General features: G+C 65.7%; 38 protein-coding genes and 1 tRNA gene. 33 read left to right on the top strand and 6 right to left on the bottom strand.

Translation table 11 applies throughout. The features are described 5' to 3' along the window. The 4 genes from AB7P10_RS18520 to AB7P10_RS18505 form a co-directional block, all read right to left on the bottom strand. On the bottom strand, positions 1-589 hold a 589-nt coding region (locus AB7P10_RS18520; RefSeq protein WP_428295314.1), incomplete at its 3' end, for an ABC transporter ATP-binding protein. Between the two features lie 19 nt (positions 590-608). Further along, positions 609-1583, bottom strand: coding sequence for an ABC transporter permease (locus tag AB7P10_RS18515; RefSeq protein WP_428295313.1), 975 nt, complete (start codon positions 1581-1583; stop codon positions 609-611). Between the two features lie 2 nt (positions 1584-1585). Next, positions 1586-2956 (bottom strand): CmpA/NrtA family ABC transporter substrate-binding protein, encoded by a 1371-nt coding sequence (locus AB7P10_RS18510; RefSeq protein WP_428295312.1) that lies wholly within the window; start codon positions 2954-2956, stop codon positions 1586-1588. 349 nt (positions 2957-3305) lie between these two features. After that, on the bottom strand, positions 3306-4592 hold the full coding sequence (locus AB7P10_RS18505) for a nitrate- and nitrite sensing domain-containing protein (protein ID WP_428295318.1): 1287 nt from the start codon (positions 4590-4592) through the stop codon (positions 3306-3308). 66 nt (positions 4593-4658) lie between these two features. On the opposite strand from AB7P10_RS18505, the gene tsaD reads away from it, so the two are divergent. The 27 genes from tsaD (at position 4659) to AB7P10_RS18370 (ending at position 34622) form a co-directional block, all read left to right on the top strand. After that, entirely contained in the window at positions 4659-5753 is a 1095-nt protein-coding gene (tsaD, locus tag AB7P10_RS18500) for a tRNA (adenosine(37)-N6)-threonylcarbamoyltransferase complex transferase subunit TsaD (protein ID WP_428295311.1), read from the top strand. A gap of 117 nt (positions 5754-5870) precedes the next feature. After that, on the top strand, positions 5871-7190 hold the full coding sequence (locus tag AB7P10_RS18495; RefSeq protein WP_428295310.1) for a branched-chain amino acid ABC transporter substrate-binding protein: 1320 nt from the start codon (positions 5871-5873) through the stop codon (positions 7188-7190). Continuing rightward, positions 7187-8383, top strand: coding sequence for a pyridoxal phosphate-dependent aminotransferase (locus AB7P10_RS18490; protein ID WP_428295317.1), 1197 nt, complete (start codon positions 7187-7189; stop codon positions 8381-8383). The genes AB7P10_RS18495 and AB7P10_RS18490 overlap by 4 nt, the downstream gene beginning before the upstream one ends. Before the next feature lie 154 nt (positions 8384-8537). Continuing rightward, entirely contained in the window at positions 8538-8804 is a 267-nt protein-coding gene (gene rpsO / locus AB7P10_RS18485) for a 30S ribosomal protein S15 (protein WP_428295309.1), read from the top strand. Positions 8805-9052: 248 nt separating this feature from the next. Beyond that, positions 9053-11185, top strand: a complete 2133-nt coding sequence (gene pnp, locus AB7P10_RS18480) for a polyribonucleotide nucleotidyltransferase (protein WP_428295308.1) — start codon at positions 9053-9055, stop codon at positions 11183-11185. A gap of 11 nt (positions 11186-11196) precedes the next feature. Next, positions 11197-12186 (top strand): NAD(P)H-quinone oxidoreductase, encoded by a 990-nt coding sequence (locus AB7P10_RS18475; protein WP_428295316.1) that lies wholly within the window; start codon positions 11197-11199, stop codon positions 12184-12186. A 22-nt stretch (positions 12187-12208) separates the two neighbouring features. After that, the gene (tpiA, locus tag AB7P10_RS18470) at positions 12209-12955 is read left to right on the top strand and encodes a triose-phosphate isomerase (RefSeq protein WP_428295307.1); all 747 of its coding nucleotides are present in this window, start codon (positions 12209-12211) and stop codon (positions 12953-12955) included. Between the two features lie 54 nt (positions 12956-13009). Continuing rightward, positions 13010-13429 carry a preprotein translocase subunit SecG gene (gene secG / locus AB7P10_RS18465; RefSeq protein WP_428295306.1) on the top strand — a complete coding sequence of 140 codons (420 nt, stop codon included), beginning with the start codon at positions 13010-13012 and terminating at the stop codon, positions 13427-13429. A 156-nt stretch (positions 13430-13585) separates the two neighbouring features. Next, positions 13586-13670: transfer RNA gene (locus AB7P10_RS18460), tRNA-Leu, on the top strand. Between the two features lie 48 nt (positions 13671-13718). Then, positions 13719-14078, top strand: coding sequence for an NADH-quinone oxidoreductase subunit A (locus tag AB7P10_RS18455; RefSeq protein ID WP_428295305.1), 360 nt, complete (start codon positions 13719-13721; stop codon positions 14076-14078). A 39-nt stretch (positions 14079-14117) separates the two neighbouring features. Continuing rightward, on the top strand, positions 14118-14597 hold the full coding sequence (locus tag AB7P10_RS18450) for a NuoB/complex I 20 kDa subunit family protein (RefSeq protein ID WP_428295304.1): 480 nt from the start codon (positions 14118-14120) through the stop codon (positions 14595-14597). Positions 14598-14649: 52 nt separating this feature from the next. Continuing rightward, positions 14650-15273, top strand: a complete 624-nt coding sequence (locus AB7P10_RS18445) for an NADH-quinone oxidoreductase subunit C (protein WP_428295303.1) — start codon at positions 14650-14652, stop codon at positions 15271-15273. A gap of 19 nt (positions 15274-15292) precedes the next feature. Further along, positions 15293-16546, top strand: a complete 1254-nt coding sequence (locus AB7P10_RS18440) for an NADH-quinone oxidoreductase subunit D (RefSeq protein WP_428295302.1) — start codon at positions 15293-15295, stop codon at positions 16544-16546. Continuing rightward, a complete protein-coding gene (gene nuoE / locus AB7P10_RS18435; RefSeq protein WP_428295301.1) occupies positions 16543-17058 on the top strand; it encodes an NADH-quinone oxidoreductase subunit NuoE in 516 nt (171 codons plus the stop codon). The genes AB7P10_RS18440 and nuoE overlap by 4 nt, the downstream gene beginning before the upstream one ends. Next, positions 17055-18425, top strand: coding sequence for an NADH-quinone oxidoreductase subunit NuoF (gene nuoF / locus AB7P10_RS18430; RefSeq protein ID WP_428295300.1), 1371 nt, complete (start codon positions 17055-17057; stop codon positions 18423-18425). The genes nuoE and nuoF overlap by 4 nt, the downstream gene beginning before the upstream one ends. A gap of 22 nt (positions 18426-18447) precedes the next feature. After that, positions 18448-20580, top strand: a complete 2133-nt coding sequence (nuoG, locus tag AB7P10_RS18425) for an NADH-quinone oxidoreductase subunit NuoG (RefSeq protein WP_428295299.1) — start codon at positions 18448-18450, stop codon at positions 20578-20580. Beyond that, a complete protein-coding gene (nuoH, locus tag AB7P10_RS18420; RefSeq protein ID WP_428295298.1) occupies positions 20577-21659 on the top strand; it encodes an NADH-quinone oxidoreductase subunit NuoH in 1083 nt (360 codons plus the stop codon). The genes nuoG and nuoH overlap by 4 nt, the downstream gene beginning before the upstream one ends. Positions 21660-21679: 20 nt before the next feature. Then, complete coding sequence (gene nuoI, locus AB7P10_RS18415; protein WP_428295297.1) at positions 21680-22192, top strand: NADH-quinone oxidoreductase subunit NuoI; 513 nt, start codon at positions 21680-21682, stop codon at positions 22190-22192. 78 nt (positions 22193-22270) lie between these two features. After that, positions 22271-22930: an NADH-quinone oxidoreductase subunit J gene (locus AB7P10_RS18410; RefSeq protein WP_428295296.1), complete on the top strand. Its 660-nt coding sequence runs from the start codon at positions 22271-22273 to the stop codon at positions 22928-22930. Further along, positions 22927-23235: an NADH-quinone oxidoreductase subunit NuoK gene (nuoK, locus tag AB7P10_RS18405; RefSeq protein ID WP_204735475.1), complete on the top strand. Its 309-nt coding sequence runs from the start codon at positions 22927-22929 to the stop codon at positions 23233-23235. The genes AB7P10_RS18410 and nuoK overlap by 4 nt, the downstream gene beginning before the upstream one ends. A 43-nt stretch (positions 23236-23278) precedes the next feature. Beyond that, positions 23279-25312, top strand: coding sequence for an NADH-quinone oxidoreductase subunit L (gene nuoL, locus AB7P10_RS18400; protein WP_428295295.1), 2034 nt, complete (start codon positions 23279-23281; stop codon positions 25310-25312). A gap of 16 nt (positions 25313-25328) precedes the next feature. Continuing rightward, positions 25329-26804, top strand: coding sequence for an NADH-quinone oxidoreductase subunit M (locus tag AB7P10_RS18395; RefSeq protein WP_428295294.1), 1476 nt, complete (start codon positions 25329-25331; stop codon positions 26802-26804). A 37-nt stretch (positions 26805-26841) separates the two neighbouring features. Then, positions 26842-28350 carry an NADH-quinone oxidoreductase subunit NuoN gene (gene nuoN, locus AB7P10_RS18390; protein WP_428295293.1) on the top strand — a complete coding sequence of 503 codons (1509 nt, stop codon included), beginning with the start codon at positions 26842-26844 and terminating at the stop codon, positions 28348-28350. Positions 28351-28408: 58 nt separating this feature from the next. Then, positions 28409-28714, top strand: a complete 306-nt coding sequence (locus tag AB7P10_RS18385) for a DUF2818 family protein (protein ID WP_428295292.1) — start codon at positions 28409-28411, stop codon at positions 28712-28714. Continuing rightward, entirely contained in the window at positions 28711-29322 is a 612-nt protein-coding gene (locus AB7P10_RS18380) for an NUDIX domain-containing protein (protein WP_428295291.1), read from the top strand. The genes AB7P10_RS18385 and AB7P10_RS18380 overlap by 4 nt, the downstream gene beginning before the upstream one ends. Continuing rightward, entirely contained in the window at positions 29319-29798 is a 480-nt protein-coding gene (locus AB7P10_RS18375) for a DUF1178 family protein (protein WP_428295290.1), read from the top strand. The genes AB7P10_RS18380 and AB7P10_RS18375 overlap by 4 nt, the downstream gene beginning before the upstream one ends. A 204-nt stretch (positions 29799-30002) precedes the next feature. Then, complete coding sequence (locus AB7P10_RS18370; protein WP_428295289.1) at positions 30003-34622, top strand: NAD-glutamate dehydrogenase; 4620 nt, start codon at positions 30003-30005, stop codon at positions 34620-34622. 46 nt (positions 34623-34668) lie between these two features. Here AB7P10_RS18370 and AB7P10_RS18365 read toward each other — a convergent pair whose 3' ends face one another. Continuing rightward, positions 34669-36456: an ABC transporter transmembrane domain-containing protein gene (locus AB7P10_RS18365; protein ID WP_428295288.1), complete on the bottom strand. Its 1788-nt coding sequence runs from the start codon at positions 36454-36456 to the stop codon at positions 34669-34671. A 115-nt stretch (positions 36457-36571) separates the two neighbouring features. On the opposite strand from AB7P10_RS18365, the gene AB7P10_RS18360 reads away from it, so the two are divergent. Together AB7P10_RS18360 and AB7P10_RS18355 are read left to right on the top strand one after the other, a co-directional pair. Further along, positions 36572-37795 (top strand): YjgN family protein, encoded by a 1224-nt coding sequence (locus AB7P10_RS18360; protein ID WP_428295287.1) that lies wholly within the window; start codon positions 36572-36574, stop codon positions 37793-37795. After that, the gene (locus AB7P10_RS18355) at positions 37795-38871 is read left to right on the top strand and encodes a M48 family metallopeptidase (RefSeq protein ID WP_428295286.1); all 1077 of its coding nucleotides are present in this window, start codon (positions 37795-37797) and stop codon (positions 38869-38871) included. The genes AB7P10_RS18360 and AB7P10_RS18355 overlap by 1 nt, the downstream gene beginning before the upstream one ends. A gap of 7 nt (positions 38872-38878) precedes the next feature. On the opposite strand, the gene AB7P10_RS18350 is transcribed toward AB7P10_RS18355, so the two are convergent. Then, entirely contained in the window at positions 38879-40051 is a 1173-nt protein-coding gene (locus AB7P10_RS18350; RefSeq protein ID WP_428295285.1) for a lipocalin-like domain-containing protein, read from the bottom strand. A 205-nt stretch (positions 40052-40256) separates the two neighbouring features. Here AB7P10_RS18350 and AB7P10_RS18345 point away from each other — a divergent pair, with 205 nt between their 5' ends. The 4 genes from AB7P10_RS18345 to AB7P10_RS18330 form a co-directional block, all read left to right on the top strand. Then, a complete protein-coding gene (locus AB7P10_RS18345; protein ID WP_428295315.1) occupies positions 40257-42413 on the top strand; it encodes a type I secretion system permease/ATPase in 2157 nt (718 codons plus the stop codon). Next, positions 42410-43918, top strand: a complete 1509-nt coding sequence (locus AB7P10_RS18340; protein ID WP_428295284.1) for an HlyD family type I secretion periplasmic adaptor subunit — start codon at positions 42410-42412, stop codon at positions 43916-43918. Before AB7P10_RS18345 ends, AB7P10_RS18340 begins: the two co-directional genes overlap by 4 nt. 179 nt (positions 43919-44097) lie before the next feature. After that, on the top strand, positions 44098-44997 hold the full coding sequence (locus AB7P10_RS18335; RefSeq protein ID WP_428295283.1) for a hypothetical protein: 900 nt from the start codon (positions 44098-44100) through the stop codon (positions 44995-44997). Between the two features lie 5 nt (positions 44998-45002). Further along, the coding region (locus AB7P10_RS18330) for a calcium-binding protein (RefSeq protein ID WP_428295282.1) at positions 45003-50104 on the top strand (5102 nt) is incomplete at its 3' end.

Below are 50104 nucleotides of genomic sequence, written 5' to 3'. Positions count from 1 at the left end.
TGAGCGCGTCCAGCGCCGACAGCGGCTCGTCGAGCAGCAGCACGTCGGGGTCGGTGGCGAGCGCGCGCGCGACCGCGACGCGCTGGCGCATGCCGCCGGAGAGCTGGGCGGGCTTCTTGTCGATGGCTGGGGTCAGGCCCACCATCGACACGTAGCGCTTCACGCGCGCGGCCCGATCGGCGGCGCTTTCGCTGGCGAACACGCGGTCCACCGCCAGCGCCACGTTCTCGCGCACGCTCAGCCAGGGCATGAGCGAATAGCTCTGGAACACGATGCCGCGGTCCGGCCCCGGTCCTGTGATCGGCTGTCCCTGCTTGAGCACCTGGCCTTCGTCCGCCGTGATCAGACCCGCGAGCAGGCTGATCAGCGTGGTCTTGCCGCTGCCGGAGAAGCCGACGATGGCGACGAATTCGCCTTCCTCCACGCGCAGGTTCAGGTTCTTGAGCACCGCGCTGCGCTGCGCGCCCTGGCCGTAGGACTTGGAGACGCCGCGCAGTTCCAGCGCGGCGGTGGCGGGCACCGCCGCGAGAACGGGCCCTGCGGGCGTGTCGACGTCTTCCATCGGGCGGGCTTTGAGTGCGAGATTCATGTTCGGGCCTCCCGAGCGCTCAGCGGCGCGTGGCCAGTTGCTGCAGCAGCTGCATCAGGCGGTCCAGCGCGAAGCCGATCAGACCGATGGTGAACACGGCCACCATGATGCGGCTGAGCGATTCCGAGCTGCCGTTCTGGAACTCGTCCCAGACGAACTTGCCCAGGCCCGGGTTCTGCGCCAGCATCTCGGCGGCGATCAGCACCATCCAGCCCACGCCGAGCGACAGGCGCATGCCGGTGAAGATGAAGGGCAGGGCGGAGGGCAGCACGATCTTGCGCACGCGCGTGGCCAGCGGCAGCTGCAGCACCTTGCCGACGTTGACCAGGTCCTTGTCGACCGAGGTCACGCCCACGGCGGTGTTGATCAGCGTGGTCCACAGCGAGCACAGCGTGACGGTGATGGCCGAGATCAGGAAGGACTTCTGGAACATCGGCTCGCCCGTGGTCACGTAGACCGCGCTGACGATCAGCGTGACGATGGGCAGCCAGGCCAGCGGTGACACCGGGCGGAATATCTGCACCATCGGGTTGATCGCCGCCTGCACGATCTTCGAGGTGCCGGCCAGGATGCCCAGCGGCACGGCCACCACGGTGGCCAGCAGGAAGCCCACGAACACGGTGTACAGGCTGGTGAGGATCTGGTCGAGGTAGGTGCGCTTGCCAGTCCACTGGAAGTTGCGCGGCTCGTAGGTCGGGTCTTCGGCCAGGCGTTCCTTGTTGCGCCTGGCCTGGCGCTCGTAGAACGCCGCCTCGCGTTCGCGTTCGGCGAAATGGTCCTGCACCAGCGCCACCGCCTGGGCGGCCACCTGTGCCGGCCCTGGCACGGCGCCCAGGCTGGTGTTGATGCGCGAGGCGGTGACCGACCACAGCACGAGGAAAAGCGCGAACGCCACCACCGGCACCCCGACCGACATCATGAAGGCGCGGCCCAGTTCGCGCGGATCGCGCAGGGCGGCAGCACCGCTGCCCAGGAGCTTGTGCACGAGTTCCATGGTCAGACCTTGTCAGCGGCCTTCAGGCCGATCTTGAACTTGTTGAGGTAGTCGTTGGGCTTGCGGCCGTCGTAGGTCACGCCGTCGATGAAGCCGGCCTGCACGCCCTTGAAGCCATCGGTCTTGGGCACGTCCGTGGCCTTGATCCGGCCCTCGGCGATCAGTGCGTTGGCGGCCTGCATGTACACCTCGGGCAGATAGACCTTTTTCGCCGTTTCCAGGTACCAGCTGTCCGGCTTGCTTTCCGTGATCTGGCCCCAGCGGCGCATCTGCGTGAGGTACCAGATGGCGTCGCTGTAGAAGGGGTAGGTGGCGTAGTTGCGGAAGAAGACGTTGAAGTCGGGCGAGGGGCGCTTGTCGCCTTTCTCGAATTCGAAGGTGCCGGTCATGCTGTTGGCAATCACGGCTTCGTCAGCGCCCACGTACTGCGACTTGGACAGCATCTTCACGGCCTCGATGCGGTTGGCCATGGAGGCATCGAGCCACTGGCCGGCGCGGATCAGTGCCTTGACCACGGCGACATGCGTGTTGGGGTTGGCCTTGGCCCAGGCACCGGTCACGCCGAACACCTTCTCCGGGTTGTTCTTCCAGATCTGGTCGTCGGTGATGACCGGCACACCCACGCCCTTGAACACCGCCTGCTGGTTCCAGGGCTCGCCCACGCAGTAGCCGTGGATGGTGCCCGACTCCATGGTGGCCGGCATCTGGGGCGGCGGCGTGACCGAGAGCAGCACGTCCGCCTTGCTGGTGCCGCTGATGTCGCTCGCGGTGTAGTAGCCCGGGTTCAGCCCGCCCGCGGCCAGCCAGTAGCGCAGCTCGTAGTTGTGCGTCGAGACCGGGAACACCATGCCCATCTTGAAGGCCTTGCCCTCCTTCTTCCAGGCGTCCACGACCTTCTTGAGCGCGTCGGCCTTGATCGGGTGCACGATCTTGCCGCCTTCCATCGGCAGGTGCTTCTTCATCTCGGCCCAGACGGCGTTGGAGACCGTGATGGCGTTGCCGTTGAGGTCCATGCTGAAGGCGGTGACGATGTCGGCCTTGGTGCCGAAGCCGATGGTGGCGCCCAGCGGCTGGCCAGCGAGCATGTGCGCACCGTCGAGCTGGCCGTCGATCACGCGGTCGAGCAGCACCTTCCAGTTGGCCTGCGCCTCCAGCGACACGTTGAGCCCCTCGTCCTCGAAGTAACCCTTCTCGTAGGCCACCACCAGCGGCGCGCAGTCGGTGAGCTTGATGAAACCGAACTTCAGGGATTCCTTTTCAGGCCGTCCCGCCTGCTGCGCCAGCGCCTGCAGGGGCAGGCCCAAAGCGCCGGCCAGGGCCAGCGCGCCGGTGGTGAAGCGCCGGCGGTTGAGTTTGTGTGACGAAGAGGTCATGGGGAACTCCTTGCTGAGGGTCAAAAAAATCGGGCCTGAAAAGCACAACGGCGTCCATTTCCTGGCCGATCGGGATCAGCTGGAAATGGACGCCGTTGTCCTGTGTCTGAAGGGACGGGGCCCGAACCGCCTTTGGTTCCGACCCTGCTGACACGTACAAAGCAGGGAGCGTGCCAGCACCCGGGCAATCTCCCCGGGTGAGCGCAAGCCATTGATATGAAAGAAAAAATCAGACGCAACGCCCAGCATGTGCGGCTGGCTGGTGGTGTGGGCAGGCGTCAGTGTGGTGCGCCGGGCAGGTGGCGCACCGGTTTTGTGCGCTGCAACACCGAGTGTGTCCGCCCGGGCCTCAGGGACGGCGCTCGGGCAGCACCTCGGCCAGCGACAGCACGGTTTCCGCGACCTCGATCAGGCGCCGGTTCTGGTTCATCGCCATCTGGCGCATGGTCTTGTGCGCCTCTTCCTCGCTGAGGTGGCGGTGCGCCATCAGCAGGCCCTTGGCGCGTTCGATCAGCTTGCGCTCGTTCAGGCTGGCGCGCACGGTATCCAGCTCTTCGCTCATGGTCTGCAGACGCCGTGCCTGCGCCTGCACCAGCTCCAGGATGGAACGGTCCAGTTCGAGGCCATAGCCCTGGGCGCTGGTCCCCAGTGCGGCGGGGTTGGCCTGTGGGTCCGACCTGAGCGCACCCATGTCCTTGAAAAAGGACAGGGCGTCGGCCTCGCGCGCGGGCGAGGCGTAGAGCGTGTCGTAGGTCAGCAGCTCCGCCTGTGCAGCGGTGATCTTTTCCTCGCAGGCACGCAGCAGATCCAGCGCGAGGCGGTCTTCCACCGCCTTCATGCGGTCGATGCGCTGGCTGCAGCAGTCGAACCAGGCCTGGCTGAGTTGCACGTTGAGCGGTGCTCCGTGGGTGGCGGTGCACAGCACGCGGCGCAGCCGCTCCAGCTCGGCCAGGGTGGCGCTGGCCTGGTTGAGCGCCCACAGGTCCACCGCCTTGGCGTGCGCGAACTCGGCGAATACCTGCAGGCACCGCTCCTGCGACTCGATCAGGTGCAGCAGGCGCTGCTGCTCCGCGGCCTCGGCGCGGCCGGCCGCGAACAGGGCCGAGCCGGCCGCGCGCTCCTGGCCGGCGAACTCCTTGCCCTGCATGAAGTTGAACAGGGCCACCAGCAGGCGGGAGATCTCGGGGTCGCTGGCGCTGTCGGCCGCCTCGAACACCACGGCCAGCAGCCCGGCGATCAGGCGCACATAGGCTTCCGTGGCCTGTCGCGGTGTCCAGTCCAGAGCCTGGACGCGCTCGCGCAGGGCGCCGAGCGCGTCCAGGCCCTGCAGCACATAGGCAATGCGGCTGAACAGGCGCGCGCCGCGGCCCACGCGCGCGGCCTCCGTGTCCAGGCTGTCGAAACACTGCCGCAGTTCGGCTTCCAGCTGCTGGCATTCCTCGATCTGTCTGTCGCGCATGTCGGCGAAGCGCGCGCCCTGCGAGCCCAGGTGGAGGTTGGACAGGCCGCGCTCGCGCTGCAGGCCGTGCACCAGGCGCCCGGTGACGTTGACCAGGGCGCTGGTGAGCGCGAGCTGCTGCAGTTCGGCGATTTCGCAGCGCTTGGCGGCGAGGAGGAATTTCAGGCCCGAGGTCATGTTGGCGGAGGCAGGGTGGTCCATTGTCTTCCCGAGCAACAAGCGTGCCGCCCGTACACTTCCCGCATGTTGATATTGGGAATCGAGTCGTCCTGCGACGAAACCGGCGTCGCCCTGGTCGACGCCAGTGGCACAGGCACGCCGCGGCTGCTGGGCCATGCGCTGCACAGCCAGATCGAGATGCATCAGGCCTATGGCGGCGTGGTGCCCGAACTCGCCAGCCGCGACCACATCCGCCGCGTGCTGCCCCTGACCGACGCCGTACTGGCGCAGGCCGCGCTGCCGTTGTCGGCGGTGGACGCTGTGGCCTACACCCGCGGGCCTGGCCTGGCCGGGGCCTTGCTGGTCGGCTCGGGAGTGGCCTGCGCGCTCGGCTTCGCGCTGGGCAAACCGGTGATCGGCGTTCACCACCTTGAAGGCCATCTGCTGTCCCCGTTCCTGAGTGCCGACCCGCCCACGTTTCCGTTCGTGGCGCTGCTGGTCTCGGGTGGACACAGCCAGTTGATGCGGGTGGATGGCGTGGGGCGCTACGACCTGCTGGGCGAAACCATCGACGACGCCGCCGGCGAGGCCTTCGACAAGTCGGCCAAGCTGCTCGGCCTGCCGTACCCCGGTGGCCCCGCGCTGGCACGGCTGGCGCAGCAGGGCGACCCGCTGGTCTACCGATTTCCGCGCCCCTTGCTGCACAGCGGCGACCTGGATTTTTCCTTTGCCGGCCTCAAGACGGCGGTGCTGACCCAGGTGAAGCGCCTGGCCCATGCCCGCCCCGAGGGCCCGGCCACGCCGCATCTGGCGGACCCATTGACCGCGCAGCAGAAGGCCGACGTGGCTGCGGGCGTGCAGGCGGCCATCGTCGAGGTGCTGGTGAAGAAGTCCATGGCGGCGGTGCGCCGCACCGGCCTGCGCCGGCTGGTGGTGGCTGGCGGAGTGGGCGCGAATGCGCTGCTGCGCGAACAGCTGGGCGCCGCCTGCGCCCAAGCCGGCGTGCGCGTGCACTACCCCGAACTGCACCTGTGCACCGACAACGGCGCCATGATCGCGCTGGCCGGCGGCATGCGCGCGCAAGCCGGGCTGGCACGCGGCGAGGATCACGGGTACCGCTTCGACGTATTGCCGCGCTGGCCCCTGGCAGACCTGGCCCTGGTTGCCGACACCGTCTGACCACCCCAGAGGGTATCCTCTGTAATTATGAATTAGACTTCTCGGTGGTGTCGCATATGCGACATGTCGACGCGGACCACCCGGATTCCGCGCCCCCGTACCCAGGAGCCATCTCCCATGAAACCCTTGTACCAATCCCTGTTTTCACCGCGTCGCCGTGGCCTTGTCGCCGCACTTCTAGGCGCCCTGGCATCCACCGCTGGCCTGGCCCAGGCGCCCGCGCCGGCCGCTGGCGCGCCCATCCGCATCGGCATGATCGAGGGCCTGTCGGGCCCGTTCGCCAACACGGGCGAGGCGGTGTTCCGCAACCTGGTCTGGGCCACCGAGCGGGTCAACGCAAGGGGGGGCGTGAAGCTGCCGGCCTCCCAGGGCGGCAACCGCCCCCTGGTGATCGAGCGCTTTGACAGCAAGGGCCAGACCGAGGAGGCGCTCTCGGCGCTGCGCTCGGCGCAGGACCGCGGCATCACCATCGTCACCCAGGGCAATTCCTCAGCGGCTGCAAGTGCACTGATCGACGCCATCAACAAACACAACGAGCGCGATGCGGCTCGGCAGATGCTGTTCCTCAACTACTCGGCGGTCGATCCGGTGCTCACGAACGAAAAGTGCAGCTTCTGGCACTTTCGCTTCGATGCCCACGCCGACATGCGCATGAGCGCGCTCATGGACGTTCTGCGCGAGGACACGCAGCTCAAGAGCATCTACCTGATCGGCCAGGACTACAGCTTTGGCCAGGCCGTGCTGCGCGAAGCGCGCAGCCAGCTCACGGCGAAACGCCCCGACGTGAAGATCGTGGGCGAGGAGCTGCACCCGGTGGCGCGCGTGAAGGACTTCCTGCCCTATGCCGCCAAGATCAAGGCCAGTGGCGCGCAGGCTGTGCTGACCGGCAACTGGGGCAACGACCTGACCCTGCTGGTGAAGGCGGCGCGCGAGTCCGGCTTCGAGGGCCGCTTCTACACCTTCTACGGCAACGCGCTCGGTGCGCCCGCGGCCATGGGCGAGGCCGGCATCGGCAAGGTGATTGCCGTGGCCGACTGGCTCCCCAACGTGCCCACACCCGAGTCCGAGGCGTTCTACAAGGCGTTCCGCGAACGTTTTCCCAGCCCCGCCGATGACTACGTGCACATGCGCATGCAGCTCATGATCGAATCGTTGGCCCAGGCCATCGAGCGCGCCGGCGCGCAGGGTCCGGTCAATGCGGCCACCATCGCGGCCCAGCTCGAAAAGGCCGACGTGACGCTGGCTGGCCAGCGCGCCCGCATGCGCGGTGCCGACCACCAGTTCCAGCAGTCGCTGGCGGTGGCCGTGATGGACCGCCTGGGCGCCCCCGGGGTGAAGTTCGACGTCGAAGGATCGGGCTACGGATTCCGTGTCATCCGCAACCTCAGTCCGCAACAGGCCGAGCAACCACACACCTGTACCATGCAGCGACCCTGAAACCGCTGGAGAGTCCGTCGATGAGAGCCGTGGTGGAGCAACTGGAAGCCTCGCGCATTCGCGAGGTGGCCAACGAAGGCCTCGGCAGAACCGACGTGCTCAGGTTCTGGTTCGGGGAAAGCGACGAGGTGACGCCGGCCTTCATCCGCGAAGCCGCCATCGCTTCGCTGCACGCCGGGGAAACCTTCTACGCGCAGAACCTGGGTCTGCCGGAACTGCGCGAGGCGCTGGCCGTGTACACCGACGCCCTGCACCGCGGGCGGGGCGCGTCCCACTGGGTGGACCGGCTGGCCGTCACCTCGGGTGGCGTCAACGGGCTGATGCTGGCCTCGCAGGCGCTGGTGCAGGCGGGCGACGAAGTGGTCGCGGTGACGCCTGTGTGGCCCAATCTGGTGGCGCAACCCCTGATCATGGGTGCGCAGGTTCGGCGCGTGCCCCTGCGCGTGCAGACCGAAGGGCCGCGCGCCGGCGCCTGGACGCTTGACCTGGATGCCCTGCTGGCCGCGATCACGCCCCGCACGCGCATGCTGCTCGTGAACGCGCCGAACAACCCCACTGGCTGGACCCTGGACGCCGACGAGCAGCGTGCCATCCTGGCGCACTGTCGTCGCACAGGCACCTGGATACTCGCCGACGAGGTGTACGAGCGCCTGTATTTCGGCGGCGGCACCGCGCCCAGTTTCCTGGACCTGGTCGAGCCCGACGACCGGGTGATCGTCGCCCACAGCTTTTCCAAGAGCTTCCTCATGACCGGCTGGCGCCTGGGCTGGCTGGTGCTGCCTGCGACCCTGACGGCCACCTTCAGCAAGCTCATTGAATTCAACACCTCGTGCGCGCCGGTGTTCGTGCAGCGCGCGGCCGCTGCGGCGCTGCAGCGTGGCCAGGAGGTGACGCCCGCGCTCGTGGACCATCTGCGGACCTGCCGGGACACCCTGGTGCCGCGCCTGCGCGCGCTGCCCGGCGTCACGCTGGCCGAGCCGCTGGGTGGCATGTACGCCTTTTTCCGGCTGGCGGGGCATGACGACTGCCTCGAGACCGCCAAGCGCCTGGTGCGCGAGGCCGGCCTGGGCCTGGCGCCGGGCAGCGCGTTCGGCCCAGAGGCGGCGGGCTGGCTGCGCTGGTGCTTCGCGAGCCGGGACACAACCCGCCTGGAGCAGGGCGTGGATCTTCTGGGCCGCTGGCTGACGCCCTGAAGCGTGGCAGGGCCTTCTGGTCTATAATCGCCGGTTGCTGTCTTCACGGATGGCAACTTCACGCCCGCTGCGGCTGAGGTGCCGCACCCGGTTCGGCGCCTGCCGGCTGCGACGGGACGCACGTAACGCCAGGCAACTGGCCAAGGAAACCCAAATGATCGCCCAGTCCATCAAAGCCGAAGTGGTCGCGGACAACGCCCGCGCCGCCAACGACACCGGCAGCCCAGAAGTGCAAGTCGCACTGCTGACCGCCCGCATCAATGAACTCACCCCGCACTTCAAGACGCACGCCAAGGATCACCATGGCCGTCGCGGCCTGCTGCGCATGGTGAGCCGCCGCCGCAAGCTGCTCGACTACCTGAAGTCCAAGGACGCAGAGCGCTACCTTGCCCTGATCAAGAAGCTGGGCCTGCGCAAGTAAGTGGGCTGGCTGTGACGCACGAAACGCCTGAGTTGGTTCGCTGGCTCGGGCGTTTTTTGCTTGTCACGCGCCCTTTTTGATTCCGGAGTCCCGACAACAGAGCGAAGCTGTGTCATTCCAAACGGGTTGTGCCGTGTGCAGCCCTTCTGGAATGGCATCGTGTTCTGGGTTGTGCCTCCGGGTTTTGTGCAGCCACGCTGCACGCTGAGCCATCCGCCATCGGCGGGGGCGTTTAACGGAGAGACACCATGAGCATGTTCAACAAGGTCACCAAGAGCTTCCAGTGGGGCCCGCACCAGGTCACGATGGAAACGGGCGAAGTCGCGCGCCAGGCCACCGGCGCCGTGCTGGTCAACATCGATGACACCGTGGTGCTGGCCACCGTGGTGGCCAAGACCGAAGCGAAGGCCGGTCAGGACTTCTTCCCGCTGACGGTGGACTACACCGAGAAGTCCTACGCCGCCGGCAAGATTCCCGGCAGCTTCTTCAAGCGCGAAGGCCGTCCCAGCGAGCTCGAGACGCTGACCTGCCGCCTGATCGATCGCCCGATCCGCCCGCTGTTCCCCGAAGGCTTCTACAACGAAGTGCAGGTGATCGTGCACGTCGTCAGCCTGAACCCTGAAGTGCAGGCCGACATCGCCGCGATGATCGCCACCTCCGCCGCCTTGTCCATCAGCGGCATTCCATTCAATGGCCCGATCGGTGCCGCGCGTGTGGGCTATGTGAATGGCGAGTATGTGCTCAACCCGGGTCAGACCCAGTTGAAGGACAGCCAGCTCGACCTGGTGGTCGCCGGTACCGAAGCCGCCGTGCTGATGGTCGAATCCGAAGCCGACCAGCTGTCCGAGGAAGTGATGCTGGGCGCCGTGGTCTATGGCCACGACATGGGCAAGATCGCCATCGCCGCCATCAACGACCTGGTGCGCGACGCTGGCAAGCCGGCCTGGGACTGGCAGCCACCGGCCAAGGACGAGCCGTTGATCGCCAAGGTCGAAGGCCTGGCCAAGGCCAAGCTCGAAGCCGCCTACCAGATCCGCAACAAGCAGGCCCGCACCCAGGCTTGCCGCGCCGCCTATGCCGACGTCATGGCCGGCCTGAAGGCCGAAGGCGTGGAGTTCGACAGCGTGGCGGTGGAAGCCCTGCTGTTCGAGATCGAGGCCGGTATCGTGCGCGGCCAGATTCTGGCCGGCGAGCCCCGCATCGACGGGCGCGACACGCGCACCGTGCGTGCCATCGAGATCCGCAACGGCGTGCTGCCGCGCACGCACGGCTCTGCCCTGTTCACGCGTGGCGAGACGCAGGCGCTGGTGGTGGCCACGCTGGGCACCGACCGCGACGCGCAGCGCATCGACGCGCTGGCCGGCGAGTTCGAAGACCGCTTCATGCTGCACTACAACATGCCCCCCTTCGCCACCGGTGAGGCGGGCCGCTTCGGTACCCCGAAACGCCGCGAAATCGGCCACGGCCGCCTGGCCAAGCGCGCGCTGATCGCCGCGCTGCCGAGCAAGGAAGACTTCCCCTACACGATGCGCGTGGTCTCGGAAATCACCGAGTCCAACGGTTCGTCGTCGATGGCGTCGGTCTGCGGCGGCTGCCTGGCACTGATGGACGCCGGCGTGCCGATGAAGGCCCATGTGGCCGGCATCGCCATGGGCCTGATCAAGGACGGCAACCGTTTCGCCGTGCTGACCGACATCCTGGGTGACGAAGATCACCTGGGCGACATGGACTTCAAGGTCGCCGGCACGACCAATGGCATCTCCGCGCTGCAGATGGACATCAAGATCCAGGGCATTACCAAGGAGATCATGCAGGTTGCCCTTGCGCAGGCCAAGGAAGCGCGCATGCACATCCTGGGCAAGATGCAGGAAGCCATGGGCGAAGCCAAGACCGAGGTCTCCAACTTCGCGCCCAAGCTCTTCACCATGAAGATCAATCCGGAAAAGATCCGCGACGTGATCGGCAAGGGCGGCGCCGTCATCCGCGCGCTGACCGAGGAAACCGGCACGCAGATCAACATCGACGAAGACGGCACCATCACCATCGCCTCGACCGACTCGGCCAAGGCCGACGAGGCCAAGCGCCGCATCGAGCAAATCACGGCCGAGGTGGAAGTGGGCAAGGTCTACGAAGGCCCGGTCACCAAGATTCTGGACTTCGGTGCCCTGATCAACCTGCTGCCCGGTAAAGACGGCCTGCTGCACATCAGCCAGATCGCCCACGAGCGCGTCGAGAAGGTCACCGACTACCTGACCGAAGGCCAGGTCGTGCGCGTGAAGGTGCTCGAGACCGATGAGAAAGGCCGCGTCAAGCTGTCCATGAAGGCACTGGCCGAACGCCACAGCGGCGAGCAGGCAGCGCAGCAACAACAACAGCAGTGATGCCGGCGGTCATGCAAGCGGTGGAGATCCGCGCCTTTGGTGGGCCGGAGGTCTTGCGGGTGGCTGAACGCCCCGTGCCGGCACCCGGCGCGGGCGAGGTGCTGATCCGTGTCAGCGCCTCGGGCGTGAACCGCCCCGACGTGCTGCAGCGCACCGGCAACTACCCGGTGCCACCCGGCGCGTCCGACCTTCCCGGTCTCGAAGTGGCGGGCGTCATCGAATCGGGTGATGAGGCCGCCATGGCCGCTGCGGACCTGAAGATTGGCGATCGCGTGTGTGCGCTCGTCGCGGGTGGTGGCTATGCGCAGTGGTGCGTGGCCCCCGTGGGCCAGTGCCTGCCGGTGCCTCAGGGACTGGAGGACGTGGCCGCTGCTTCCTTGCCGGAGACGTTCTTCACCGTCTGGAGCAATGCGTTCGACAGGGGCCGTCTGCAGCCGGGCGAGACCTTGCTGGTGCAGGGCGGCACCAGCGGCATTGGCGTGACAGCGATCCAGATGGCCAAGGCGCTGGGCGCGCGCGTGATCGCCACCGCCGGCAGTGATGACAAGTGTGCCGCCTGCCTCGCGCTCGGTGCCGACCACGCCATCAACTACAAGACGCGGGATTTCGTCGCCGTGGTGGCCGAACTCACGGGCAAGCGAGGGGTCGATGTGATCCTCGACATGGTCGCGGGTGCCTACGTGTCGCGCGAGATCGAATGCCTGGCCGAAGACGGCCGGCTGGTGATCATCGCCGTGCAGGGCGGCGTCAAGGCCGAGTTCAATGCCGGCCTGGTGCTGCGCCGGCGCCTGACCATTACCGGCTCGACGCTGCGTCCGCGGCCAGTGGCGTTCAAGGCCTCGATCGCGGCTTCGCTGCGCAGGCAGGTCTGGCCTTTGCTGGCCGATGGACGCATCAAGCCGGTGATCCACCAGGTGTTTCCTGCCGCACAGGCTGCCGAGGCCCACGCGCTCATGGAGTCCAACCAGCACGTTGGCAAGATCGTGCTGAGCTGGGCCTGAGGGCGTTCCCGGAGACACACAGATGAAGAAACTGATTGCAGGCAACTGGAAGATGAACGGTTCGCTGGCCGCGAACGAGGCACTGGTGTCCGCCATGCTCGACGGATTGGGGGGCAAGGCGCCCGCATCCGACGTGGCCCTGTGCGCGCCCGCACCGTATCTGGCCCAGCTGGCCGGACTGCTCAACGGCGGCCCGATCGCCTGGGGTGCGCAGGACGTGTCCAGCCACGAGAGCGGCGCCTACACCGGTGAGGTGTCGGTGGGCATGCTCAGGGACTTCGGCTGCCGCTACGCCATCGTGGGGCATTCGGAGCGGCGCCAGTACCACGGCGAGACCGACACGGTCGTGGCCGCGAAGGCGCAGCGCGCCCTCGCCGGGGGCGTGACGCCCATTGTGTGCGTGGGTGAAACCTTGGCCGAACGCGAAGGCGGCCAGACCGAAGCGGTGGTCAAACGCCAGCTGGCCGCGGTGATCCACGCTGTCGCCCATTGCACCAGCGAAATCGTTGTGGCTTATGAACCGGTGTGGGCCATCGGCACCGGCAAGACCGCATCGCCCGAGCAGGCACAACAGGTGCACGCCGTGCTGCGTGCCCAGCTGGCCGCAGCCACACAGCACCCCGAGCGCGTGCACATCCTCTACGGGGGCAGCATGAACGCGGCCAACGCCGCCAGCTTGCTCGCACAGCCCGACATCGACGGCGGACTGATCGGTGGCGCGTCGCTCAAGGCCGCCGACTTCCTCCAGATCGTGGCCGCGGCCACCTGACCCTTTTCGTGTCGTGTCAGACACGGTGACAACCGATATCCCCGGAGAATTACGATGAATGCTTTGTTGACCATCCTGCTTGCGGTGCAGATTCTGTCCGCGCTGGGCATGATCGGCCTGATCCTCATGCAGCACGGCAAGGGTGCCGATGCGGGTGCTGCCTTTGGTGGGGGTGGTTCGGGTTCGGCCAGCCTGTTTGGCGCCTCGGGCGGCGCCAACTTCCTCTCGCGCACCACGGCCGTGCTCGCGGCGGTGTTCCTGGGTTGCACACTGGGCCTGGCCTACTTCGGCAACTTGCGCACCGAACCCAGTTCGGGCAGCGTGCTCGAGGGCAGCATGGCGCCCGCGTCTCAACCGGCAGAGGCGGCGCAGCAGATTCCGGGCAATGCGCCGGCGCCCGCTGCCGCGCCCTCGGACGTGCCCGCGCCAGTCACTGCGCCGGCGACGGGCGCGGCGCAGATCCCCGCCAAGTGAGACAGCCGAAGGCAGCGCCGGGCCGTCCGCATGGCGGCCGGCATTGCCCGAAAATCCCCTGCTGCGCTGCAAAAAGCAGGGCGGTTTCGAGGTAAACTCCTTGGGTTGTCAGCAGGGCCCGCACCCATTCCTCGCGAGCCCGTCATTGCAGACCCAGCCGACGTGGTGAAATTGGTAGACACGCTATCTTGAGGGGGTAGTGGCGAAAGCTGTGCGAGTTCGAGTCTCGCCGTCGGCACCAATCTTTGGAACAACACGGCCCCACGCCGTGTCAGCGGAATCGACCAAGATGAGTCTCGAACAATACCTCCCTGTGCTTCTGTTCATCTTGGTGGGGATTGCCGTCGGGATCATTCCGCAGTTGCTGGGCTACCTTCTGGGTCCCAATCTGCCGGATGCCGAGAAGAACTCGCCGTACGAATGCGGCTTCGAAGCCTTCGAGGACGCGCGCATGAAGTTCGATGTGCGCTACTACCTTGTGGCCATCCTCTTCATCCTGTTCGATCTCGAAATCGCATTCCTCATCCCCTGGGCCGTGGCCTTTGCAGACATCGGTGCCACCGGCTTCTTCGCGGGCGTGGTGTTCCTGGTCATCCTCACCGTGGGTTTTGCCTACGAGTGGAAGAAGGGCGCGCTGGACTGGGAATGACATCGGTACATACACGCGTCGAACGCACCGGAGCGGTTCATGATTGAAGGCGTATTCAATGAAGGTTTCGTCACCACGAGCTACGACTCGGTGGTGAACTGGGCCAAGACTGGCTCACTCTGGCCCATGACCTTTGGTCTGGCCTGTTGCGCGGTCGAGATGATGCACGCGGCCGCTGCGCGCTACGACATCGGTCGTTTCGGCTCCGAGGTGTTTCGCGCCAGCCCGCGCCAGTCGGATCTGATGATTGTTGCCGGGACCCTGTGCAACAAGATGGCGCCGGCCCTGCGCAAGGTCTATGACCAGATGGCCGAGCCGCGCTGGGTGCTGTCCATGGGTTCGTGCGCCAACGGAGGCGGCTACTACCACTACAGCTATTCGGTCGTGCGTGGCTGTGACCGCATCGTGCCGGTGGACGTGTACGTGCCGGGCTGTCCGCCCACGGCCGAGGCCCTGCTGTACGGAATCATCCAGTTGCAGCAGAAGATCCGTCGCACGCAGACCATTGCCCGGGCCTGAGCGGCGCCGCTGCCCGGAACCGCCGAAAGCCTGAGGCCCAGAAAGTATGTCCATGACCGATTCCGCCACGACCTCGCGCGCTGTCGAGCCCGAGGTGTTGAAGAACACCCTGGCAGATTTGCTGGGTGCGCAGGCCCAGTCCATCGATGTGGTGCGGGGCGAAGTCACCCTGGTCGTGCGAGCCGCCGACTACCTGTCCGTCATGCAGGCCCTTCGAGATGCCCCACAGGCGTGCTTCGAGCAACTCGTGGACCTGTGCGGCATGGACTACCAGACCTATGGCGAGGGGGTTTGGGAAGGTCAGCGCTTTGCCGCCGTCGTGCACCTGCTGTCCGTCACGCACAACCACCGCGTGCGCGTGCGCGTCTTCTGCCCCGAGGACGATTTCCCCGTGCTCCCTTCCGTCACGTCCCTGTGGGCGTCGGCCAACTGGTATGAACGCGAGGCCTTCGACCTGTATGGCATCGTGTTCGAAGGTCACGACGACCTGCGCCGCATCCTGACCGACTACGGTTTCATCGGCCACCCGTTCCGCAAGGACTTCCCGCTCTCGGGGCATGTCGAGATGCGCTATGACGCCGAGCGCCAGCGTGTGATCTACGAACCGGTCACCATCGAGCCGCGCGAGATCACGCCGCGCATCATCCGCGAAGACAACTACGGCGGCCTGCACTGATACCGCGGCACGCACCGACATGGCAGAGATCAAGAACTACACCCTGAACTTCGGTCCGCAGCACCCGGCCGCGCACGGCGTGCTGCGTCTCGTGCTCGAACTTGATGGCGAGGTCGTGCAGCGCGCCGACCCGCACATCGGTCTGCTGCACCGCGCCACCGAGAAGCTGGCTGAGCACAAGACCTACATCCAGTCGCTGCCGTACATGGACCGTCTCGACTACGTGTCCATGATGAGCAACGAGCACGCCTACTGCCTGGCGATCGAGAAGCTGCTGGGCATCGACGTGCCGATCCGGGCGCAGTACATCCGCGTCATGTTCAGCGAGATCACGCGCCTGCTCAACCACCTGATGTGGCTGGGATCGCACGGCAATGACTGCGGTAGTTCCACCATCCTGATCTACGCGTTCCGCGAGCGCGAGGACCTGTTCGACATGTACGAGGCGGTCTCAGGCGCGCGCATGCACGCGGCCTACTTCCGTCCCGGCGGTGTCTACCGCGACCTGCCGGACACCATGCCGCAGTACAAGCACAGCAAGATCCGCAATGCGCGCGCGATGGAACAGATGAACACCAACCGCCAGGGTTCCCTGCTGGATTTCATCGACGACTTCACCAGGCGTTTCCCGACCTACCTGGCCGAGTACCACACGCTGCTGACCGACAACCGCATCTGGAAACAGCGCACCGTCGGCATCGGCGTGGTCACGCCCGAGCGCGCGCTCAACCTGGGCATGACAGGCCCGATGCTGCGAGGCTCCGGCATCGCCTGGGACCTGCGCAAGAAGCAGCCCTATGACGTCTACGGCGAACTCGACTTCGACATTCCCGTGGGCAAGACCGGTGACTGCTACGACCGCTATCTCGTGCGCATGGAAGAGATGAAGCAGTCCAACCGCATCATCAAGCAATGCGTGAAGTGGTTGCGCGCCAATCCGGGTCCGGTGATCACCGACAACCACAAGGTGGCGGCACCTGCGCGCGAGGCCATGAAAGCCAACATGGAAGAGCTGATCCACCACTTCAAGCTTTTCACCGAAGGCTTCCATGTCCCCGAGGGCGAGGCCTATGCGGCGGTCGAACACCCCAAGGGCGAATTCGGCATCTACCTCGTCAGCGACGGCGCCAACAAGCCCTACCGCCTGAAAATCCGCGCGCCCGGTTTCGCGCACCTCGCGACCATGGACGAGATGGCCCGTGGCCACATGCTGGCCGACGCGGTGGCCATCATCGGCACCATGGACATCGTTTTCGGAGAGATCGACCGATGAGCACCGCCGCCACGCCCGTGTCCTTTTCCGGCGCGACCCTTCAGCGCTTCGATCGCGAGGTCGCGAAGTATCCCGATGAGCAGCGCCAGTCGGCCGTGATGGCCTGCCTGGCCATCATCCAGCAGGAACAAGGCCATGTGAGCACGGCCGCCGAAGCCGCACTCGCCGCCTACCTGCGCATGGAGCCGATCGCGGTGCACGAGGTCACGACCTTCTACAACATGTACAACCAGCAGCCGCTGGGCAAGTTCAAGCTCAACGTCTGCACCAACCTGCCGTGCCAATTGCGCGACGGCAGCAAGGCCTTGCACCACCTCGAGCAGAAGCTGGGCATCACCATGGGCGAGACCACGGCAGACGGTCTGTTCACGCTGCAGCAGAGCGAATGCCTGGGTGCCTGTGCCGACTCGCCGGTGATGCTGGTCAACGACCGCCACATGTGCAGCTTCATGAGCAACGACAAGCTCGATCAGCTGATCGATGGCCTGCGTGCTTCGGAGGGACAGGCATGAACGCCGAACAGATCCTCGCCCAGTTCCGCGCCACTGGCGTGCAGACCTGCTTTCATGGCCGGCACATCGAGCCGCAGATCTACGCCGGCCTCGATGGCAGCAACTGGTCGTTGAAGGACTACGTGGCCCGCGGTGGCTACCAGGCGCTGCGCAAGGTGCTGGGTCAGGACGGCGCACCTCCGGCCGGCGACCCGCCTGTTGCCGGCATGACGCAGGACCAGGTCATCGCCACCCTGAAGGAATCGGCGCTGCGCGGTCGTGGCGGCGCAGGCTTTCCCACGGGTCTGAAGTGGAGCTTCATGCCACGCCAGTTCCCCGGGCAGAAGTACCTGGTGTGCAACTCGGACGAAGGCGAGCCGGGCACCTGCAAGGACCGCGACATCCTGCTCTACAACCCGCACATCGTGATCGAGGGCATGGCCATCGCCGCCTATGCGATGGGCATCAGCGTGGGCTACAACTACATCCACGGCGAGATCTTCGAAGCCTATGACCGCTTCGAGCTCGCGCTGGAAGAGGCGCGGGCCGCCGGTTTTCTGGGCGACGCCATCATGGGCAGCGGCTTCAACTTCCAGCTGCACGCCGCCCACGGTTTTGGCGCCTACATCTGCGGCGAGGAAACCGCGCTGCTGGAATCGCTCGAAGGCAAGAAGGGTCAGCCGCGCTTCAAGCCTCCGTTTCCGGCCAGCTTCGGCCTGTACGGCAAGCCCACCACCATCAACAACACCGAGACCTTTGCCGCGGTGCCCTGGATCATCCGCAACGGCGGCCAGGCCTACCTTGAGTGCGGCAAGCCGAACAACGGCGGCACCAAGATCTATTCGGTCAGTGGCGACGTGGAGTTGCCGGGCAACTACGAGGTGCCCCTGGGTACGCCGTTCAGCAAGCTGCTGGAACTTGCCGGTGGTGTGCGCAAGGGACGTACCCTCAAGGCCGTGATCCCGGGCGGTTCGTCCGCGCCGGTGCTGCCCGCGCACATCATGATGGAATGCACGATGGACTACGACTCCATCGCCAAGGCCGGCTCCATGCTGGGCTCGGGCGCGGTCATCGTGATGGACGACTCGCGCTGCATGGTCGAGTCGCTCAAGCGCCTGTCCTACTTCTACATGCACGAGTCCTGCGGCCAGTGCACGCCCTGCCGAGAAGGCACGGGCTGGCTCTGGCGCATGGTCGACCGGATCGACCGGGGGCTAGGCAAGCCGGCCGACATGGCATTGCTCGACAACGTGGCCGAGAACATCATGGGACGCACCATCTGCGCCCTGGGCGATGCGGCGGCCATGCCGGTGCGCGCCATGATCAAACACTTCCGCCACGAGTTCGAGGCCAAGATCCATGCGGCGAATGCCGCGCAGGTCTCCTGATCAGCGGGATAAGAGAAACACCATGGTTGAAATCGAACTCGACGGCAAGAAGGTGGAAGTGCCCGCGGGCAGCATGGTCATGCATGCAGCCGAGAAGGCGGGAACCTACGTCCCGCACTTCTGCTACCACAAGAAGCTCTCCATCGCGGCCAACTGCCGCATGTGCCTGGTTGAAGTCGAGAAGGCGCCCAAGCCCATGCCCGCCTGCGCCACGCCCGTCACGCAGGGCATGATCGTGCGCACCAAGAGCGACAAGGCGATCAAGGCCCAGCAGTCGGTGATGGAGTTCCTGCTCATCAACCACCCGCTGGACTGCCCGATCTGCGACCAGGGCGGCGAATGTCAACTGCAGGATCTGGCCGTCGGCTATGGCAGTTCGGGTTCGCGCTACGAAGAAGAGAAGCGCGTGGTGTTCCACAAGGACGTGGGGCCCCTCATCTCGATGGAGGAGATGAGCCGCTGCATCCACTGCACCCGCTGCGTGCGCTTCGGCCAGGAAGTGGCCGGCGTCATGGAGCTGGGCATGTCGCACCGTGGCGAGCATGCCGAGATCGAAACTTTCGTGGGCGCCTCGGTGGACTCCGAACTCTCGGGCAACATGATCGACATCTGCCCGGTCGGCGCGCTCACCAGCAAACCTTTCCGCTACAGCGCACGCACCTGGGAACTCTCGCGCCGCAAGAGCGTGAGCCCGCATGATTCGACCGGCGCCAACCTGATCGTGCAGGTCAAGAACCACAAGGTCATGCGCGTGGTGCCGCTGGAGAACGAGGCCGTCAACGAGTGCTGGATTGCCGACCGCGACCGCTTCTCGTACGAAGCCGTCAACAGCGAAGACCGCCTGACCACGCCCATGCTCAAGCAGGGTGGTGAGTGGCACACGGTCGACTGGCAGACCGCGCTGGAATACGTGGCCAATGGCCTCAGGCAGGTCAGGGCAGAACACGGGGCGGGCGCGATCGGTGTGCTGGCCAGCCCGCACAGCACGCTCGAGGAACTGGCCCTGGCGGGCGCGCTGGTGCGCGGCCTGGGCAGCCAGAACATCGACACCCGCTTGCGCCATGCCGACTTCTCCAATGCTGCGCCGACAGGTGCGGCGCGCTGGCTGGGGATGCCGATCGCCGCGCTGTCCACACTGCAGCGCGTGCTGGTGGTGGGTTCCAACCTGCGCAAGGACCACCCCCTGTTTGCGCAGCGCATCCGGCAGGCCCAGCGCAAGGGTGCGCAGGTCAGCGTGCTCAACGCCGCGGCACAGGACTGGGCCATGCCGCTGAAGAACGTGTTGCTGGCTGACAGCACGGTCTGGGTCTCGGCATTGGCTGGCATCGCCGCAGCCGTGGCCGCCGAGACGGGTGCCACGGCACCGGTGGCCGCCGACGTGAATGACGTGCACCGTGCGGTGGCGAAGTCGCTGCTGGGCGGTGAGCGCAAGGCCATCCTGCTCGGCAACGCCGCCGCGCACCATGCCAAGGCATCGAGCCTGCTGGCGCTGGCGAACTGGATCGCACAGCACACCGGTGCCAGCGTGGGCTACCTCAGCGAAGCCGCCAACACCGTGGGCGCTCAACTGCTCAATGCCTTGCCGGGGCAGGGCGGGCTGAATGCCGCTCAGATGCTCGGCGGCGCGCTCAAGGCCACCCTTCTGCTCAACACCGAACCGGCCCACGACACGGCCGCCGGCGCCGCAGGTCTGGCGTCCAGCGGCATGGTGGTCACGCTCAGTCCCTTCAAGACCAACCTCGACGTCAGCGATGTGCTGCTGCCGATCGCGCCGTTCACGGAAACCTCGGGTTCCTTCGTCAATGCCGAAGGACGCCTGCAGGGCTTCCACGCGGTCGTGAGACCGCTGGGAGACACCCGCCCGGCCTGGAAGGTGCTGCGTGTGCTCGGCAACCTGCTGGGCCTGTCGGGCTTTGATGCCGACTCGTCGCAGGCCGTGCTGGCCGATGCGCTGCCCGGCGTGGCGGCCGGCCATGTGGTCGATGCCGCACGCCTGTCGAACGCTGGCAGCGCCGCGATCGACACGGCGGCTGCCACGGTCGAGCCCTGCGTGGCCTCAATCTACCAGCTCGATGGCCTTGTGCGCCGCTCGACCGCCCTGCAACTGACCGCCGACGCGCGCGCCGCCCAGGCCCTGGAAGGAGCTGCAGCGTGATCGATTGGATGTACAACGGCGGCCTGGGCCTGATTGCCGCCCCCTGGTGGACGACCGGCGCCTGGCCCGTCATCTGGAATTTGATCAAGATCGTGGCCGTGCTCGCGCCGCTGATGGGCGCCGTGGCCTACCTTACGCTGTGGGAACGCAAGTTGCTCGGCTGGATCCAGGTGCGTCACGGACCCAACCGGGTCGGTCCGCTCGGGCTGCTGCAGCCGATTGCCGATGCGCTCAAGCTGCTGACCAAGGAACTGATCCGTCCGAGTGCCGCGAGCAATGGCTTGTTCCGCCTGGGCCCGATCATGGCCATCATGCCGGCGCTGGCCGCCTGGGTTGCCATCCCATTCGGTCCCGAGGCGATCATTGCCAACGTGAACGCAGGGTTGCTGGTGGTCCTGGCCATCACCTCGATCGAAGTGTATGGGGTGATCATCGCCGGCTGGGCGTCCAACTCGAAATACGCCTTCCTGGGCGCGCTGCGAGCCTCGGCTCAGATGGTGAGCTACGAGATCGCCATCGGCTTCTGCTTCCTTGTGGTCGTGATGACCGCGGGCAGCCTGCACCTGGGCGAAATCGTGGCCTCGCAGTCGCGCGGTATTGGCGCCGGCATGGGCTTGAACTTCCTGTCGTGGAACTGGCTTCCCTTGCTGCCAATCTTTTTCGTCTACCTTATCTCCGGCGTGGCAGAAACCAACCGCCACCCATTCGATGTCGTCGAGGGCGAGGCCGAGATCGTGGCCGGCCACATGGTCGAGTACTCGGGCATGGGGTTTGCGATCTTCTTCCTGGCCGAATACGCCAGCATGTGGCTGGTGTCCGTGCTGGCCGTGTTGATGTTCCTTGGCGGCTGGCTGCCACCGATCGACAGTGCCCTGTTCAACTGGGTGCCCGGCTGGATCTGGCTTGGCATCAAGACCTGTGTCGTGGTGTCCATGTTCATCTGGATCCGCGCCACCTTCCCGCGCTTCCGCTATGACCAGATCATGCGTCTGGGCTGGAAGATTTTCATTCCCGTCACGCTGATCTGGCTGCTGCTCGTGGGCGCGCTGATGCAGACGCCGTGGAACATCTGGAAATAAAAACCGGGCGAATGACCACCATGTCCACCACCACCGCCGTAGCGCCTTTCTCTTTCCGCGATTTCTTCAACAGTTTCCTGCTGGTGGAACTGTTCAAGGGAATGGCCCTGACTGGCCGCTACGCCTTCCAGCGCAAGATCACCGTGCAGTTTCCCGAGGAAAAAACACCGTTGTCGCCGCGTTTTCGGGGCCTGCACGCATTGCGCCGCTACGAAAACGGCGAAGAGCGCTGCATCGCCTGCAAGCTCTGCGAGGCCGTGTGCCCGGCGATGGCGATCACCATCGAATCCGACGTGCGCGACGACGGTTCGCGCCGCACCACCCGCTACGACATCGACCTGACCAAGTGCATCTTCTGCGGTTTCTGCGAGGAAAGCTGCCCCGTCGATTCCATCGTCGAGACACACATCTTCGAGTACCACGGCGAAAAGCGAGGTGACCTGTACTTCACCAAGGAGATGCTGCTGGCCGTGGGTGACCGCTACGAATCCGAGATCGCCGCCGCCCGGGCCTCCGACGCCCCCTACCGCTGATGGGGATCGGGCGTTGAGCGGTGTGCGTTCAGCGTCCTTCAGATCCCCGAATCGAAACGCTCAACGCCGAATCAAGACATGGACTACCAGACCGGCTTTTTCTACCTGTTTGCCGCGGTGCTGCTGTTTGCCGGCTACCGCGTGATCACCGCGCGCAACCCGGTGCATGCCGTGCTGTTCCTCATGCTCGCGTTCTCGCAGGCCGCCGCGCTGTGGCTGCTGCTCAAGGCCGAATTCCTCGGCATCACACTGGTGCTGGTGTACCTGGGCGCCGTGATGGTGCTCTTCCTGTTCGTCGTGATGATGCTCGACATCAACCTGGACGCGGTGCGCCAGGGTTTCTGGAAACATTTTCCGCTGGCGGCCCTGCTGGGTGCATTGGTAGCGGCAGAACTCATTGCCGTGCTATGGGCCGGCTTCCCGTCCATCGCGGCCAGTCCCGACGCTGCGGGCGTGGGCGTCAACGCGGCAGGCTATTCCAACACCCGTGAACTCGGCGTGCTGCTCTACACCGAGTACCTCTACCCGATCGAGGTGGCGGCCGTGATCCTGCTGGTGGCGATGATTGCCGCCATTGCACTGACCCTGCGGCAGCGCAAGGACAGCAAGGCCATCAACCCGGGCCTGCAGGTGCATGTGCGCGCCAGCGATCGTCTGGTGGTGCTGCCGATGGCCGCTACGCAAAAGGCCGTTCCCGCCGGTGATGCGGCAAGCTCCGAGGAGGGCAACAAGCCATGACCGTCACCCTGGGCCACTTCCTCGCTGTGGGCGCGATCCTTTTCGCCATATCGGTGGTGGGCATCTTCCTCAACCGCAAGAACCTCATTGTGCTGCTCATGGCCATCGAGCTGATGCTGCTGGCCGTGAACATGAACTTCGTGGCCTTCTCGCATTTCCTGGGTGACATGCACGGCCAGGTCTTCGTGTTTTTCATCCTGACCGTGGCCGCCGCCGAATCGGCGATCGGCCTGGCCATTCTGGTGCTGCTGTTCCGCAACAAATCGTCGATCAGCGTCGAAGAGCTCAACACCCTCAAGGGTTGATGAGGCCAGGGCCACCCCACACGAGAACTCAGGCAAGAACCCCATGAGCACTACCCTCTCTGCAAGCACCCTGCTCGCCGTCCCACTGGCTCCGCTGGTGGGAGCCGCGCTCGCCGGCATTCTGGGCACCACCTTCGGCGGCAACGTGATTGGCCGTCGCGCCTCGCACACGCTCACCATTCTGGGTGTGCTGATCGCCTTCATCCTCTCGGCGTCGACGCTCAAGAGCGTGGCGATCGATGGCGCGCGCTTCAACGAGACCATCTACACCTGGATGGTGGTGGGCGGCCTGAAGATGGAAATCGGTTTCCTGGTCGACGGCCTGACGGCCATGATGATGGTGGTGGTCACCTTCGTCTCGCTCATGGTGCATCTCTACACCATCGGCTACATGGAGGAAGACGACGGCTACAACCGCTTCTTCGCCTACATCTCGCTGTTCACCTTCTCCATGCTCATGCTGGTCATGAGCAACAACCTGCTGCAGCTGTTCTTCGGCTGGGAAGCGGTGGGCCTGGTGTCCTACCTGCTGATCGGGTTCTGGTTCAACAAGCCCACGGCGATCTTCGCCAACATGAAGGCCTTCGTGGTCAACCGGGTGGGGGACTTCGGCTTCATCCTGGGCATCGGCCTCATCGTGGCCTACGCCGGTACCATGAACTACACCGAGGTGTTCGCCAAGGCGCCCGAGCTCGGTCAACTCGGTTTCCCGGGCACGGACTGGTTGCTGATCACCGTCATCTGCATCTGCCTGTTCATCGGCGCCATGGGCAAGAGTGCGCAGTTCCCGCTGCATGTGTGGCTGCCCGACTCCATGGAAGGTCCCACGCCGATCTCGGCGCTGATCCATGCCGCGACCATGGTGACCGCCGGCATCTTCATGGTGGCGCGCATGTCGCCGCTGTTCGAGCTCTCGGACACGGCACTGAACTTCATCATGGTCATCGGTGCGATCACCGCACTCTTCATGGGCTTCCTGGGCATCATCCAGAACGACATCAAGCGCGTGGTGGCCTATTCCACGCTCTCGCAGCTGGGCTACATGACGGTGGCGCTGGGCGCCTCGGCCTATTCGGTGGCGGTGTTCCACCTCATGACGCACGCCTTCTTCAAGGCGCTGCTGTTCCTCGCGGCCGGCTCGGTCATCATGGGCCTGCACCACAACCAGGACATCCGCTGGATGGGCGGCGTGCGCAAGTACATGCCCATCACCTGGATCACCTCGCTGCTGGGCACGCTGGCGCTGATCGGCACGCCGCTGTTTGCGGGCTTCTACTCCAAGGACAGCATCATCGAGGCGGTGCACTTCAGCAACCTGCCGGCTTCGGGCTTCGCCTACCTTGCCGTGCTGGCCGGCGTGTTCGTCACCTCGTTCTATTCGTTCCGGCTCTACTTCCTCGTGTTCCATGGCCAGGAGCGCTATGACCAGAACCCGGACGCGCACCATGGCCACCACGACGACCACCATGGCGACGACCACGGGCATGGCGATGGCAAACCCCACGAATCCCCGTGGGTGGTCACGGTGCCCTTGCTGCTGCTGGCCATTCCGTCGGTGGTCATCGGTTTCATGACGATCCAGCCCATGCTCTTTGGCGAGTTTCTGAAGGACGCGATCACCATCGACACCGCAGCACACCCCGCGATGGCGAAGTTTGCCGAAATCTTCCACGGCCCGCTGGCCATGGCGCTGCACGGGTTCTCCACGCCACCGCTGTACCTGGCCCTGGCGGGCGCGGTGTGTGCCTGGTACATGTACCTGATCAACCCGGCCGTGCCGGCCGCCATCGGCCGCGCGCTGCGCCCGATCGTGGTGGTGCTGGAGAACAAGTACTACATGGACTGGTTCAACGAAAACGTGCTCGCGCGGGCTGCGCGCGGCCTGGGTGTCGGACTGTGGAAGGGCGGTGACCGTGGCGTGATCGAAGGCGGCGTCGTCAATGCCAGCTGGAAGATCGTGGGCGCGGTGTCCTCGGTGGTGCGCCGTGCGCAGACCGGCTACCTCTACCACTACGCGCTGCTCATGATCGTGGGCGTGCTGCTGTTCATGACGTACTTCGTCTGGCTCGCCAAATAAGAAGAGGGATAACAAGATGGGTTTGCTGAGCCTTGCAATCTGGACGCCGATCTTCTTCGGCGTCGTGCTGCTGGCCCTGGGCCGCGACGATCAGGCCCACATGGTGCGCTGGATCGCGCTGGTGGGCGCCATCGCCGGCCTGGTCGTGACGGTGCCGCTCTACAGCGGTTTCGAGCTCGGCACCGCCGCGATGCAGTTCGTCGAGAAAAGTGTCTGGATCGAGCACTTCAACGTGCACTACCACCTGGGCGTGGACGGCATCTCGCTCTGGCTGGTGCTGCTGACCGCCTTCATCAACGTGGTGGTGGTGGTGGCCAGCTGGGAGTCCATCACCTCCCGCGTCAACCAGTACATGGGCGCATTCCTCATCCTCTCGGGCTTGATGATCGGCGTCTTCAGCGCGCAGGACGCGATGCTGTTCTACGTGTTCTTCGAGGCCACGCTGATCCCGATGTACCTGATCATCGGCATCTGGGGCGGCCCGAACAAGATCTACGCCGCCTTCAAGTTCTTCCTGTACACCTTGCTGGGCTCGCTGCTCATGCTGGTCGCGCTGATCTATCTGTACACGCAGGCCGGCGGCAGCTTTGCCCTGGCCGACTGGTACAAGCTGCCGCTGGGCGGCACCGCGCAGACTTTGCTGTTCTTTGCCTTCTTCGCGGCCTTCGCGGTGAAGGTGCCGATGTGGCCGGTGCACACCTGGTTGCCTGACGTGCACGTGGAAGCGCCCACCGGCGGCTCGGCCGTGCTGGCGGCCATCATGCTCAAGCTGGGCGCCTATGGCTTCTTGCGCTTTTCGCTTCCCATCCTGCCCGACGCCTCGCACGAATGGGCCTGGCTGATGATCGCGCTCTCGCTCATTGCCGTCATCTACGTGGGCCTGGTCGCCATGGTGCAGCAGGACATGAAGAAGCTCGTGGCCTATTCGTCGGTCGCGCACATGGGTTTCGTCACGCTGGGGTTCTTCGTCTTCAGTGACCTGGGGGTCTCCGGCGCCATCGTGCAGATGATCGCGCACGGCTTCGTTTCGGCCGCGATGTTCCTCGGCATCGGTGTGTTGTACGACCGCGTGCACTCGCGCGAGATCGCGGACTACGGCGGCGTGGTCAACACCATGCCCAACTTCGCCGCCTTCGCGCTGCTCTTCACCATGGCCAACTGCGGCCTGCCGGGAACGGCCGGGTTCGTGGGCGAATGGATGGTGATCATCGCGGCCGTCAAGGCCAATTTCTGGATCGGCTTGCTGGCGGCCTCGGCACTGATCTTCGGCGCCGCGTACTCGCTCTGGATGTACAAGCGCGTCTACCTCGGCAGCGTGGGCAACGACAACGTCAAGGCGCTGGTCGACATCAACAAGCGCGAGTTCCTGGTGCTGGCGGTGCTGGCCATCGCCGTGCTGTACATGGGCGTGTACCCCAAGCCCTTCACCGACGTGATGGACGCATCCGTGGCCGAGCTGCTGCGCCACGTCGCCATCTCCAAATTGAACTGAGCCTCATGGGCACCAAGCTACAGAAGAGAACGCTCACATGATTGACAAGCTCAGCTGGGTCGCGGCTTACCCGGAAATCCTTCTGCTGACCATGGCCTGCGTGATTGCGCTGGTTGATCTGGCGGTGAAGACGCCGCTGCGGGGGGGCACATACGGCCTGACCCTGCTCACGCTGGCCGTGGTTGCGCTGCTGCAGGGCGCGGCGGCGGCTTCGGGCAACACCATCGAGGGCTTTGGCGGCATGATCGTCAGTGACCCCATGGGCAACTGGCTCAAGTGCTTTGCCACCATCGCCGTCATGGCCACGCTGGTCTATGGCCGTGGCTATTCAGCGCAGCGCGACATGCTGCGCGGGGGCGAACTGTTCACGCTGGCCATGTTCGCATTGCTGGGCATGTTCGTCATGATCTCGGGCCACAACTTCCTGGTGATCTACCTGGGCCTGGAACTGCTGACGCTGTCGAGCTACGCGCTCGTGGCGCTGCGCCGCGACGATGTGCAGGCCACCGAGGCCGCCATGAAGTACTTCGTGCTGGGCGCGCTGGCCAGCGGCTTCCTGCTCTACGGCCTGTCCATGGTCTATGGCGCCACCGGCTCGCTCGACGTGGCGGAGGTGCTCAAGGCCATCGCCGGCGGCAAAGCCATGCTCAAGGGTTCGGCCCAGGTGCTCACGCTCGGCCTGGTGTTCGTGGTCGCCGGCCTGGCCTTCAAGCTTGGCGTGGTGCCATTCCACATGTGGGTGCCCGACGTGTACCACGGTGCGCCCACGGCCATCACCCTCATGATCGGTGGCGCGCCGAAGCTGGCCGCTTTTGCCATCTTGATCCGGCTGCTGGTCGAAGGCCTTCAGCCGCTCGCCGTGGACTGGCAACAGATGCTGGCCGTGCTGGCCGTCATGTCGCTGCTGGTGGGCAACCTGGCGGCCATCGCGCAGAGCAACCTCAAGCGCATGCTGGCCTTCTCCACCATCGCGCAGATGGGCTTCATGCTGCTGGGCCTGCTCGCGGGCGTGGTGCAGGGCGGCAGTGGTCTGGACAGCGGCAACATGGCCAACGCCTATGGCTCGTCCATGTTCTACGTGATCACCTACGTGCTGACCACGCTGGGCACCTTCGGCGTGATCCTGCTGCTCTCGCGCAGCGGCTTCGAGTCGGAGAACGTCAGCGACCTCGCCGGGCTGAATCAGCGCAGCCCGCTGTACGCCGGCGTCATGGCCATCTGCATGTTCTCGCTGGCCGGTGTGCCTCCGCTGGTCGGCTTCTACGCCAAGCTGTCGGTGCTGCAGGCGCTGCTGGCTTCCAGTGGCGCGTTCTATGTGGGCCTGGCGGTGTTCGCGGTGGTCATGTCCCTGATCGGTGCGTTCTACTACCTGCGCGTGGTCAAGATCATGTACTTCGACGCTCCGACGCAGACCGACGAGATTGAAGCCGGTGCCGACGCGCGCACGGTGCTTTCACTCAACGGCGCCCTGGTTCTGGTGCTGGGTGTCGTGCCCGGTGGCCTGATGACGCTGTGTGCCCAGGCTGTGGCGCAGCTGTTCGCCTGAGGCCCGGCTCGGTGGCGCCGGTGAACTCGCCGGCGGTCATCGGCTCACATACCGTTCCATGACCCACACCTTCTCCGTCTGGCTGGTGCTGATCACCGCCTTCATTGCCGCCAACCTGCCCTTCGTGAACGAGCGCTGGCTGGCCGTGCTGCCGCGCCGCGCCCCGCACAAGACCTTGTGGATGCGCGTGGCCGAGCTGGTGCTGCTGTACCTGCTGGTCGGCGCACTGGGCCTGGCGCTGGAACAGCGCGCCGGGCAGATCGCGCCACAGGGCTGGGAGTTCTACGCCACCACCGGCGCGCTCTTCCTCACGCTGGCATTCCCCGGCTTCGTCTATCGCTACCTGTACCGGCGCCGCGGATGACCAACGACGACCGCCACCTGCGGGAAACGCCGCTGGCGCGCGCCGAGCTGCTGCGCGGTCACTTCCTGCACGTGGTGCGCGACACCGTGCGGCTGCCCGATGGTGCCGAGGCGACGCGCGAGTTCGTGCTGCATCCCGGTGCCGTGATGGTGATCGGCCTGCTCGACGATGGCCGGGTGGTGCTGGAGCGGCAGTTCCGCCACCCCATGCGGGCGGTGATGACCGAGTTTCCCGCCGGCAAGTTCGATGAGGGCGAGGGCAGCCTGGCCTGCGCGCAGCGTGAGTTGCTGGAAGAAACCGGCTATACCGCCCGCGAGTGGGCCTTTGCCGGGCGGCTTGCACCCACCATCGCGTACTCCGACGAGATCATCGACATCTGGTTCGCGCGCGGCCTCACGCAGGGTGAGCGCCAGCTCGACCAGGGCGAGTTCCTGGACGTGTTCGCCGCCACCCCGGCCGAGTTGCAGGCCTGGTGCTTTAGCGGCGAGGTGATCGACTGCAAGACCCTCATCGGTTCGATGTGGCCGCAGAACGTGCTGCGCGGCGAATGGGCTCTGGAGTGGAGACCCGGCGATGCCGCCCCGGATGCCGGACAATCCGAGCCATGAAGGTCCTCAACCTGCAATGCGCGCACCAGCATGCCTTTGAAGGCTGGTTCGGTTCCGAAGACGATTTCACGAGCCAGATGGAACGTGGGCTGGTGACGTGTCCCTTGTGCGGCGACGCGCGCATCGAGAAAAAGCTCTCAGCCCCTCGCTTGAACCTGCGCGGCAACCGTGCGCAGGAGCAGCAGGAGGCGCCTTCGGGCGCCACGACCCTGACGGTGAGCAACCAGACGCCTGTTCCTCCTGAGCTGGTCGCGTTGCAGGCGCGCGTGCTGCGCGCGCTGCGCGAGGTGGTGGCGCAGTCCGAGGACGTGGGGGAACGCTTCGCCGACGAGGCCCGCGCCATGCACCATGGCGAAGTGGCGCACCGCCATATCCGCGGCCAAGCCAGTCCCCAGGAAGCCCTGGAGTTGCTGGAGGAGGGCATCGACGTGCTGCCCCTGGCCATGCTGCCAGCGATCAAGGAAACCCTGCAGTAGCGGTCTTCCCAACCCATGACAAGACCCCGCCTGGCGGGGTTTTTTCTTGGCCGGAACCGTATGCGAGCGCATCATGCACTTTGCGCATGATGGCATGGCATGGGTCCATGCAATCCTTGACTAGAGTCCTTTGCACGCCGGAAGCGATCCTAGAATCGCGCAAATTTTCACCCCAAGGCCAACACCACCAACGGGACACCGACCATGAACCCGAGCTTTCAGGACCTGTATTTCGCTGCGGCAGACCCCGAGGAAATGCGCAACCGCGACCCAGCCCTGCTGCAGGCCATGGCGAGCGCGCACGAAGCCCTGCTGCGGGCCACGCCAGCGGGCGAAGTGCGCGTGCGCAGCCTGTCCCCGTCGGCGCTGGGGCAGGGTCGGGAGACTGACACCCACGTGCTGCAGATCGTGCACCCCGACATGCCGTTCCTGGTCGACTCGGTGGGGATGGCGGTCAACCGCAGTGGGCGCACGGTGCACTGGATCGTGCATCCCCTGCTGCGCGTCGTGCGCGACGCCGACGGGCAGGTCAGCGAGATCGCCGCCGCGGCGCCCCAGGGCGGCAGCGCCGGCCCGGTGGTCTCTTGCATCCTGGTCGAGTGCGACAGGCTGGTGGCCGATCCGGAAGGCATCGCCTTGATCCAGGCGATCCTGGACACCTTGCAGGACGTGCGCCTGGCGGTGCAGGACTGGCGTCCCATGCTCTCGCGCGTGCAAGTGCTCAATGCCGGTTTCACCGCGCTGGACGCCAGCGTGGCGGATGAAGCAAAGGCCTTTCTGAGCTGGCTGGAGCAGGGGCATTTCACCTTCCTGGCGGCCGAGGACTTCGAACTCAAGGAGGGCGCCCTGGTGCCCGTGCCCGGCAGCGCGCTGGGCCTGCTCAAGGCGAAGGGTGCGCAGCCCCTGCCGGCCACGCCCATCGAGCGCTTCAACTCGGACTCGGGCCTGGTGCTCTCGACCAAGGCCATGAGCCGTTCCACCGTGCACCGTCCGGCCTGGCTCGATGCGATCAGCGTCAAGCGTCTGGACGCTGCTGGCCAGCCGGTTGGCGAGAGCCGCTTTCTCGGCCTGTACACCTCGGCCGCCTACGCGGCCTCGGTGGAGCAGATCCCTGTCGTGCGCCAGAACGTGGCGCGCGTCATGGCCAACGCGGGCGTGGTGCATGGCAGCCATGCGCACAAGGCCCTGCAGGCCATTCTGGAGACTTACCCGCGCGAGGAGATGTTGCAGATCGATGCCGCCACGCTGGAACAGCATGCCATGGGCATCCTGCGCCTGCAGGAGCGTCAGCGCGTGCGCTTGTTTGTGCGTCGGGGCATTTTCGGCCGACTCGCTTCGCTGCTGGTGTACGTGCCGCGCGACGTGTACACCACCGAGCTGCGCGTCAAGCTCGGGGCGCTGTTCACCGAAGCCTTCGACGCCGCCTCGGTGGAGTTCACCCCCATGCTCACCGACAGCGCGCTCGCGCGCATCCACTACATCGTGCGCGCCCGGGACCTGCTGCCAGCCCAGGTCGATGTGGCCCAGCTTGAGGCCCGTGTGGCGCAGGCCTGCAAGCGTTGGATCGACGGCGTCAATGCCGTGCTGCTGGCGCGCAGCGGGCGGGGTGCCGGCGGGCTGCAGGCGCTGGTCGCCGCGTTCCCGACCGCGTACCGAGAGGACTTCGATGCGGAAACCGCTGCCGGTGACGCCGCGATTCTCAGCGGCCTGGGCAAGGCGCAGCCGCTGGCCCTGCAGCTCTACCAGCGCGGGGACCAGGTGCGTTTCAAGACCTACGCGCTGCAAAAGGTTGTGCTCTCCGATGCCTTGCCCGTGATGGAGTCCATGGGCGCGCGCGTGATCGACGAGCACCCCTACCACCTGGCCGAGCAGGACCTCTGGATCCACGACTGGGGCCTGCAGTTCGCCCAGCCGATGGACGTGGCGCGGCTGCGGGAGCGATTCGAGCAGCTGTTCCAGGCGGTCTGGCGCCAGGAGGCCGAGTGCGACGCACTCAATCGCCTGGTGCTCACCACCGATCTCGATGCGCGGGCCATCGCCGTCCTGCGCGCCTACGTGCGCTACTTCAAGCAACTGGGTTTCGCCTTCGGCCAGAGCTACATCGAAGACACGCTCAACCGCAATCCGGCCATTGCGCAGGGACTGGCCCAGCTGTTCGCGATCCGCTTCGACCCCGCGCAGGCCGAACGCCGCGACGAACGCACCGAAGCCAGCGTGCATGCGATCGAGTCCCAACTGGCCGATGTGGCCAGCCTGGAGGAGGACCGCGTGCTGCGCCAGTTCCTCAGCACCATCAACGCGACACTGCGCACCAACGTCTACCAGCGCGGCAAGACCTGCATGAGCTTCAAGCTCAGCCCGCGCGACATCCCCAACGTGCCCGAACCCAAGCCGCTGTTCGAGATCTGGGTGTACTCGCCCCGTGTCGAGGGCGTGCACCTGCGCGGTGGCAAGGTGGCGCGCGGCGGCCTGCGCTGGTCCGACCGCCGCGAGGACTTCCGCACCGAGATCCTCGGTCTGGTCAAGGCGCAGATGGTCAAGAACACGGTGATCGTTCCGGTCGGCTCCAAGGGCGGTTTCGTGCTCAAAAAGGCGCCGCCTGCGAGCGAGCGCGAAGCGTATCTGGCCGAGGGCGTGGCCTGCTACAAGACCTTTCTTTCGGGCCTGCTCGATGTCACCGACAACCTGGTCAAGGGCGCGGTCGTGCCGCCGCCGGACGTGGTGCGCCACGACGAAGACGACCCCTACCTGGTGGTGGCGGCCGACAAGGGCACGGCCACCTTCAGCGACATCGCCAACGGCGTGAGCGCGGACTACGGCTTCTGGCTCGGCGACGCCTTCGCTTCCGGCGGCTCGGTCGGCTACGACCACAAGAAGATGGGCATCACCGCGCGCGGCGCCTGGGAATCGGTCAAACGCCATTTCCGCGGCCTGGGCGTGGACACGCAGAGCCAGCCCTTCACGGTGGCCGGCATCGGCGACATGTCGGGCGACGTGTTCGGCAACGGCATGCTGCTGTCCACGCAGATCAAGCTGGTGCTGGCTTTCGACCACCGGCACATCTTCATCGACCCCGACCCGGACGTGGCGGCCAGCTACGCCGAGCGCGAGCGCCTCTTCAAACTCCCGCGCTCCAGCTGGGCCGACTACGACAAGCGCCTGATCAGCCAGGGCGGTGGCGTGTTCCCGCGCAGCGCCAAGTCGATCGCGCTGAGCGCGCAGGCGCGTGCCGTGATCGGCACCGACGCCACCGAGATGGCGCCCAATGATTTGCTCAACGCCATTCTCAAGGCCCCGGTGGACCTGCTCTACAACGGCGGCATCGGCACTTACGTCAAGGCCAGCTTCGAGAGCCACACACAGGTGGGTGACAAAGCGGGCGATGCCTTTCGCGTCAACGGCAACGAGCTGCGCTGCAAGGTGTTCGGCGAGGGTGGCAACCTGGGTTGCACGCAGAACGGCCGCATCGAGTTCGCCCAGGCCGGCGGCCTGATCTACACCGACGCGATCGACAACTCCGCCGGCGTGGACTGCTCTGACCACGAGGTCAACATCAAGATCCTGCTCGGCGCGGTGCAGGAAGCCGGCGGTCTCACGCAGGAGAGCCGCAACGAGCTGCTTGCGAGCATGACGGACGAGGTCGGCCGGCTCGTGCTGCAGGACAACTACTACCAGACTCAGCAGATCGAGCTTGCGGCCGCGCGTCCGGTCTACCTGCTCGACGGCCAGCAGAACCTCATGCGCTGGCTGGAACAGATCGGCCTGCTCAAGCGCGCCATTGAGTTCCTGCCCACCGACGACGAGCTGGCACGGCGCAAACGCGAGGGCAAGGGCCTGACCCGCCCGGAGAACGCGGTGCTGATGGCCTACGCCAAGATGAACCTGTTCGACGAGCTCTGCGCCAGCAGCCTGCCCGACGACCCGTTCTATGCCCGTGCGCTCACCACGTATTTCCCCACCGTCCTGGGCGAGCGCCATGGCGAGTCCATCGCGCGGCACCCGCTCAAGCGCGAGATCATCGCCACCTACATGACCAATGCGGTGGTCAACCGCATGGGCGCGACCTTCGTCAATTTCCTCGCCACCGAAGCCTCCTGCACCGCCGCCGATGTGGTCAGCGCTTACACGCTGGCGCGCGAGGTGTTCGCGCTCGAACCCATCTGGGACCGCATCGACGCGCTCGACCTCAAGGTGACCAGCGAACTGCAACTGAACCTGCTCACCCAGCTCACGGCCATCACCCAGCGCGCCAGCCGCTGGATGCTGCGCCATCGCGGCCAGGGCGACTTGCCCACGCTGATCGCCAAGTACCGCCCGGCCGCGCAGACGCTGCGTGAGCATGTCGAGCAGTGGCTGCCTGCGAGCGCGCGCGAACAATGGAAAGCCGCCAGCGAGCGCCTGGTGCAGGCTGGCGTGGACGCCCGGCTCGCCGACGACCTCACCGTGCTCGACCACCTGTACCCGGTGCTCGACCTGGTGGACGTGGCGACCCAGGCCGGCAGCACGCTGGAGCAGGCCGCGCGCACCTACTTCGCGATCGAGGGCACGCTGGGCCTGGACCGCTGGCGCCAGCACATCGGCAGGCTGCCGACCGACTCGCTGTGGCAGACCCAGGCCCGCGCCAGCGCGCGCGACGACGTGTACTCCATCGCCGGGCAGCTCGTGCTGTCGCTGCTGAGCAGCAAGCAGTCGCTGGCCGCATGGCAGGAGCGACACGCCAAGGCCATCGAACGCATCAACGCCATACACGCGAGCATTGCCGACCAGGCGCCCGATCTGGCGCCGGTGTCGGTGGCGCTGCGGGAGCTGCGGCAGCTGGCGTAATTCGGAACTCCCCCCTGCGCCGCTGCGCGGCTTGCGGCGCAGGTGATCAGGCGTTGAACTGCAGCGCTGCCAGGCCGGCGTACACGCCGCCGCGCGCCACCAGCTCGGCGTGCGTGCCCTGTTCCACCAGGCGGCCGTGGTCGAGCACCACGATGCGGTCGGCCTGCTGCACGGTGGCCAGGCGGTGTGCGATCACCAGCGTCGTGCGGTCCTTCATCGCCGATTCCAGCGCCGCCTGCACCATGCGCTCGCTCTGTGCGTCCAGCGCGCTGGTGGCTTCGTCGAGCAGCAGCAGGGGCGGGTTCTTCAGCATGGCGCGCGCGATCGCGATGCGCTGGCGCTGGCCACCGGAGAGGCGTACGCCGCGCTCGCCCAGGAAGGTGTCGTAGCCCTCGGGCAGCCGTTCGATGAACTCGTCGGCGAACGCAGCGGTGGCCGCGGCACGCACCTCGGCGTCGCTGGCGTCGGGCCGGCCATAGCGGATGTTCTCCATCGCGCTGCTGGAGAAGATCACCGGGTCCTGCGGCACGATGCCGATGCGCTGGCGCAGGTCGTGCAGGCTCATGCGGTCGATCGGCACGCCGTCCAGGCGGATGCTGCCAATCGCCGGGTCGTAGTAGCGCAGCAGCAGGGCGAACACCGTGGTCTTGCCCGCGCCGCTGGGGCCCACCAGCGCCACGGTCTGCCCCGGCTGCACGTCCAGCGTAAAGCCGCTGAGCGCGGGCTGCGCCGGGCGTGAGGGGTAGTGGAAGCTGATGTCGTCGAACACCAGCGCGCTGCCGCCCTTCGGCGCTGGTGCCTGCAGCGGCTGCGCGGGCGACTGCACGGGGGATGCGCTCGCCAGCAGTTCCATCAACCGTTCGCTGGCGCCCGCGGCGCGCAGCAGGTCGCCGTACACCTCGCCCAGCACCGCCACCGCGCCCGCCAGGATGATGATGTACACGACCGTCTGCCCCAGATGCCCGGGCGTGATCGTGCCCGCCAGCACCGCCTGCGTGCCCTGGTACAGGCCCCAGAGCAGCAGCGCGGCGGTGCTGATGATGATGAAGGCGACCATGCCGGCGCGCGCCCTGGAGCGGCGGATGGCGGTGTGGAAGGCGCTCTCGGTCGAATCACCGAAGCGCCGTGCCTCGCGGTCTTCGGCGGTGTAGCTCTGCACGATGGGAATGGCGTTGAGCACCTCGGCCGCGATCGCGCTGGAATCGGCCACGCGGTCCTGGCTGGCGCGCGAGAGCTTGCGCACGCGCCGCCCGAACCACATGCTGGGCAGCACCACCAGCAGGATGATCAGCAGCACCTGCAGCATCACATAGGGGTTGGTCCACACCAGCATGATCAGCGCGCCCAGCCCCATCACGCCATTGCGCAGGCCCATGGAAAGCGACGAACCCACCACGGTTTGCACCAGCGTGGTGTCGGTGGTCAGGCGGCTCAGCACCTCGCCGGTCTGCGTGGTCTCGAAGAACTGCGGGCTCTGCCGCAGCACGTGGCTGTAGACCGCGTTGCGCAGATCGGCCGTGATGCGCTCGCCCAGCCAGCTCACCAGGTAGAAGCGCGCGGCCGAGAACAGGCCCAGCGCCACCGCAACGGCAAACATTTCGAGGAAGTGGCCGCGCAGGCTCATGGCTTGCGCGCTGCGGTCGTCGGCCACCAGGCCGCTGTCGATCAGGCCGCGCAGCGCCACGGGAAACAGCAGCGTGGCGACCGCCGCGAGCACCAGGAACAGCGCGGCCAGTCCGATCTGCGTGCGGTAGGGCCGCATGAACGGCAGCAGGCCGCCAAGCGATGTGGGGGAGGAAGCCGGGGGGCGGTCTGAAGGTGTGGGGGAGGCCATGGGCGAGAGTGTGCCGGGTTTCGGAATGGCGGGTGGACAGCCGCTGCAGGGCAGGTGTGCCGCGCAGGGCAATGCTAGGATGCGCCCAAAATTTTCAACTTCAAGAGGGATGGGGATGGCACAACAGGACGATTTCGCGCCCACCGAGGCGCTGGTGGACGCGCCCGCGCAGCACCAGCCACGGCAGACGCTCGACATCCGCTTCACCGGTTCGGGCAGCGAGTACTTCCGCATCTGGATCGTCAACCTGCTGCTCACGCTGGTGACCTTCACGCTCTACGTGCCCTTCGCACGCGCGCGGCGCATTGCCTACTTCCAGAACAACACGCTGGTGGGCGGCGACCCGCTGGGTTTTCACGCCGACCCCAGGAAGATGTTCCGCGGCTACCTGCTGATCCTGCTGCTGGGCGTGGGCTACTGGGCTGTGACGAACTTCGTGCCCGGCATGGAATGGGTGGCGCTGGCGGTGTTCATGCTGCTGTGGCCCGCGCTCTGGCGCGCCTCGCTGCAGTTTCGCCTGCTCAACACCAGCTGGCGAGGTGTGCGCCTGTCGTTCCAGGGCGATCTGTTGTCGGCCTACCTGAGCCTGCTGCCGTTCTTCCTGCCGGCGCTGGCCTTCGTGCTGTTCCTGCCGGCGGGGCAGGAGGGCGAGCAGGTGGCGCCCGACGAGGTGCGGCGCGGCATGCAGGTCATCGGCATCACGGTGCTGGTGTTCGTCGCGCTGCTGCCCTGGCTGCTGGCGCGCATCAAGCGCTACCAGCACGGCGGCTACGCGTTCGCGCAGGAGCGCACGCAGCTGCGCGTGGGCAATGGCCGCTTCTACCTGCTGTTCCTCAAGACCGGCCTGGTCAGCCTGCTGGTGGGCGTGCTCGCGGCGGCGCTGCTGTTCGCGGTGTTTTTCCTCGTGATGGGTGGCCAGAACGGCGTGCGCGCGGTGCTCATTGGCGCGGTGCGCCCCGGCGTGCTCGGGCTCGTGCTGCTGGCCACGGGCGCGGGCCTGGCCTACCTGCTGTTGCCGCTGGTCACCCTGCCGTACTTCGGCGCGCGCCTGCAGAACCTGTCGTGGAGCGGCACGCAGAGCCCGAAGATCGCCTTCGCCAGCGCGCTGCGCTTTCGCGACCTGTTCCGCGTCACCCTGGTCAACTGGCTGCTCATCATCGTCACGCTCGGCCTGTACTGGCCGTTTGCCAAGGTGCGCACCGCGCGCGTGAAGCTCGAAGCCCTGTCGCTGGAGGTGCAAGGCCCGGTGGACCAGTGGCTCTCGCGCGCGCAGCAGTCGCACAAGGGCTTGCTGGGCGATGCCGCCGGCGACTTCTTCGGCATGGACATGGGGCTTTGATGGAAGGCGCCGGCCCGATCGCATCGCGCTGGTTCGACGGCCAGTCACCGAAGGCGCGCGCGGTCACGCTGCGCATCGAGGGCGACGAGCTGTTCGTGCGGGCCGAAGACGGTGAAGAACGGCGCTACCCGCTCTCGCGCGTGCGCTGGCCCGAGCGCCGCACCCACGGCCAGCGCCAGACCGAGCTGCCCGATGGCGGCCTGATCCAGCACGCCGACGCCGCCGAATGGGACGCGTGGTGGCAGGCCAGCGGCCAGCGCGAAGGTGTCGTGGTGGGCTGGATGCAGAGCTGGCGGGCCACGCTGGTGGCCATGGCCGGTACGGTGGTGTTCCTCGCGGCGGCCTGGGTCTGGGGCGTGCCCTGGCTGAGCCAGACGCTGGCGCACCAGGTGCCCGATTCGCTGGACACCCACATCGGCCAGCAGAGCCTGCGGCAGCTGGACCGCCTGTTCCTGCGCCCCAGCGAGCTGCCGCGGAAACAGCAGGACGATCTGCGCCAGCGCTTCGCCGCGCTGGTGGAGCGCGCCTACCCGCAGGGCGACGCGCCGCACTGGGAACTGGCCTTCCACGCCTCGCCCGTGCTCGGCGCCAACGCCTTCGCGCTGCCGGGCGGCTTCATCGTCATGACCGACGAGCTGGTGAAGCTGCTGCACGACCAGCCCGACGCCATCGTGGGCGTGCTCGCGCACGAACTCGGCCATGTGGAACACCGCGACGGCCTCGACCTGATGGTGCGCGCCAGCCTCATCAGCGCACTGGTGGGCGTGGTGCTCGGTGACGCCAGCGGCTTCCTTGCCACCGTGCCCGCCACCCTGGCCACCCAGGCCTATTCGCGCGACGCCGAACGCCGCGCCGACGCGCATGCCGCGCGGCTGCTGCACGCCAGCGGCATCCCGCCATCGGCCATGGTCGTTTTCTTCGAGCGCATGCTGAAGGAAGACGGCGAGAGCGAAGTCAAAGACCGACGCGATGGCGAAGACGAGCGCGGCGCGTCGCTGCCCATCGCCATCGCCAGCCACCCGGACCACGAAGAGCGCATCCGCTTCTTCCGTGAGTGGCGGGAGGACGGACCTTGATGGCGCTTCACAGCACCAGCCGCTGCGCGTAGCCCGTCATCTCCAGGTAGCCACGCCCCACGGCCTTGCCATTGCTGTCGAACAGGTCGGACAGGCCTTCCCAGTACACCGTGCCGGTGCTCGCGCGGCTGTCGAGCTCCTGCGGGTCGATCACGGCCTTGACGGTGTAGAAGTCCGCCGGCGTGCGGACCATCCATTCGACGGGATAGCGCGCGCGCGTGAGCGGGCTGGTCCACCAGCGCTGGGGTTTGAAGTCGACCTCGCCTGGGCGGAAGCGGTAGATGTCGGTGGGGCTTTGTGCGCTGCCCGCGGCACGGAACGAGCCGCCCGCCCAGACCTTGCTGCCGTCCTTGCGGCGCAGCTGGAAGGCGGTCACGCAGTGGCCGTCGAACAGGTTCATGCCAATCCAGTCCCAGCCCACGGCCTCGGGGTGCAGCAGGGCCTCGCTCCATTCGTGGTCCAGCCAGGCCGTGCCCTGCACCTCGAATCGCTCCCCCTTCAGGCCCAGTGTGCCGCGCACGGCGAGGTGCGGCTGGCTTACGTAGAAGCTCGCCTGCGCGGGGTCCGGCCCCTTGCGCGAGAGGCCGTCTTCGCCCTGCAGCAGCCAGGCCTGCTGCGGCACGGCGCCCAGTTCGATGCGAAGCTCATCACCGGTGACGCGCGCGGCGTAGCTGCCGTCGGGCGCGCGGCGCAGCGACCAGTCGCGCAGCACCACGTGGGTGTCTTCGGCGCTGGCGAACACGCCGCGCTCGGCTTGCGCCGGTGGCTCGCCGTTCCAGCGCGCGATGCGCTGGTCGTGCAGCAGCCGGCCGCCCTGCACGTCGGTGATGGCCGCGTGCGCGAACAGCAGCTGCTTTGCCGCCAGCCGGCTCTGCAAGTCCTGCGTGCCGTCCACACGGCTGCGAAAGAAGGTCACCTGGAAGCCGAACGCGCGACCCTGCGCGTTCGTCGCATGGCCGGTGAGGTACCACCACTCGGTGCGCGTCTCGTTGTGCGTGCCGTGGTCGCGCGGGAACACGAGCGGGCGCGGCTGGAGGGCGTCGCCGGGGCGCTGCTGGGCCTGCGCCTGCACGTGTGGCAGCGCCAGCGCGCCGGCGGTGGCGACGAGCAACTGGCGTCGCAGCGCGTCGTGTGCTGGGCGTTTCAACGAAACGGAATGGTGCTTGCCGCTGGTGGCCATCCGGCCATTGTCCAGTCCAATGCACGTTTGGGGGATGAAAACGTCAGATCTGACAGGTGAGTGCGAATGACTGTCATTTCGTCTTGTTACAAACCGCTGGTCGCGATGGGATCGACATCATTACAAGAGAATATCGGTGGGGAGCCATGTTGCATCTGTGTTGGCTGCGCCTGTCTCGAATGCTGAGGCTGACGACGACGTTCCCATCGATCCCCATGCGCCACTGGCGGCGTTGTGCCTGGTCGCGCGGCTCCATCAGGTCGCCTGTGAGCCCGCGGTCATCGCGCATGCGCTTGGCATTCCGAAGGCCCAGGCCGCTTCAACGAACGACGTTCTTCTGGGTGCCCGACACGTGGGCCTCAAGGCCAAGTTGACCCGGTCCACCTTGGACCGGCTTTCACAGGTCCCTTTGCCGGCGCTGGCCCTGCTTCGAGATCCCCGTCAGCCAGGCATGGCGCCTCGCACCGTTGTTCTCGCCCAGGTCAATGCGCAGCGCGTGCTGATCCACGACCCAGCAGCCGGCAGGCCCACCATCGAATCGCTGGAGGTGTTCGCCGAACAATGGACCGGCGACCTGATCCTCATCACCAGCCGGGCGACGCTGGTCGGTGAACTCGCCAAGTTCGACTTCTCCTGGTTCATTCCCGCCCTGGTCAAGCACCGCAAGCTGCTGGGCGAAGTGCTGTTCATCAGCTTCATGCTGCAGCTCTTCGGGCTGATCAGCCCCTTGTTCTTTCAGGTGGTGATGGACAAGGTGCTGGTGCACAAGGGCATGACCACGCTGGACGTGCTGGTGATCGGCCTGGTGGTCGTGGTGGTCTTCGAGTCGGTCTTGACCTACCTGCGCACCTACGTTTTCAGCCACACCACCAGCCGGATTGACGTGGAACTGGGGGCCCGGCTGTTTCGCCACCTGGTGCAGTTGCCCCTTGCCTACTTCCAGGCGCGGCGTGTGGGGGACTCGGTGGCGCGCGTGCGGGAGCTGGAAAACATCCGCAGCTTCCTCACAGGCAACGCGCTCACGGTGGTGCTCGACGTGCTGTTCTCGGTGGTGTTCATCGCCGTGATGATGTTTTACAGCGTCACCCTCACGCTCATCGTGCTGGTGAGTTTGCCCTTGTATTTCGGGCTGAGCCTGGCGATCGTGCCCATCCTGCGGCGCCGGCTGGACGAAAAATTCGCCCGTGGCGCAGAAAACCAGGCCATGCTGGTGGAGACCGTCACCGGCATCCAGACCGTCAAGGCCACTGCGCTGGAGCCCGCGTTTGGCAAACGCTGGGACGGCCAGCTGGCGGGCTACGTGTCGGCCGGCTTCAAGACGCAGAACGTGGCCACGCTGGGGCACGAGGGCATCAACCTCATCGGCAAACTGGTCAACGCCGCCACCCTCTGGTGGGGTGCCCACTTGGTGATGGACCAGCAACTGACGGTCGGCCAGTTCGTGGCCTTCAACATGTTCGCCCAGCGCGTGTCCCAGCCCATCATGCGCATGGCCCAGCTGTGGACGGACTTCCAGCAAACCGGCATCTCCATGGCCCGGCTGGGCGATATCCTGAACACCCGCACAGAAGTGCCCCCCACCAACGCGGCCCAGTTGCCGCCCGTCAAGGGCCATGTGGTGTTCGACCAGGTCACGCACCGGTACCGCCCCGAAGCCGCGCCGGTGCTGCATGCCCTGAGCCTGGACGTGGGGGCGGGCGAAGTGCTGGGCATTGTGGGTCGGTCCGGGTCGGGCAAGAGCACGCTCACCAAGCTGGTGCAGCGCCTGTATTCGCCCGAACAGGGGCGGGTGCTCATCGACGGCATCGACATCGGTTTGATCGATGCGGCCCAGCTGCGGCGCCAGGTGGGCGTGGTGCTGCAGGAGAACCTGCTCTTCAACCGCAGCGTGCGAGAGAACATCGCCATCACGGACCCAGCCGCACCCATCGAATGGGTGGTGCAGGTGGCCCAGCTGGCCGGCGCACACGAGTTCATCAGCGAACTGCCCGAAGGCTACGACACCGTGGTGGGCGAGCAGGGCAGCACGCTCTCGGGCGGACAGCGCCAGCGCATCGCCATTGCCCGGGCACTGTTCGGAAACCCGCGCATCCTGATCTTTGACGAGGCCACCAGCGCGCTGGATTACGAGAGCGAGGCCATCATCCAGCGCAACATGGCGCGCATCAGCAAGGGCCGCACGGTGCTCATCATCGCGCACAGGCTCTCGGCCGTGCGGCACGCCAACCGCATCGTGGTGATGGACCGGGGCCGCATCGTGGAGTGCGGCACGCATGACGAGCTGGTGGGCCAAGCCGAAGGGCACTATGCCCAGCTCTGGCGCCTGCAGGACGCCAGGCAGCCAGAAGGGGAGCACCCATGACCGTTGCAGAACTCCGGGCCGAGGATGCAAAGGGCTCGCCGGCCGACGGCGCCGAGCCCACGGCCGGAGCCAGTGCGCCCCGTCTTCCGCATCCATTGCGTGCGCTGTTTCGGCGCTACGCGGCCATCCTGAAGATGTCCTGGGCCCATCGCCACGAAATGGCGGGCCCGGCGCGCCTGGCCGATGAGGCGGCTTTTCTGCCTGCGGCGCTGAGCCTGCAAGAGACGCCTGTGCACCCAGCACCCCGGCGCCTGGCCTGGCTGCTCATCAGCCTGTTCCTCATCGCACTGCTCTGGGCCATCCTGGGCAAGGTCGACATCGTGGCGGTGGCGTCTGGGCGCGTGGTGGTGAGCGAGCGCACCAAGGTCATCCAGCCGCTGGAGCCCAGCGTGGTTCTGCGCGTGCTGGTGCAGGACGGCGACAAGGTGCAGGCCGGTCAACTGCTGGTGGAGCTGGACCCCACAATGGCCATGGCCGACAGCGGGAGCGTGGGCGAGCAGCTCGCACAGAGCCAGAGCGAACTCGCCCGCACCACCGCATTGCTTGGCGCACTGAGCCTGAAGACACTGCCCTCCGTCGTGCCCAGACCTGCGCTGTCGGCTTTCGAACCCGCGTTGCAAGCCAAGGTGCTGCAGCAGCTGGGCTCGGAATGGGACGACATCCGGGCGCGTCTGGGCCGGTTGGATGCCGAGATCCAGAGGCGCAAGGCCGAGCTGGCGGTGGCAGAGCAATCGGTGGCGCGGGTCGAAGCCACCTTGCCCATGGCGAAAGCGCGCGAAGCCGACTACGAAAACCTGGTCGGGCAGGGGTTCGTGTCATCCCACGCCACCCAGGACCGGCGCCGGGAGCGTGTCGAACTCGAACAAGAACTGGCCACCTTGCGCGCCAAGCGCACCGAGGTACAGCTGCTGGTGGCCGAGTCGCAGGCCGGTAAAAGCGCCTTGATGGCCGAGACCCTGCGCAACCTGCGCGACCGGCAGGCCGAGGCCCAGACCCGCGTGAGCCAGCTTGGGCAGGAATCGATCAAGGCACGACAACGCGAAAGCCTGACCCAGCTGAAGGCGCCAGTTGCTGGCACCGTTCAGCAACTGGCCATCCACACCCCTGGTGGCGTGGTCACCGAGGCCCAGCCGCTCATGGTGATCGTGCCCGAGGCCGCCGAAGTCACCGCCGAGGTGACGCTGGAGAACAAGGACATCGGCTTTGTGAGCGTTGGCCAGGACGCTGAAGTCAAGCTGGAAACCTTCCTGTACACCCGCTATGGCGCAGTGCCAGCCCAGGTGCTACGTGTGACGGCCGACGCGGTCAACGACGAAAAGAAAGGGGCGGTGTTCATGGCCACGTTGCTGCTTAAGCAGACCACGATTGACATAGACGGCAAACCCGTGCGGCTCTCACCGGGCATGAGCCTCACGGCGGAGATCAAAACGGGCAAGCGGCGCGTGATCGAGTATTTGCTGAGCCCCGTGCAGCGTGCAGGCTCGGAAAGTTTGAGGGAGCGGTGATGCCAGTCCATTTGCATCAGTCTCGGGAGCCCGCGTGATGACCAGAATTCCGGATGGAACCATGGTTCCCAAGGGCGTCCGACACCTTGGTGCGGCGAACGATTGGGATGCTCGCGGCTGTCGACACTGTGCGTGATGCACACCGAAGCAATAGTTGTTTTCTGATAGGGAGAACTGCAGTGCAAGACTACTGGTTGACGCAATACGCATTGAAGGCCACTGGGATCGGCATTTTGCTGATTTGTTTGGTGGTTATTGTTTTGGCGCTCTGGCTGCCCAAGACCCGACGGGGCAAGGGCATCGCGTTGGCAGCGGTGCTGATCGCACTCTCGGTGCCCGCCTCGAAGATTTACGAGCGAGCGCAAACCAGAGAGCAGGCGCAGACCGAGAATCGGCAACGCTACGAAGTCGCCAAAGCGCACTTCGAGGAGCGCTGCAAGACGGCGGGCGAGAAGATCTACAAGACGGTGGAGGGGGTGGAGGGGATCCGACTCTTAAACATTAGAGCCGATGGCCTGTATGGCAATGAGGCGAATCAATATTGGTCGGGCGCGGGCTTCCCTAAGGAGTCCAGTGGGAATGAGTACATCATGAAGTTTCTGTACCACCACCACGTACCAGAAAACAACCAGTCGCTTCATACGCTTCGCGCAACATCTGGTGGACTGCGCGGGTATCGCTACCTTGACGTAGAGGAAGGTAGTCAACGCTTTCGATACACGCTTCGCGCGGAATCTGAATACGTGACAGCGGCGGACCCAGTCAAGGCTCATGGTCAGCGCTCGATGAGCGATGGACCTTCTCCGCGCTATGCCGTTGGCTATGAGGACATTCAAGACCCCGAAGGACGAGCGCACTGGATTGCGGGCAATCGCGTGACCGTTATTGACACGACGTCAGGCGAACTGCTCGGCGAGTTCATTCAGTACAGCTTTGAGACAGGGTTTGGGAGTCGGGCAGGAAATCGCCAACCTTGGGCCTTTGCTCGTCAATGCCCGGAACCAAACCTTCGATCAACCACCGCGGGGCACGTCCGCTTTTTCGTCGAGAAAGTTCTCAAGCCTAAACAAGGGGAGTAATTGCCATGCCAGCCGAGATTTCCGCATATCTGAAGTACGCCAACCTCCAAATGGCGGCAGAGTCATTGTTTGGATTGCCTCGAAGCGCACTACCGGGCGTGGTCAGTACAGAGATGACGCTCCAATCGTTGACGCTGGGCAATGAGCGCGCCAGCCTATTCACCGCTCCCCAGGCCCAACAACTCATCGACGACCACTGGACAGTCGTCGAACACAAGAGCAACACCGAGACGGGGTTTAGCGGAACGCTGTTCAGAAACTCGCAAACCGGTGAACAAGTCCTGAGCTTTCGCTCGACTGAATTCGCCGACGACGCGATGCGAGACAACCAGGCCACCAACACCATGGAGATCAAAGGCCATGGCTGGGCTTTTGGGCAGATCGCGGACATGCAGGCGTGGTTCGAATCCCTGCAGGCGCGCAACCTGGTGAGCGCGCCGCTCACCGTCACTGGCTACAGCCTGGGCGGCCACCTGGCTACCGCCTTCAACCTGCTCTATCCCTCCGCAGTCACCGCCACCTACACCTACAACGGCGCCGGCGTGGGCCTGGTTGACGAAGGCCAGAACCTCACCCAGGTGATGCAGGCCTTTGCCGAGCGCAAGGCCACGGGCGCCAATTCAAGCGCGTTCACTGACGACCAGGTACTTGCCCTCTACCAGACCTGCAGCGTGCGCTACAGCTCGGGTTCGGAGTTCACCAACTGGTCCGACCGCCTTCAGCAACTGCAGGTAGACAAGGCCGCCGCACTCAGCCTGATTGTGGAAGGCAGGCCACAGGCATCGTGGCTGTACGAAGCGCTGCAACGTGTCGAAATCATGACTGAAGAGGCCCAGCGCATCGCCGCCGGCATCGACAGCGGTAGCGATGCCGATGGCGCGAAAATCATCGAGACCCAACACATCGCAGCACTAGGTCTCGACTACCAACTTGCCGTGTTGCACGCCGCGCAGTTCACCGAGGCCACTCGAACCGTCTTCGATGAATCGGGAGTGGTGGCCTATGGCCAACACGAGATCGCCCCCAATCCCATCGCCAACTTCTTTGATGTGTTTGGAGCTCCCGAGCCTTCGGGTGTTGCCTACTCTCAGATTCACTATGGTGAGCCCGTCGGGATATGGATTGAAGATCAGCCGTTGCTGCGGGGTGACGTGATATCGGAGGTGGTGGAAGCGTCTGGACTAGGAACCATTTCAGCAGACTTCAAGCTCTTGGTTGACGACTTTTCAATCAACGACTTCGGTGACACGCACAGCTTGGTTTTGCTCATTGATAGCCTGTCTGTGCAGGGTACATTTGCACACCTGCAATCGAACATCAGCATCGAAGCGCTGAGTGGCGTGTTTCATGCAGCTGATAACAAGCGGGCCTTCACAGACGTTGCCCTCAACCTGACCCCCGGCAACCAGGGCTTGGCCGACGGCAATAGCCTGGAGCGCATTGTCAACCTGCTGGCCGCGCAACTGGGCGTGGCGGGTGACTCGCTGTCGGGCAACCCCAACGGAAACACGTGGCACGAAGTCGATCCGGTGGACAGCTACAGCGGCCGCGAAACGTTGCATGAGCGGCTCGCTGCCATCAACCAAAGGATCGCCGATCTTGACCTGGCTGGTCGCGTGAGCGTGGTGCAGACTGGTACAGCCTCTGCCTCCACAGCCCGCTTGAGCTTCGGTGATTTTCTCGCGCTGCACCAGCTCAGTCCTTTTGCCTTGCGCGGTGAGGACTCAGCGGCTCAGGCTGAACTGGATTCGATGTGGCAGAGCACGCAGAGCGATCTGTATCTTGCATGGCAAGCTGACAGGAATGCCTACCTCTACGGTGATGCGGATCACGAGTACACCTACAGCGATCAATGGATCGCCGACAGAGCCACCCTGCTGCAGGCTCTCAACTCCCGCAACCAGCAGAACAATGACACGGGCCAAGTATTCGATCCACAAGCTCCCAACGGGCATGCCACTGTTCTGCATTTCGTGGACCCAGTCAGTGATGAAGCACAGACGCTGATCACACGAAGCGCAGGCGGCACGGTGCTACCAGACCAGCACGTCCTTTTCGGCGGCGATGGGGCCGACTCGTTCCCTGGCTTCGACAATGTCCGGCCCGACCACCTCTACGGTGGCGCCGGCAACGACACCCTGTCAGGCGTGGGTGGAGCCGACCACCTCGAAGGCGGCTCGGGCGATGATGTACTGGATGGCGGCGCCGGCAACGACACGCTGCTGGGTGGAACGGGCGTCGATACGCTGACCGGAGGCGCGAACAACGACACCCTACAAGGCGGCGCGGGCACTGACACCTACATCATCGATGGCTCGGTCGGCAACGACACCATCCTCGACGAGGACGGAGGTGTCATTCGCTACCTCAACCATGTGCTCTCCGGTGGCCAGGAGACGGGCCCCGGCGCGCAGGAGTGGAAAGATCAGCACGCCACCTACCGCCTCATCACCGATGGCACCCAAGAGCACCTCTTGATCAGTGTCGGCGCCGGCACGGTCACCATCCGCGATTGGACGCCCGGCCACTTCGGCATTCAGCTGCAAGGCCACCAGGCGCCCACGCCGGTGACGCCGCAAACCAACATCGCGGGTGACCTGGCCCCTCTGGACCAGGACCCGCAGGCCAATGGCGTGCAGATGGCGTACGACGCTCTGGGCAATGTCATCGTCAACGCCGGGCAAGCCGAGCCCAACCGGGCTGACACGCTCTACGACAGCGCGGCCGACGACGAACTGCGCGGCTACGGCGGGGACGACACCCTCGACGCATTCCGTGGCGGACACGACTTGCTCGATGGCGGCACGGGGGATGACTACCTCATGGCCGGGGAAGGAGACGACACGCTCGTGGGCGGCGAAGGGCTGGACCGGCTGCTGGGACAGGCCGGTGACGACAAGCTGTTTGCCGAGATCGAGCAAAGTGATGAGCAGGTGGTGGCCGACCACACTGCGGCGACGGAAGATGACGATGGCATCTCGGGCCAAGGCGACATTCTGGCCGGCGGAGCGGGTGACGACTGGCAGGTGGGTGGCCGCCGTGCCGACGTGCTGCTGGGCGGTGAGGGGCAGGACACGCTGTGGGGTGGTGCGGGGGACGACTTCATTCGTGGCGATGCCAATGCCACCGCTGTGGGAGTGGGTTGGCAATTCTCTCGCTGGGTCAGCGGTACCCATGTCTACAACCACTCACTGACCAACGTGGGCTACGAATCCCCAAGTGTCTCGGTGGGCGAAGCGGACAACTTGTATGGAGGAGCAGGCAACGATTGGCTCTTCGGCGATGGCGGTCAGGACAAGCTATATGGGGGCAGTGGTGATGACGTCCTCTTTGGCGGTTCGGGAAGCGACTGGCTGGAGGGCGGCGAGGGCGACGACGTACTTCTTGGCGACAACGGGAATGGCGGCAGTGACGGACATGGCCACGACTGGATCGATGGCGGTGCCGGCAACGACACGATGTGGGGGGACGCGGGGCACGACGTTTTGCTTGGGGGCGACGGAGACGACTACCTATCAGGTGATACAGGTGAGCCTGTCGCCTTGCACGGCGACGATTTTCTGGACGGAGGGGCAGGCAACGACACGCTCTATGGCTATGGAGGCAATGACAGCCTCTGGGGTGGAGCGGGCCACGATCTCATAGATGGCGGTAACGGTGTAGCCGGCATCACTGATGGCGACGACGAGCTGCACGGCGAGGACGGCAACGACACCATGTTTGGCAATGCCGGTCACGACACTTTGCATGGTGGTGCGGACAACGAGCTCATGTTTGGTGATGGCGAGGCCACGACTGCGCTGGATGGAAACGATTGGCTCGATGGCGGAGCCGGCAATGACAGCCTCTTTGGCGGCGGCGGCAATGACACCCTGAGCGGTGGCGAGGGCGATGATGCATTTCTCGGTGGCGAAGGGAACGATGCCCTATACGGCGGGCTGGGCAACGACCAGATGTGGGGGGAGGCTGGCAATGACTGGCTGGCGGGCGATGCGGGTGACGATCATCTGGCGGGAGAGGATGGAAACGACACCTTGGTCGGCGGCGAAGGCCAGGACGCCTTGTTGGGCGGTGCCGGCAACGACGAACTTCACCTTGACGGCCAAGACTTCGCCGACGGCGGCGCGGGTGATGACACTTATGTGATCGATGGAGGAGCCGCGACGAGCGCTTCGGGCTTGGTCTCTTTGATTCAGGATCACGAAGGCGAGAACAGAATTCTCCTGAGAGACGGCACCACCATAAGCACCGAGGGGCTTCAGGTCTTCTCTCAGAACGGTCAAATTTTCGCCACTTTCGGGGGCGGCTCCTTGATCGCGCTGACCGACGCCGCGACCCTGGAGCATCTGCACATCGAGACCATCAACGAGGCGGACCCTCAGGCGGCAGGAACAATGGTCAACATGCAGTCGGTCGTGGAACGCGACGACGCAGACGGGCGCATACGTTCCGGTGTATGGGCCGACGGAGAGATCCTCCGCACAAGCGATATCCAGGTCGCCCAGGTCCTGGCCGGAACGCGTGCGGCCGACCTGCTGGAAGGTGGTTCTCACAACGATGTGCTGGATGGTCACGCGGGCGAGGACGAGTTGCGTGGCGGTGCGGGCCAGGACGTGCTGAGCGGTGGCGCGGGTAGCAACACTTTGATGGGTGGTCTGGGGAACGATGCGTTGTATGTCGGCGCAGCAGATGAGGGTGATGCCGTCACCACCGACACCGTCGCGTTCAACCTGGGTGACGGTCTGGATCGCCTGCAGTTGACCGAAGGGGCGGACGTTTCGCAAAGGGGGTTGGTCCTTGTCTTCGGGGAAGGGATCGGTCTTGCCGACCTGAACCTTGACCTGCTGCATGGAAGCGGGGGCGCAGAGCACTGGCTCACGCTTCAACCCGGCCAGGGCATGGTGCTTGCGCCTGGCCTGGCGGAGCTGATCCAGGAGCTGCGGTTCAGTGACGGCACGAGCATGGACCGGGCCGCCTGGGTGGACTGGCTGCAGAGCCGGCAGTTCGACGGCGACGCGACGGGTGGCTCGGATGCCTACTCGGATCAAACCCTGAATGGCACGGCCAACAACGACCGTTTGCTGGGTGGCTATGGCAATGACACCGT

Origin of the sequence: Hydrogenophaga sp. (genome assembly GCF_050182545.1) — a bacterium.
In the GTDB taxonomy this organism is placed as follows: Bacteria; Pseudomonadota; Gammaproteobacteria; order Burkholderiales; family Burkholderiaceae_C; genus Hydrogenophaga.
Note: the sequence above shows the minus strand (reverse complement) of the source record. Positions and strands in the feature narration are given on the sequence as shown.

Excerpts from the sequence above, each read along its gene's own strand:
- AB7P10_RS18440 (WP_428295302.1), top strand. The coding sequence starts at position 15,293 with ATGGCAGAGATCAAGAACTACACCCTGAACTTCGGTCCGCAGCACCCG.
- AB7P10_RS18360 (WP_428295287.1), top strand. The coding sequence starts at position 36,572 with ATGGCACAACAGGACGATTTCGCGCCCACCGAGGCGCTGGTGGACGCG.
- secG (WP_428295306.1), top strand. The coding sequence starts at position 13,010 with ATGAATGCTTTGTTGACCATCCTGCTTGCGGTGCAGATTCTGTCCGCG.
- AB7P10_RS18375 (WP_428295290.1), top strand. The coding sequence starts at position 29,319 with ATGAAGGTCCTCAACCTGCAATGCGCGCACCAGCATGCCTTTGAAGGC.
- nuoG (WP_428295299.1), top strand. The coding sequence starts at position 18,448 with ATGGTTGAAATCGAACTCGACGGCAAGAAGGTGGAAGTGCCCGCGGGC.
- AB7P10_RS18505 (WP_428295318.1), bottom strand. The coding sequence starts at position 4,592 with ATGACCTCGGGCCTGAAATTCCTCCTCGCCGCCAAGCGCTGCGAAATC.
- AB7P10_RS18385 (WP_428295292.1), top strand. The coding sequence starts at position 28,409 with ATGACCCACACCTTCTCCGTCTGGCTGGTGCTGATCACCGCCTTCATT.
- nuoF (WP_428295300.1), top strand. The coding sequence starts at position 17,055 with ATGAACGCCGAACAGATCCTCGCCCAGTTCCGCGCCACTGGCGTGCAG.
- nuoE (WP_428295301.1), top strand. The coding sequence starts at position 16,543 with ATGAGCACCGCCGCCACGCCCGTGTCCTTTTCCGGCGCGACCCTTCAG.
- tsaD (WP_428295311.1), top strand. The coding sequence starts at position 4,659 with ATGTTGATATTGGGAATCGAGTCGTCCTGCGACGAAACCGGCGTCGCC.
- AB7P10_RS18455 (WP_428295305.1), top strand. The coding sequence starts at position 13,719 with ATGAGTCTCGAACAATACCTCCCTGTGCTTCTGTTCATCTTGGTGGGG.
- nuoK (WP_204735475.1), top strand. The coding sequence starts at position 22,927 with ATGACCGTCACCCTGGGCCACTTCCTCGCTGTGGGCGCGATCCTTTTC.
- AB7P10_RS18340 (WP_428295284.1), top strand. The coding sequence starts at position 42,410 with ATGACCGTTGCAGAACTCCGGGCCGAGGATGCAAAGGGCTCGCCGGCC.
- AB7P10_RS18350 (WP_428295285.1), bottom strand. The coding sequence starts at position 40,051 with ATGGCCACCAGCGGCAAGCACCATTCCGTTTCGTTGAAACGCCCAGCA.
- AB7P10_RS18355 (WP_428295286.1), top strand. The coding sequence starts at position 37,795 with ATGGAAGGCGCCGGCCCGATCGCATCGCGCTGGTTCGACGGCCAGTCA.
- AB7P10_RS18445 (WP_428295303.1), top strand. The coding sequence starts at position 14,650 with ATGACCGATTCCGCCACGACCTCGCGCGCTGTCGAGCCCGAGGTGTTG.
- AB7P10_RS18365 (WP_428295288.1), bottom strand. The coding sequence starts at position 36,456 with ATGGCCTCCCCCACACCTTCAGACCGCCCCCCGGCTTCCTCCCCCACA.
- AB7P10_RS18495 (WP_428295310.1), top strand. The coding sequence starts at position 5,871 with ATGAAACCCTTGTACCAATCCCTGTTTTCACCGCGTCGCCGTGGCCTT.
- tpiA (WP_428295307.1), top strand. The coding sequence starts at position 12,209 with ATGAAGAAACTGATTGCAGGCAACTGGAAGATGAACGGTTCGCTGGCC.
- AB7P10_RS18410 (WP_428295296.1), top strand. The coding sequence starts at position 22,271 with ATGGACTACCAGACCGGCTTTTTCTACCTGTTTGCCGCGGTGCTGCTG.
- nuoN (WP_428295293.1), top strand. The coding sequence starts at position 26,842 with ATGATTGACAAGCTCAGCTGGGTCGCGGCTTACCCGGAAATCCTTCTG.
- AB7P10_RS18515 (WP_428295313.1), bottom strand. The coding sequence starts at position 1,583 with ATGGAACTCGTGCACAAGCTCCTGGGCAGCGGTGCTGCCGCCCTGCGC.
- AB7P10_RS18475 (WP_428295316.1), top strand. The coding sequence starts at position 11,197 with ATGCAAGCGGTGGAGATCCGCGCCTTTGGTGGGCCGGAGGTCTTGCGG.
- AB7P10_RS18380 (WP_428295291.1), top strand. The coding sequence starts at position 28,711 with ATGACCAACGACGACCGCCACCTGCGGGAAACGCCGCTGGCGCGCGCC.
- AB7P10_RS18395 (WP_428295294.1), top strand. The coding sequence starts at position 25,329 with ATGGGTTTGCTGAGCCTTGCAATCTGGACGCCGATCTTCTTCGGCGTC.
- pnp (WP_428295308.1), top strand. The coding sequence starts at position 9,053 with ATGAGCATGTTCAACAAGGTCACCAAGAGCTTCCAGTGGGGCCCGCAC.
- rpsO (WP_428295309.1), top strand. The coding sequence starts at position 8,538 with ATGATCGCCCAGTCCATCAAAGCCGAAGTGGTCGCGGACAACGCCCGC.
- nuoL (WP_428295295.1), top strand. The coding sequence starts at position 23,279 with ATGAGCACTACCCTCTCTGCAAGCACCCTGCTCGCCGTCCCACTGGCT.
- AB7P10_RS18510 (WP_428295312.1), bottom strand. The coding sequence starts at position 2,956 with ATGACCTCTTCGTCACACAAACTCAACCGCCGGCGCTTCACCACCGGC.
- AB7P10_RS18370 (WP_428295289.1), top strand. The coding sequence starts at position 30,003 with ATGAACCCGAGCTTTCAGGACCTGTATTTCGCTGCGGCAGACCCCGAG.
- nuoI (WP_428295297.1), top strand. The coding sequence starts at position 21,680 with ATGTCCACCACCACCGCCGTAGCGCCTTTCTCTTTCCGCGATTTCTTC.
- AB7P10_RS18450 (WP_428295304.1), top strand. The coding sequence starts at position 14,118 with ATGATTGAAGGCGTATTCAATGAAGGTTTCGTCACCACGAGCTACGAC.